This is a genomic window from Acerihabitans sp., assembly GCF_036398755.1.
Classification (GTDB): Bacteria; Pseudomonadota; Gammaproteobacteria; order Enterobacterales; family Enterobacteriaceae; genus Acerihabitans.
Map to the genome: position 1 here is coordinate 1 of NZ_DASWOM010000093.1, position 57,671 is coordinate 57,671.

Here is a 57,671-nt window from a genome sequence, read left to right on the forward strand (position 1 = left end):
CGCGCACGTCGACCATGGTAAAACTACCCTGGTCGATAAGCTGTTGCAACAATCCGGAACATTGGGTGACCGCAACGACGCCACCGAGCGCGTTATGGACTCCAACGATTTGGAGAAAGAGCGTGGGATTACCATCCTCGCAAAAAATACCGCTATTAACTGGCACGACTACCGTATCAACATCGTTGATACCCCTGGACACGCCGATTTCGGCGGCGAGGTTGAACGCGTAATGTCCATGGTCGACTCGGTGCTGCTGCTGGTCGACGCCATGGACGGACCCATGCCGCAAACCCGGTTCGTGACCCAGAAAGCCTTCGCTTATGGTCTCAAACCCATTGTGGTCATCAATAAAGTCGACCGTCCCGGCGCCCGCCCTGATTGGGTAGTGGACCAGGTGTTTGATTTGTTTGTAAACCTCGGCGCAACCGATGAGCAACTGGATTTTCCGATCATATATGCCTCCGCGTTAAACGGTGTTGCGGGCTATGAGCACGAGAACATGGCCAGCGACATGACCCCGCTGTTTGAGTCCATCATCAAGAACGTCGACGCGCCGAACGTCGACAGCGACGGCGCGTTCCAGATGCAGATTTCGCAGCTTGACTACAACAGCTATGTTGGCGTCATCGGCATCGGCCGCATCAAGCGCGGCTCGGTAAAACCGAACCAGGCTGTGACCATCATCGACCATGAAGGCAAGCGTCGCAACGGCAAAGTGGGCCAGGTACTGGGCCATATGGGCCTGTTGCGCATTGAGTCCAAGCTGGCGGAAGCGGGCGATATCATCGCCGTTACCGGTCTTGGCGAACTCAATATTTCCGACACCATTTGCGATCAGGCCCTGGTCGAAGCGCTGCCGCCGTTGACGGTGGACGAACCTACCGTCTCCATGTCGTTCGGCGTCAACACCTCGCCGTTCTGCGGCAAGGAAGGCAAATACGTGACTTCCCGCCAAATCCTTGAGCGCCTGAATAAAGAGCTGGTGCACAACGTGGCCCTGCGCGTGGAAGAAACCGTCGATCCGGATACCTTCCTGGTCTCCGGCCGTGGCGAACTTCATCTGTCGGTACTGATCGAGAATATGCGTCGCGAAGGCTTTGAAATCGCCGTATCGCGTCCGAAAGTTATCTATCGTACCGTTGACGGCAAGAAACAAGAGCCGTTCGAACAGGTTACATTGGATATCGAAGAGCAGAACCAAGGCCCGGTTATGGAAGCCATGGGCATCCGTAAGGGTGAAATGCGCGATATGCTGCCGGACGGCAAAGGACGTATCCGTCTTGATTACATCATTCCCAGCCGCGGCTTGATTGGTTTTCGTACCGACTTTTTAACCATGACCTCCGGCACCGGCCTGTTGTATTCGTCGTTCAGCCATTATGACGACGTCCGTCCGGGTGAAATCGGCCAACGCCAGAACGGCGTAATGATTTCCAACGGCCAGGGCAAGGCGGTGGCTTATGCCCTGTACAGCCTGCAGGATCGCGGACGTTTGTTCCTGGGTCATGGCGCGGAAGTGTATGAAGGCCAGGTTATCGGCATTCACACCCGCTCAAACGACCTGACGGTAAACTGCCTGACCGGTAAAAAACTGACCAACATGCGCGCGTCCGGCACCGATGAGGCCACCACGCTGGTGACGCCTATCAAGATGTCGCTGGAACAGGCGCTGGAGTTTATCGATGATGATGAACTGGTGGAAGTTACGCCACTGTCCGTGCGTTTGCGTAAGCGTCATTTGACCGAAAATGACCGTAAACGCGCTAACCGTTCGGGTAAAGAAGCTTAAACCCAACGGCCTCGCGGCGATAACGTTGACAATGCCGGTTTGCGTAAGCAGGCCGGCATTTTTTTATGGCCGGATGGCGCTATTCCCGGTGATAAAGCAGCGATATTTCACGCTGTTGGCAATAATCGTGGAATTTTTCGGCCGGCGACCGATCGGTTATCAGGGTATGAAACAACGATAAGGCGCCGATAAAGGCGGGTTTGGTGTTATCGAATTTACTGTGATCGGCCACCAGAATCGCCTGCTGCGACATGGATAATGCACGATGCTTCATGGTGAGCTCATCAAAGTTGAAACAGGTGGCGCCAACGCGTATATCGACGCCCGCCGCGGAGATAAAGGCTTTATCGGGACGGATGTTGTCCAGGATGGAGTACTGGGTCAAGGGTGTAAAGATACAGTTGGCGGGATGGAATTCGCCGCCGCACAGGATGACTTTGCATTTGGGCCGGTCTTGTAACGCCAGAAAGGTATTCAGGGAATAACAAACGGCGGTAAAAGCCAGTTCATCGTCAATGGCATCGATGATAAACGGGGTGGTGGTGCCGCAGTCAAAAAAAACCGTCTCGTCCGGCTCGATCAACGCCGCCGCCAGCCGGCCGATGACGTTTTTTTCTTCCACGTGCTTGGCTTTTTGATCTGATACGAAGTAGTGGGTAACGTTATTGTTGCGCGGATCGTTCACCACGTAACCGCCGAGCAGCACGACCTGCGCGGGTTCAGCGCTCAAATCGCGGCGGATGGTCATCTCCGAGACTCCCAGCAGGATGGCGGCATCTTTCAAATGAAGCTTATCTTCCCGCTTCAGGGCGAGTATGAGTTTATTAATCCTTTCTTCGCGCCGCGTTTCCATATGAAATCCTGCATCATCAACCCGATTTCCGCCGGGTTCAAATTAATAATCGCTGGCCGACGCTTTGCCCGAAACGATTGCGACACCGGAACTGGTGCCGATACGCGTGGCGCCGGCCATGATCATGGCGGTGGCGGTCTGGCGATCGCGTACCGCGCCGGAAGCCTTTACGCCAATTCCGTCACCGACGGTGTCGCGCATCAGCCGGACATGCTCTTCTTTGGCGCCGCCGGTACTGAATCCGGTGGATGTTTTCACAAACGCCACCTTCAGTTCGCGACAAATCCGGCAAACCTCGACAATTTGGTGTGAACTCAACAAACAGGTTTCCAATATTACCTTCAACGGAATAGCCGCGCAAACCTCGCGCACCGCGCGGATGTCGGCGGTTACCGCCTCGATATTGCCGCTTTTCAGCCAACCGACGTTAATCACCATATCTATTTCCTGCGCGCCCGCCGCCATCGCCGCCTGCGCCTCGGACACCTTGGCGGACGTCAGGCCAGCGCCCAACGGAAAGCCGATAACCGAGCAAACCTTTACCGGACAGCCGCGCAGTAACCGGGCGGCCAGCGGCACATACCCGGAGTTGACGCACACCGCATAAAAACCGAATTGTTTAGCCTCTTCACACAGGGTGGTGATATTCGCTTCGGTGGCATCCTGCGCCAGCAGGGTATGGTCGATATAACGGGCAAAGTCGATTTCAGGCGTTGTCATTTCAATGTCCTTGTTCTGGATTATCACGATGATTATGTGAGAATAATAACATTGCAAAAGTCGCACATAATAGCGATAAAGCAAATTATTTTTCATTAATTGATGTGGTATTTGTCATATAAATAACATTTAATCATCATTAATGTTAATTAAGTAACGTTGAGTGATGTTAAAAATATAAGGGTTAATAATTACGGATATAGCAGTTATTGACGCCAATAGGGTGGATTTAATTACCTCTATCAAAGGCATGCCCAAGACCGGCGAAACGCTGGCAGCCCCGATTTCAACTTCGGCTGCAGCGGCGGGTGTATCCAGCGGCGTAGCGCCATTTTTTATCAACCGGGAATCACATCATGCGCCACATTAGGGTACAAATGCCTGACGGCTACTTAAACAAAACACCGTTGTGCCCATTTATCCCCCTGTCCCGCCTGAATGCGTGTTGATGGCTGTTCAGTTGGTTCATTTACCGCTACAGTGGGAATATGATGAAAGATTGGGAGGGAGCCATGCTTTATATCTTTGATTTGGGTAATGTCGTGATAGATATCGATTTCAGCCGCGTCCTGGGGGTATGGAGTAATCTCAGCGGCGTGCCGCTGGCCCGGCTGAAGAAGCAGTTCGTCATGGGCGAGGCTTTCGAGCAGCACGAAAGGGGTGATATTACCGATGAGGCTTTTGCCGCCCTTATCTGCAATGAGCTGGGCATCGCCCTGAGTTTCGAGCAGTTTACCACCGGCTGGCAGGCGGTATTTGTCGGCGTGCGCCCCGAGGTCATCGAGATTATCCATCGCCTGCGCGAACAGGGTCATCGGGTGGTCATTTTGTCCAATACCAATCGTTTGCACTGTGACTATTGGCCGAGCCAGTATCCCGAGATCCAGCAAAGTGTGGATAAGCTTTATCTGTCGCAGGATCTGGGCATGCGCAAACCCGACCCCGCTACTTATCGCGCCGTGCTTGAGCAGGAAGGGGTAGACGCGCGGGACGCGGTTTTCTTTGATGACAACGCGGATAATATCAAGGGCGCGCAAAGCGTGGGTTTACCGTCTGTTCATGTAACGGATCCAGGCGTGGTACCCGCTTATTTCGCCTAAGTGGTGTATTCATCGGGGGGCTGTGCGATGAGAACTGCTTATCGGAAAAAATTCATCCGTTTTTTTTCGTTCTGTTCCCTGCTCTATAAACGCATCGACCATGATGGGATGACGGTATTGGCCGGGCATCTGGCCTATGTTTCCCTGCTTTCACTGGTGCCGCTCATTACCGTGGTTTTTGCGCTTATTGCCGCATTTCCAGTTTTTTCCGGCGCCAGCGTCCAGTTGAAGACCTTTATCTTCCATAATTTTATGCCGGCCACCGGCGACGTTATCCAGCGCTATCTCGAGCAGTTTATCCTCAATACCAACAAAATGACGGCGGTGGGCACCTGTGGGCTTATCGTGACCGCGCTGCTGCTGATTTATTCAGTCGATACGGTGCTCAACACCATTTGGCGCAGTAAAAACAAGCGCCCCATCATTTTCTCTTTTGCGGTTTACTGGATGGTGTTAACGCTGGGGCCGATACTGACCGGCGCCAGCATGGTGATAAGTTCCTATTTGATTTCCCTTACCTGGCTCAACAATAGCGGTACCACGACGGTCGTGACCCTGGTGCTGAGGATATTCCCGTTATTGCTCTCCGGCGCCTCGTTCTGGTTATTATATTGCGTCGTGCCGACGGTGCGCGTTCCCGGCCGGGATGCCCTGGTGGGGGCGGTGGTGGCGGGCGCGCTGTTCGAACTGGGAAAAAAGGCATTCGGCCTCTATGTCACCATGTTCCCGTCCTATCAGCTGATTTATGGCGTGCTGGCGGTGATACCCATCTTATTTCTTTGGGTCTATTGGAGCTGGTGTATTGTACTACTGGGCGCGGAAATTACCGCTTCGCTGACGGAGCACCGGCGGTTGAGGGCAGAGGAGAGGTTATTGCGATGATTGCCTTGATACAGCGCGTATTGCGCGCGGAGGTCGCCATCGGGGGCGATTGCGTGGGCGCCATCGGCGCCGGCCTGCTGATCCTGTTGGGCGTCGAGCGGGATGACGACAGGCAAAAGGCGGCCGCGTTATGCGAGCGCGTGCTGGCCTACCGCATATTCAACGACGGGCAGGGTAAAATGAACCTTAACGTCCGCCAGGCCGGCGGCAGCGTGCTGGTGGTTTCGCAGTTTACCCTGGCGGCGCAAACCGACAAGGGGCTGCGTCCCGGCTTTTCTCGCGGCGCGGCGCCCGCCCTGGCGGAGCAACTGTATGAGTATTTTAACGACTGCTGCCGCGAAAAGGATATCAGGACCGAAACCGGCCGCTTCGGGGCGGATATGCAGGTCTCGCTGGTGAATGACGGCCCGGTGACCTTCTGGCTTCAGGTATGAAACGTTAAAGACCTTTATAGAGAGAACATGGCATGTATCATCTGCGCGTTCCACACACCGAACAAGAATTCAGCGATTACTACCGGTTCCGCTGGGAAATGCTGCGTAAGCCGTTGCATCAGCCGCAGGGCTCCGAAAGGGATGCCTATGACGCGACGGCGCATCACCAAATGGTGGTGGATGAAGAAGGGAACCCGGTGGCCATAGGCCGGCTGTATATCAACGCCGACAATGAAGCCTCCATCCGCTTTATGGCGGTGGACCCCCAGGTGCAGGACAAAGGACTGGGCACCCTGGTGGCCATGACGCTGGAATCCGTGGCCCGCCAGGAAGGGGTCAAACGGGTGGTGTGCAGCGCGCGCGAGGACGCGGTGGATTTCTTCGCCAAGCTGGGATTTATCAACCAGGGTGAAATCACGGCGCCGTCAACCACACCGATCCGTCATTTTTTAATGATAAAACCCATCGTGACATTGGATGACATTTTGCACCGGCCGGACTGGTGCGGCCAATTGCAGCAGGCTTGGTATCAGCATATTCCGCTTAGCGAAAAGATGGGCGTGCGCATCAGCCAGTACACCGGCCAGAAGTTTATGACCACCATGCCCGAGGCCGGTAACCAGAATCCCCATCATACCCTGTTTGCCGGCAGCCTGTTTTCACTGGCGACCCTGACCGGCTGGGGGCTGATATGGCTATTGCTGCGTGAGCGCCAATTGGGCGGCACCATTATCCTGGCCGACGCCCACATCCGCTATCTCACCCCGGTGACCGGCAGACCCTGCGCGGTGGCCGATTTGGGCTCACTGAGCGGCGATCTCGACCGTCTGGCGCGCGGACGCAAGGCGCGGGTGCAGCTTGAGGTCGAGTTGTTCGGCAATGACGACAAAGGGGCGATATTCAAAGCCGTTTACCTGGTATTGCCGTCAACACCGGATAAGCCGCTGGAGCGCGGCGGCTCCCAGGCCGGCTGATAGGCGCTTGTAGCGGAAAATCCAGTCGTTTATGGCGCTGCCGGCGCCAGCTCGCCGTTGACCATGATCTGATCCGCCGTCTGGCCCTGCGCGTTCAGCGCATGCAGCCTGCCGTTAAGGAAGGGTTTAAACGGCGCGTTGGCGGGCATTTTCCCGGCCAGGGTAAGCTGTGTGTTGCCGTTGCCCGGCAAAGGCGCCACGGGCCATCCCCAGCGCTGCAATACGTTTAACGGCACCGCCCGTCCGTTAAGGTTCAGGGTAAATCCCCGTTCGCCCTGCTGGTTTATCACCGCCGTGGCCTCAAACAAGCCTTCGCCGGCAAAGGCGCTCAGTTCGGTGACGGCGACCCTGCCGCCCTCCGCGGTTAACGCCAGCGACGGGCGGCGGACATCGATTTTATTAAAGGTGGCGTCGCTGCCGTTAAGGTTGAGGCTCCCGGACCAGATGCCCCATTGATGATCGCGCGCCAATACCAGGTTTTTACCGTAGCCGTCCAGCGCGGTGATCTGAAACGGAAACGCGGGATTGATATCAATCAGCAGATTGCGGTTGGCGGTAAACTTGTTCACCTGAATGTCGGACAGCCAGGAGGGCAGGGGTTGCAGCCAGCTGTCCAGCCATTGCCCGGGCAAGGTATATTCCAATCCGGCCACCATGAAGTCATCCAGCTCCAGACGCTGTCCGTCCCGCAGCCAGCGGCCCGAGGTGCGCATCAGCCCCCCCTGCCAGCGCCCGCTGAACTGGCGTATTTCAATACCCTGCGGCGACAGGGTCATATTGGCTATCGGATCGTTTAAGTGCACGGCGCCGTTAATCAGGTCGCTGGCATTAAACGACAGGCTGCCGTCGTCCGACGACCAGTCGCCATCCTGAAAGGTGATATTGCGCAGGGTTAAATCCAAATCGCTAAAGGCCCAGTTTTTGCCTTCCATACGCGCGTCGATCAAATCAAAGCGATGGATGGTGATTTTCGGCACTTCCGACAGCTGGCGCAAAAACTCATCCAGGCTTTGCGCGGTTTGCATGCGCACATTGCTCAGGCGCAGGTTGTCCACCTGCCAGGCGCCGTCTTCGTCGCGCCGCGCATTGCCGGTCAACTCACCCTGGGACAAATCGGCGCCCAGGTTATCCAGCCGCAGTTGGGTGTTATTGATTTCGCCCTGCACCAGGACGTTTTCCGCCGGAATGCCGTTGAGGGTCAGGGAACGGGCGCTGATCTGGAAGCGGGCGTTACGTCCCAACGGAAAACCGGTTTGCGGTTTCCAGGGAGTAACGCCGGCGTTGACGTTTTGACCGTTCAGCTCCCAGCCGCCATAAGGGGACTGGATAGCCATGCCGTTGAGCTGCAGCACATCCGCCTCCAGCGGAAACGCCAGCGAGGCGGGATCCAGGTTCAGGGTGCCGTCCTGCAGCTGGATACGGGAAAAATGATAGGGATTGGTGAATTGCCCGATGCTGAACCCGGCCACCAGCCGTTTGGCCACCAGGGTGGCCCTGCGCTCTTTTTGTCCGAACGAGATGTTGTCGAAATAAATGTCGCTTGGGTCGGACCAGCTATGGGTGATTTTATTGAAAGACAACTGGTAATCGCTGTGCTGGGTGACCATTCGGCCAACCCAACCGGCGCCCCAGGAGGTTTGCAGCAACACGTAGATCAGGACAATTATCAATAGCAATAGTAATAGTATTGATAACAAGAGTTTCCCAATAAATTTCATTGCTCAAATCCATCGCTGTCATAAAGGTTACCCAGTTTATGCCGTAATTAACGGGGCTTCTCAAGAGCCAATGCGCTTCAGGCAAAAAAAAGCCGCCATATTGATACGGCGGCCGCATAAATTACGCGTTGGTTAATCAGTTATGTTCCGGCGGGAACAGTAAATTCAAGATGATGGCGGTAATGCCGCCGGCGGCGATGCCCGATGACATCAGGGTTTTCAGCCACTGCGGCGCGAATTGCAAGATCAGCGGCTGTTGGGACACGCCCAGCCCCACCGCCAGGGACAGGGCGATAATCATAATGGCGCGGCGATTGAGCCGTTCACGGGAGACGATGCGCACGCCGGATGCGGCAATGGTGCCGAACATGACGATGGTCGCGCCTCCCAGCACCGGCTCGGGGATATGCTGCACAAAGCCGCTGACCACCGGGAACAGCCCTAGCGCAATCAGCATCAGCGACACCACAAAACCGACATAGCGGCTGGCCACGCCGGTGAGCTGAATGACGCCGTTATTTTGACCAAAACAGGAGTTGGGGAAGGTGTTGAATACCGCCGACAGCATGGAGTTCAGGCCGTTGGCCAGCACGCCGCCTTTCAGGCGCCGCATATAGATGGGGCCGCGTACCGGCTGCTCCGAGACGTCGGAGGTGGCGGTAATATCGCCGATGGTTTCAAGCGACGTGACCATAAACACCAGCATCAGCGGGATAAGCAGGTCCCAGTCGAAACCCAGGCCATAATACAGCGGCGTCGGCACCATGATGATGGACTGCGCCGGCGCGGGAGCGATTTGCGGCAACATGCCCATCATCCAGGCCGCCAGATAGCCCACCGCCATGGCTATCACCAGCGAGGCGACGCGCAGATAGGGATTGCGCTGGCGATTGAGCAGGATGATGACCAAGAGCACCACGCCCGCCAGCATCAGGTTTTTCGGCGCGCCGAAGGTATGATCGCCCATGGCGGCGAAACCGCCGCCGATGGAGGTCAGGCCGACCTGGATCAGTGAAATGCCGATAATCATCACCACGATACCCGATACCAGCGGCGTAATGATGCGCCGGGCCAGATGCAGTACCCGGGATAACAAAATTTCGGTGCAGGACGCCACCATCAGCGTGCCGAACAGGGCCGCCATCATGGTGGGCACATCGGCGCCGCCGTTTTTCAGCGCCAGGCCGCCCATGATAAGCGGCGTGACAAAGTTGAAGCTGGTGCCCTGAATGGACAACAGGCCCGATCCCACCGGTCCCCAGGTCTTGATTTGCAGTAGGGAAGCCAGGCCCGAGGCAAACAGCGACATGCTGATGATATGCTGCGTATCCTGCGCCGGAAGTCCCAGCGCCTGGCAGATTAACAGGCCGGGCGTGATAACGGCGACAAACATGGCCAGCAGGTGCTGGCAGGCGGCAAACAGGGTTTCCGCCAGCGGCGGGCGATCGTCGAGATGATAAATCAGTTCGCTTTTGGCAACGGGAATCGGCGCGTCATCGACGTCAGTGGCTGGCATGGTCATGGGGGGAAACTTTCCTGGACGGCAAAGGAGGCATTTTAATCAACCTGCTTTCAAAAGCAATCGATTGCTTTCAGCTTCCGCCCCAACCGTTTGATATAAATCAATTCAGGCGCGGATTGCCGCGCACCGGGCCGTTCATGCTCAATACGGCTGGCCGAAACCAAACGCACCCTCTTCCAGACAAATTTCCGCGGCAAACGCCGCCGCCCGTTCCAGGCTGACCGCCATGCGCATATCCGCCGATGCGCCGATATCGCCCGCCGGATTCGCCGTGCCGTCCGGCCTTGAGAAACTGGGGATCAATTGCAAATAATCCAGCAAAAACGCCGTGATAAACGCATCCCCCGCCCCCAGCGTATCTAACGGAGTCACCTTGAGCGGCGCCTGCCGATACCACCGCTCGCCATCGAACAACACCGCTTCTTCACTGCCCCGGGTCGCCACCGCACAGCCGCAGCCGGCGGCCACCGCCCGGCGCAAAATTGCCTCGCTCTGCGCCAGCGTACCGCCGGCGCAGGAGAAAAAGCCGTAATCTATCCAAGGACACAGCGCCAGTGCCGCGGGCAGATCGAAATCGTCCGAAAAATCATAAGACACCGGTATGCCCAGCCGGCCCAGGGCCGGCAGCTGCGCGTCGAGATAGCCGTAGCTGCCGGTATGGATCAATGCCGAGTCCCGGACATAATCGCTTTCCGCCAGCACAAAATCCATTGACGCCAACCGGCTGACCCCGCCCCGGTTCGAACCGAGGAAAACCCGTTCGCCATCAGTGATGGTCAGGCTGGCCCAGCCGTTTTCTCCGGGCACCTGCCGGCAGCGCGACGCGTCCACCCCAAGTTGCCCAAGGGCCGCCTTGACCTGCGCCGCCGCCGCATCGTCGCCAAACACGCCCATATAGGCGGAAGGACAGCCCAACCGTGCGGCATATACGCTGAAATTCAGCGCGTTGCCGCCGGGGTAGCGCGTACGGATATGGGTATACTGATCGACCACATTATCGCCGATACCGAGAACTTTCATCTTGCCTCCGTCGGCCAGATAATCAAATTTCCAGGTCTGTTGGCCCGGCGCCGGGCGTTACTCAGCGTCATCAATACTCCACCTGGCCCATGTAACGGCGTTTCTCCAGCGGATGTTGGCGCAGGTCCGCCAGCGCCGCGCGATATTCGCACATCACGCTGTAAAACAAGATGGGGTTGAAATACTCCACCACTGATGGCGGCAGGATGCCGATATCCAGCTCCCTGGCATCGATAATTTCTACTTTATCGGCATACTTGCGCAGGAAACTCCGCGCCCGCTCATCAAGCGCACGGGTGCGTCCCTCGTTCACCATCAGGATAAACGGGGTTTCCCGATCGGTCACCTCAAACGGTCCGTGAAAATATTCGCCCGAGTGAATGGGCGCCGCGTTCAGCCATTGCATCTCCATCAGCGAGCAGATGGCGAAACCATAGGCATGGCCGTAGGACGCGCCGCTGGAGAGGATATAAAATAGCGACTCGTGCCGGTAACGTTCGGCAAATGCCGTACAGCGCGCGGCCACCTTGACGCGGGCGCGAGACACCACGCCGTCGATCTGCCCAAGCCCCTGGCCAAACGCGGCATAATGTTCGTAGCCTTCGGTTTGAGCCAGGATCTCGACGCACAGCCCGAGGATGATTGCCATTGGATTATCCGCCACGCTGCTGTCGTTGCCCCAGGCATAAACGATGTTGTGATCGGCATACTGCCGCAAATCGGCCTCAATGTTATGGGTCAGCGTCACGGTCGTTGCCCCGCGCCGTTTGGCCAGCGCGGCGGCGGCCACGGATTCCGGCGTATTGCCGCCGTGGGAACAGACGATCACCAGCGAGTTGCCGCCCAGGCGTCTCGGCGCGGCGTGGACAAATTCGTTGGCGGTGATCATGGCGCAGTGCAACGCCGTCGATTCGGCCTCAAGAAAATATTTAGCCGGATACATATCGACCAGCGACCCGCCGCAGGCCACCAGGTAAACCTGGTGGATACCGCCGGTGTCCGCCAGCCCCGCCGCCGCGGCGGTAATAATGGAATGCACATTCATAGCGAATACCTTGTTTTATTCATGAAGTACTGCGTCAACAGTGATGAGTGATGGCGGCCGACGACCCGGCGGTAGGCCGGGCCGGCCGCGCACATGGTCAGTCGCCGTAAATATCGAATTTGAAATATTTGGCCGCCAGTTGGTCATAGGTGCCGTCGCTTCTGATTTTGGCGATGGCCTGGTTGAGCGAGGCCTGTAACTCGCTATCCTCCTTGCGTAGCCCGATGCCGGTGCCCGGTCCGAAAATCTCGCGGTCGTTCACCCGCGGCTGTATCAGCGCGAAGTTCTGCCCCTGGGGTTTATTGAGCAGCGATTCGGCGACTACCGTGGCATCATCGAGAGTGCCGTCCAGCCGCCCCACGACCAAGTCAGCGTAGACCGCATCGGCGCTCGGGTAAGGGATGATATCCACCCCGGCGGGCGCCCAGAATTTTTTTGCATAGGCTTCGAACACCGACCCCTGCTGTACGCCGATGTGTTTGCCCTTGAGCGAGTCGGCTGTCGGTTTCAGCCCGCTGTTTTTAGCGGCCACCAGGAAAGCCGGGGTATTAAACAGCTTATCGCTGAAGTTGATCGCTTTGCCGCGCTCGGCGGTAATGCTCAGCGACGAGAGTATGGCGTCGAATTTCTTGGCTTTCAGCGCCGGGATAAGCCCGTCGAAGCTGTTTTCCACCCAATGGCATTTGGCCTGGAGCGCGTTGCAGATGGCATTGCCCAGATCGATGTCAAAACCGACCAGCCGTCCCTCGGCGGTTTTGTACTCAAAAGGCGGGAATGTGGGATCCACGCCAAAACGCAGGTCCTGCTGCTGGGCCTGCGCGGAACAGGCCAGAAGGGAAAGGGTAAGGGATAACCAATGCCTGGTTTTCATCAAAACGGCTCCGAAGGTTAAGTTGACTGCCGGCCCCGGCCGTCCGGATAAAGAACGGCGCGATAAAGTATACCATAAATTAGACCACTACATTATGGTATAACTTATATCGGCGAACGAAGCAACAGCCAACCGGCGGTAATGCGACAATTGCCGAGCGCCGGGGCGGCCGGCATTGACCTTTGGCGACGGCGGCCCGACCGTGGTATGATTGGCTTTCGGCACAATATATTACCAATCGGTATCCAGTGCCGGCGTTATCATCGTTCAGCCGTATAACCCGGCAACAGGCGCCCGGATGAAAATAGACCATGGATAATCAGACCACACATCACTCCGGCCAACCGCCGCGCAAAGCCTATCTGGCAAAGCGCCAGGCATTGCAAAGCCTGCTGGAAACGCCGGAATTCAATCCCGGCGATCGGATTCCCGCCGAGCGCGATCTGGCGGATATGCTTGGCATCAGCCGCATGACACTGCGCAAAATCCTCAATGAGCTGATCGAGGGCGGCATACTTGAACGTCACGGCAATCGCGGTACCTTCCTCACCAGCACGGCCATTGAACGGCCGCTGGCCCAGCCGGTTCAGTTAGGCATCAGCAAGATAGTCGAAATGAACGGCGCCGTGCCGAGCAGCAAGCTGATTTTTTTCCACCGCGCCGCGGCCAGTTCCCGCATCGCCAGGCTGCTGATGATCAAGACCGGTATGCCGATCCTGATCATCAAACGCCTGCGACTGGCGGACACCAAACCGTTTTGCCTGGAAACCAGCTACCTGCCGCAGGAGAGGGTGCCGGGCCTGTGCGCGGAGGATATGCTCCAGGACACCTCCCTTAATCAGCTGTTGGCTGAGCGCTATGGCATCGTCGGCGCTTTCGACGAAGGCACCATCCGGGTGGGCATCATGACTCCCGAAGAGCGGGAATTGCTGCAGGCCGAGCCTGGTTCGCCGGCGCTGACCTACCGGGGGGTGATTTTCGATCGCCAGCGCCGGCCGAACGAATATCTGGTCTCGGTTAACCATCCGCATCGGGTAGCCTTTCGGATCGCCACTACCCTGTAGCCAAGGCGGGCGCTTGCCAGATGCGGGCAATGTTAAAGGTAGGGGGTTGGGTTTGCCGCTAGGCGTTGGTATAGCGCACGCGTTCCGGCATCCAGCGTTCAATCAGCGCCTGGGCGGCGGCGGGATGGTTTTGATGGATATGGCGCGCCAGCCGTTGCACCTCCGGAATCATCGCCTGGTCGCGCAGCAGATCGGCTACTTTGAATTCCGCGTTGCCGGTCTGGCGGGTGCCCAGCAGTTCCCCGGGACCACGGATCTCCAGATCTTGTTGCGCGATGACAAAACCGTCGTTGGTATCCCGCAGCACCTGCAATCGCCGTTGCGCGGTTTTGCTCAGCGGCGACTTATACAACATGACGCAGTGGGAGGCCACGGCGCCGCGTCCCACGCGTCCGCGCAGCTGATGCAGCTGCGCCAGCCCCAGGCGCTCCGGGTTTTCAATAATCATCAGGCTGGCATTAGGCACATCGACGCCCACCTCGATGACCGTGGTCGCCACCAGCAGATGCACTTCACCCGCCTTGAAGGCGCTCATCATCTGCTGTTTTTCCTGCGACTTCATGCGGCCGTGCACCAAACCGATGTTCAGCTCCGGCAGCGCGGCCGCCAAACCTTCCCAGGTGGCCTGCGCCGCCTGGGCTTCCAACAGATCGGATTCCTCGATTAAGGTGCAGACCCAATAGGCCTGGCGCCGCTCCTGCAAACAGGCTTGCCGTACCCGCTGGATGATATCCTCGCGTCGGGTATCGGGAATGGCCACCGTGGTCACGGGCGTCCGGCCGGGCGGCAGTTCATCGATAACCGAGGTATCCAGATCGGCGTAGGCGGTCATGGCGAGCGTGCGGGGAATGGGGGTGGCGGTCATGATCAGCTGATGGGGATGGAAGCCCTGCGCCAGGCCCTTCTCCCACAAGGCCAGGCGCTGGTGTACGCCGAAGCGGTGCTGTTCGTCGATGATAACCAGCGCCAGCCCGGCGAATCGCACCTGTTCCTGGAAAATGGCATGGGTGCCCACCACCATTCCCACCGCGCCGGCGGCGATGGCGTCCTGCTGGGCAATACGCGCCTTGCCTTTTTGTTTACCGGCCAGCCAGCCCACCTCGATGCCCAGCGGCTCGAACCAGTGGCGAAACGTCTGCGCGTGCTGCTCGGCCAGCAGCTCGGTCGGCGCCATTAACGCCACCTGTTTGCCCTGGGCGATGGCCCGCAGCGCCGCCAGGGCCGACACCAATGTTTTTCCCGAGCCGACGTCGCCCTGTACCAAACGCATCATCGGTACCGGCTCGGCCAGATCGCGCTCGATTTCAGCCACCACCCGTTGCTGCGCGCCGGTGGGCGTGAAGGGCAGCAGCGCCAGGAAACGCTCTTTAAGGCGATGATCGGCGGTGAGCGCCAGCGCCAGGTCCTTGCGGATCCCGGCCCGCACCGCCAGCATGCTGAGATTATGGGCCAGCAGTTCTTCCAGGATCAGCCGTCGCTGTGCCGGGTGTTTGCCCAGTTCCAGATCGGCCAGTGAGATATCGGGCGCGGGACGGTGCAGGGTGCGCAAAGCATCCGGCAGGCTCAGCAGGCCACGGCACAGCTCCGGGGGCAGCAGTTCGGCGATCGGGCAGGTATCGAGCAGAGTCAGCGCCTGATCCGTCAGGTTGCGCAGGGTTGCCTGGCGCACGCCTTCGGTGGTGGGATAGACCGGCGTCAACGAGGAAGCCAGCGCCACGTCGTCCCGATCGCCGAGCACATGGTATTCCGGATGGATGATTTCAGCGCCCTGCTGACCGCGGCGGATTTCACCATAGGCGGTGACGCGCCGACCGGGGGCCAGGCTGTTTTTCATCGCGGCGTTGAAGTTAAAAAAGCGCAGGGTGATGATGCCGCTGTCGTCACGCATGCGGCAGGTCAGCATGCGCCGCCGGCCGAAGCTGATATCGCAGGCCAGCACTTCGCCCTGCACGGTAACGAACATACCGGGCAGCGCATCGCCAATCGGGTAGAGACGGGTGCGATCCTCGTAACGAGAGGGCAGATGCAGCAGCAGGTCCTGCAGGTTCTCCAGGCCAAGCCGCGCGAGTTTGGCCGACTGGGCGGGGCCGACCCCTGAAAGCGAACTCAGCGGAATGGCATTCAGCAGACGGCCTTCCATCATTTCAACACTCCGTGGCGGGTAAACGGGCCCGCAATGGCTAAACGGCCGTGATGTCGCGCCGGCGGGCGGCCAGGACGTTAATTGCGGTTGCGGGTGACCCTTATCACATCCGGCATAACGCGTATTTTACGCATAATATTCGCCAGATGGACACGGTCGCGCACGGTCAGGCGAATAAACGCGCTATAGACCCGCCCGTCTTTCTCTTCGGTGTTCAGACTCTGGATATTGGAATCGGCGTCGTTGATAGCCGCGGTCAGGTTGGCCAGCGCACCCTGGTGATTAAACATATCCGCTTTGATTTCGGCGATAAACTCCTGCTCGGTATCCAGATCCCATTCCACCGCCATGAATTTTTCCGCTTCTTTCTGGTAGCCGCGAATATTACGACAGGATTCGTGATGCACCACCAGGCCTTTACCCGGGCTGACATGGGCGATGATCGGATCGCCGGGAATAGGGCGGCAGCATTTGGCAAAGGTGATAAGCACCCCTTCCGCGCCTTTGATCGGCAGGGTCTTGGGGCTGGAAACGGCGGTGCCGGACGGCGCCATATTGGACTGGTCGCCCTGGAGATTACGGGCAATCACCACGCTCATGGCATTGCCAAGGCCGATTTCCGCCAGCAGATCGTCCAGTGAGGCCAGTTTCATCCGGTCCAGTTCATGCTGAATATTTTCCGGCGGCACTTCGGCCAGTTTTCGACTGCCGCCGAGGGCGTTGTTCAATAAACGCCGGCCTAAACTGACGGAATCATCGCGTTTAAGGTTTTTCAGCATCTGGCGGATTTTGGCCCGCGCCTTGGAGCTGACGACAAAGTTCAGCCAGGCGGCATTGGGCCTGGCGCCAGGGGCGGTAATAATTTCAACCGCCTGTCCGCTGGTCAAGGCTTGGGACAAAGGATAAGGCTGCCGGTCCACCCTGGCGCCGACGCAGGCATGGCCGATATCGGTATGCACCGCGTAGGCAAAGTCCACCGGCGTGGCGCCGGCCGGCAGTTCGACAATACGTCCTTCCGGGGTAAAGACGTAAATTTCATCCGGAAACAGATCGGACTTCACGCTTTCAATAAACTCAAACGAACTGCCGGCGCTTTGCTGCAGCTCCAGCAGGCTTTGCATCCAGCGCTTGGCGCGAATCTGCGCCGTGGTGCCGGTTTCACCCTGTTCTTTATAAGCCCAGTGCGCCGCCACGCCCATTTCCGCCATCTGGTCCATGTCCTCGGTGCGGATTTGCACTTCCACGGGCACGCCGTGTGGGCCAATCATCGAGGTATGCAGGGATTGATAGCCGTTGGCCTTGGGAATGGCGATATAGTCCTTTACCCGCCCAGGGCGCGGTTTATACAGGCTGTGCATCTGCCCCAGCACCCGGTAGCAGGTATCCACTTCGCCGACGATGACCCGAAAAGCGTAGATATCCATAATGGAATGAAACCGCTGCTCTTTGAGATGCATCTTGCAATAAATGGAGTACAGATGTTTTTCCCGGCCGCTGACGCGACAGGGAATGCCCGCTTCGGTCAACCGTCCTTCGATTTCCGCCAGGATTTTCTGGATCATCTCTTTACGATTGCCGCGCGCCGACTTGACCACTTCCTTGATCACCCGGTAGCGGTTGGGATAGAGCGCCTCGAAGCCCAGCTCCTCAAGTTCGGTCTTGAGGTGATGGATACCCAGCCGATGGGCCAGCGGGCTATAGATTTCCAGGGTTTCGCGGGCTATGCGGCGGCGTTTGTCAGGTCGCAGCGAGCCGAGGGTGCGCATATTGTGGGTCCGGTCGGCCAGCTTTATCAGCACCACCCGGATATCCTGCACCATGGCCATGATCATTTTGCGGAAATTTTCCGCCTGGGCTTCTTTTTTGTCGCGGAACTTAAGCTTATCAAGTTTTGAAACGCCTTCGACCAGCTCGGCCACGCTTTTACCGAACAACTGCTCCATGTCCTGGTAGGTGGCCGGAGTATCCTCAATCACATCATGCAGCAGCGCCGCCATCAGCGTCTCATGGTCAAGACGCATTTCGGCCAGAATGCAGGCCACGGCGACCGGATGGGTGATATAAGGCTCGCCGCTGGAGCGTGACTGTCCCTCGTGGGCATCACGGGCGACAAGGTATGCCTGCCGGAGGAGCTTAATCTGATCTTCGGGCAGGTATCGTTGAATCAATAGATTCAGGCTTTCAAACAGATACAATTGTGAACCGTTGTCCGAGTTTAGCGACGACCTTCAGCAATCGCGGTAACCGCCTGGATTTCTGCGGCTTCCTGCTCCTGCTGTTCCTGGCGATCCCGCAAGTCGAGGATCTGATTGGTAATCAGGCCTTCTTCTATTTCACGCAGGGCGATAACGGTGACTTTGTCGTTTTCTTCCGCCACCAGGGGATCTTTACCACCGACCTGAAGTTGGCGAGCGCGACGGGCAGCGACCAGCACCAGGTCAAAACGGTTACCAATTTTTTCAACGGCGTCTTGTACAGTTACGCGTGCCATATGTGAGCTACTCCGCAAATAGGGAAATGACTGGGCATCATACTGAAAGTTGTTTCAGTCCGCCAACAGTTTGGTGATTAAAGCGTCATGCCGTAACTTTTGCCGGCCCAGACGCAGGCGTTCGGCACGAATAATGGTTTTCAAATCCATTAAGGCCGTATTGAATTCGTCATTCACAATCAGGTAATCATACTCGGCGTAATGCGACATTTCCGCCACCGCCTGCGCCATGCGCCGGGCAATGACTTCTTCGCTATCCTGCCCGCGGCCGCGCAGTCGCCGATCCAGCTCTTCCCTGGACGGCGGCAGCACAAAAATGCTGCGCGCCTGGGGCATCCGCTCGCGGATTTGCTGCGCGCCCTGCCAGTCGATATCCAGGAACACATCCACGCCGGTGGACAGCACCTGTTCGATGGCCTCGCGCGAGGTGCCGTAATAATTACCAAAGACATTGGCGTATTCGAGAAAGCTCTCTTCCCCGATCATGCGCGTAAACTCAGCCTCGGAAACAAAAAAATAGTGTTCGCCGTGTTTTTCTCCCGGACGTATGGGCCGCGTGGTGTGGGAGATCGATACCTGGGTGTCGTAAAGCGGTTGTGTTTTAAGCAACGCCTGGATCAGGCTGGATTTTCCCGCGCCGCTGGGTGCGGAAACAATGTAAAGCGTACCATGAACCATAGTGGAAATTTTTCGGCTGTAGTGGATGTCTGTAATGGATAACCGTCGTTGATAAATCGACGGGTGAAGACGATATCGTTTTACATTATACACAGCATTGGCACAGGTTGCAGCTTCCCTTGTTATCAAGGGTGGGGCGGCGGCGGCGTGAACGCGGAAAGACCACGACGGCAGCAAACAAACGGGCGTGAAAAAGCGCAATGGCCGTTTAAGTCTCGCAGTAAATACATAAAAAAAACTTAAGATATACAATGCTAACTATTTCACATCATCGGGTGACCAATGCGATATCATAAGCAGTGTCGGCTCATATACCGCATATATACGGGGATCCGCTGCATAATAGCCGGGAAGCTATCCATGCCGAAGGCAATGCCTGCTAAACTATTGGCAGGCATATATCAAGATTTGGTTATATTTTCGGTGTGGAAGAGGTATTTCCTCATCAACACAAAACCTATTGTTGATGAGGAAATCTTGATGATGCTGATGTACTACCGATAGGCCGTTTTTTCCTACCGTACTGACTAGGCTACGTAAGGGTTACCGCCGCAATTAGCGCTGGCCGGCTTCGAGGGTAATGCAAATTTCACTGAATTTTTCCATTTGCGATTCCGAGAGCGGCGCCAGAATACGCTCCAGGATAGTCCGATGGGTATGCTGGGCAATTTCCAGTTTATCGCGACCCTTTTCCGTTATATAAACATGTTTAACACGGCGGTCGGTCGGGCTTTGCTGGCGTTGCAGCATTTCGTCTTTCTCCAGGGCGTCCAGCACCGTTACCACCGTACGGGAAGAGAACCCCATATAGTTTTTGATATCGGTGGCGCTGGTCTTGCCATGGGTAATCAACTGCAGGATCTTCATTTTTGACAGGGAAAGCCCTTCATTGACCAATTGGCCGTTCACTTCTTTTCTCAGGCGATGATAGATGCGCGATAAAGATTCCACGGTAACTGACATATCTATTCTTTTTTCCATCGTTGTTGCTCTCTGTGTAATTAAGACGATTCATTCGCCACAATGGCAGGATAAAAATCTGTAATGTTGATACAGGGATTAATTTGTCCCTTCGGCAATGGATTAGTGAAAAAATGCTTTGTGCAACATAGACGTTCCACTCCCAATCCATCGATGGCAAAGACACCGCCAATATTGCTATTGCTCGCGTTAAGCGCTACAAGAATCATTAATTGGGCCCTCAATAAGAAGAACCATATACAATACGGATTATTCAATGCCAGCGCAGTTTATATGAATATTTTCTATTTTGAAACATGACTAATAGAAAAAGACGCATGTAATATCGAAATATCACGGTGGTGATATTTTATTTTATTTTATTACTTTTATATTAACCATGTAGTCTGCTATCTTTATATGTTTATCACATAAATATAACGTAACACCATGATATATATTGATTATTATAAATATTAACATTTAAATAAAATCGAATAACATATGTTTTTTCTTGGAAAAAAATAATAATTATAAAAATAAATTTAAATAAATTTCTAACATAAACATCACGACAAGGGCATAGCCGCAAGATGTTCCCTTTAACGCGTTGCTTTGCCCTGCCCATACCCGTGGGATAAATGCGCGCCGAGGCATACGGCGTTCTTATATGTCGTTCTTTTGCAAAAAAATGTCGTAATTACGACGTATATCCGGGGTAAACACTGGCAAGCTTGCTGACGTTTACTGCTCCAACCAGTAGAGATCGGTACTTTAATCCGGGCGGATGGCCATTTCCCGACGCTTATTCCCGGTCGTGAACCTATTGACGGCCTGTCGACGGGTGTCGATGCGGCAACGGGTGATAAGCGGGTACTTCATTGCGACAATTTTAAACAGGCTGGGCTTATGTTTTTTTACCTGCTTCGGCGGCTTTTGCTGGCGGCGTCCGTGATGTTGCTCGCCGTCTCGTTACTTTTTTGCCTGGTGTTCCTGGTGCCCGGCGACCCGGCTTCCGTGGCGCTGGGGCCGCGCGCCAGCGAAGCGCAAAAACAGGCGCTGCGCGAGCATATGGGACTGGACCGGCCGGCCATAGTGCAGATCGGCCGCTTTATCGGTAACGTCGCCTCCGGCGACCTGGGCGAAGATGTCCTGACCCATCGGCCGGTGAATCAACTGATCGCCCGCGCCCTGCCCAATACCCTGATACTGGCCCTGTCGGCCATCGCCTGGGCCATTATACTGGGTATCCCGTTGGGCTGTTGGGCGGCGTTGCGCCAGAACAGCCTGGCCGATCGCCTCATCGGCTTATTGTCCACCAGCGTCATCGCCCTGCCGGCATTTGTGGTGGCTATCTATGCTTTGCTTATCTTCGCGGTCACCCTGAAATGGTTCCCCGCCATCGGCGCGGGGCAACGGGACGACCCCGTTTCCCAACTCAACGCCCTGGTGTTGCCTTCCCTGACGGTGGGCTTGAGCTGGATCGGCTATCTATCCCGGCTGGTGCGCGCATCCATGCTGGAAGTCCTTAAGGAAAATCATATCCGGACCTATCGCGCCTTCGGCGTCGGCGAGCGGTTAATCGCCATGCGCTATGCGCTGCCGATTGCGGTGGTGCCGGTGGTCTCGGTGCTGGGGGTCGGTATTGGCTCGCTGCTGTCCGGCGCGGTGCTGACCGAAATCGTCTTTGCCCGTCCGGGCCTCGGCAAACTGGCCTTCGATTCGGTGATTTCGCGTAATTTCCCGGTGGTGATGGGCACGGTGGTGGTGACCTCCGGTTTTTACGTGCTGGCCAACCTGATTGCCGATTTGATTAACACCTTTCTCGATCCGCGCGTGCGGCAGGAGCTTTGACCATGGCTCTGATATCCACTACCGCTCCCGGGCTGGAAACATTGACTCCAGCCGCGCCGCGTCCCGGCGCGCTCCGGGTTTTGCGCCAGGTCTGGTCGGGCGGCATGGGACGTTTCGCGTTGATCTGCGTCGTCGCGCTGCTGGCCTGCGCCGTTTTCGCCCCGTGGCTGGCACCGCACGATCCCATCGCCATTAAAGCGGCGCTCAGGCTGAAGGGACCCAGTATGGCATATTGGCTGGGCAACGATCAGCTCGGGCGCGATATTCTCTCGCGCCTGATTTATGGCAGCCGGATCGCCATGACGGTGGCGTTTGTCGGCACCGGCGGCGCGCTGCTGATCGGCTCCATGCTGGGCCTGCTGGCGGGGTATGGCCCACGGCAAATCGACACCTTGCTGATGCTGTTTTGCGACGCGCTGATGTCGATTCCGATGATTTTATTCGCGCTGGCGGTGGTGACGCTTATCGGTTCAAGCGTTGCCACCATCATCATGATTATCGTCACCTTTATGGTGCCGGGATATTTTAGGGTGGTACGCAGCCAGACGCGGGTACTGAAACGCATGGAATATATCGTTGCCGCCCGCGCCATGGGCGCCTCGCCCCTGAGCGTGGTGTTTCGCCACCTGATCCCCAATCTGGTCGGCACGCTGCTGGTGCTGGTGGCGATGGATATCCCGGCGGTGATCGCCATTGAATCCGGACTGAGCTTCCTCGGCCAGGGCGTGCAGCCTCCCGACGCCAGCTGGGGTACGGTGCTTAACGACGGTTATTCCTATATCCGCCAGGCGCCGCATATCGTTATCGCCGCCGGCATTCCCATCATCCTGGCCACCCTGGGGTTTACCTTCCTGGGCGAGGCGCTGCGCGACGCGCTTGACCCTCGCACCGCGCGACAATCCAGAGGAGAGAGCTGATGGCCCTGCTGGAAATCGAAGATCTGTCGGTCACCTATGACTCGGCCAAAGGCCCGCTGAAAGCGGTGCGTAATATCACTCTTTCCGTGGACAAGGGCGAGGTATTGGGATTGGTGGGTGAAAGCGGCTCGGGCAAATCCACGCTGGTCGGCGCCATGCTGACCCTGCTGCCGGCCAACGCCCATGCGAGCGGGCATCTGCGCTATCAGGGGCAAGACCTGCTCGACCTGCCTGAGCACGCCAAACGGCGGCTGCGCGGCAACGGTATCGCCACGGTGTCCCAGGATCCGTTTACCGCCCTGAATCCGGTTATCACCATCGGCAAACAATTGCTGGCGTTTCAGCATCAAAAATCCGGATCTAAAGCGGAAAAGCTGGCGCGCGCCCTGGCGATGCTTGAGCGCGTCGGTATTTCAGACCCCAAAGGGAGGTTAAAGCAATATCCCCATGAGCTGAGCGGCGGTATTCGCCAGCGCATCGCCATTGCCGCCGCCCTGCTGACCGAACCGGAGCTGCTGATAGCCGACGAACCCACCACCGCGCTTGACGCCACCACCGAAATGCAGGTGGTGGAAGTGCTTAAGGCAAGCCGGAAGCTGGTGGACGGGGCCATCATCTTCGTGACCCACGATTTACATCTGGTCAGCGCCCTGTGCGACAAAGTGGCGGTGATGTACGCCGGGGAAATTGTCGAAGCCGGGCCTATCAAGCAGATTTTTTCCGCGCCGGCCCATCCGTATACCCAGGCGTTGCTGGCGTGCGATCCTGAGCGGATTGAAGTGGCCACGCGTGAACTGCCCTTTATCGCCGGCTCGGTGCCCATGCCCAGCGTCGATCGCGTCGGCTGTCCTTTCCAGCCCCGCTGTGGCGTGGCCTTTGCCCCCTGTAGCGCGCAGAACCCGCCCGATACCCTGCTTGACGCCGGCGGTTGGGTGGTTCGTTGCCATAAGGTGAACGCCCATGCTTGAAATCCAGGATTTAGTGGTCCGCTACAAGACGGGCACCCTGCTGAGCCGCCTGCGGCCCGGCGCGGTGCGCCATGTCGATGTGCTGGCGGGCGTCAGCCTGCATGTGCCGCCCGGCAAGACCCTGGGACTTATCGGTGAAAGCGGCAGCGGCAAAACCACCCTCGGCCGCGCGGTTATCGGCCTGGCGCCCACCGCGCGCGGCAGCATCCAGGTCAACGGACGGGCGCCGAATGACGCCAGCGATTTGTCATGGCGCGCCATTCGCCGGGAGACCGGACTGATTTTCCAGGACCCGATGGCCGCGCTTGACCCGCGCATGACGGTCGAACATCTGGTCACCGAGCCGTTTACCGTCAACGGCCGGGAGATCAAACGCCGGCTGGAGGCGTCCCGGCTGCTTGATCTGGTGGGGCTGCCGTCGCTGTTCCTGGACCGTTATCCCCACCAGCTGTCCGGCGGCCAGGCACGGCGGGTGGCGGTGGCCAGGGCGCTGGCGCTGCGCCCCAAACTGATTATCGCCGATGAGCCCACCGCGGGGCTGGATCTGTCGGTGCAGGGTGAGTTGCTGAATCTGCTGACCGCGCTACAGCGCGAATTGGGCATGAGTTACCTGATTATTACCCATAATCTGGCCATCACCCGCCATGTGACCGACCGCATCGCCATTATGTATCTTGGGCGCATCGTGGAAACCGGTCCGACCGACCTGGTATTTCGCCAGCCGGCTCATCCCTACACCCGGGCGCTGCTAAGCGCGAAAAGCAAACATAACCCGCCCGGGGTGGGCGCGTTGTCCGGCGAGGTACCCACCTTGTCCCGACGGCCCTCCGGCTGTGAATTCCATACCCGTTGTCCGTTGGCAACCCTGATGTGCCGTACGGACGCGCCCGCATTACGTCCACTCAGCGGGGAGCACCAGGTTTCCTGTCATACCCCTTTGATTAACGCTCAACCCCCACAGGCTCAGCCCAGCCGCATCATAGTAAAGGAGATGCATCCATGAAAGGCCCCTCGATGAACAGACGTTCCCTTATCAAGACGATGGCGATTCTCGCCGCCGGGGCTTCCAGCTCGTTAACGATCGGCGGCCAGACGCTGGCGTTTGCCGCGGATAATAAAAACAAGATCCTGCGGGTGCAAAACGACCTGGATATTACCAATCTCGATCCGGCCAACCGCAGCGGCTGGTATGACGAAATGGTGATGTTTGCGGTGTACTCCGGCCTGTGCCAGTACAAGGCGGGTACTGAATGGGGCTGGCAGTTGGATGCGGCGGAATCGCTGGAACAGGTGGACCCGCTGACGGTACATTTCAAGCTTAAGCCGGGGATAAAATGGAGCGGCGATTTCGGCGAAATGACGGCGGAGGACGTTAAATACTCCTATGAGCGTTTCCTGGATCCGAAACTGTCCGCTATCTACGCCTCCGACTGGGAAGCGCTGGATCACGTCGAGGTCAAAGGCGCCTATGAGGGCATTATCCACCTTAAACACCCTTTTGCGCCGCTGTTCACCAGCACCCTGCCGCACGCCTCGGGCCTGATCGTATGTAAAAAAGCGGTGGAAGCCGCCAAGGATAAAAAAATCGCCACCGATCCGCTGGCCTCCTCCGGTCCGTATAAAATTGGCGAATGGCTGCCGCGCGAACGGCTGACCCTGGTGCGCAACGACAAATGGAACGGTCCGCACAGTTTTTACGATCAGATTCAGCTGGTGCCGATTGGCGATCTGAACACGGCGGAAATTGCCTTTGAAGCCGGCGATCTGGATATGACTAAAATCAATATCAGCGCCATTCCCAAATACCAGCAGGGCGTGGCGGGCACCACGCTTACCGTGCGCCCGGCGCTGGCCTATACCTGGCTTGGCATGAACGTCGATCACCCGCTGCTGAAAGACCTCCGCGTGCGGCGGGCCATCCAGCAGGCTGTCGACGTGCCCTCCATCCTGGACGCCGCCTTCGGCGGCGCGGTGAAACCGGCGTTTGGCCTGGTGCCGCCGCCGCTGCCGGGGGCGCGCGTGAAAAATCTATATCCCTACTCCCCGGACGCCGCCAAACAACTGCTCAAGGAGGCCGGCGTATCCAATTTGCAACTGCGGCTGGATTTAACCACGTCCACCGACGGCGGCACCGTGGCGCAGGTGATCCAGGCGCAGCTGGCCGAAGTGGGCATCCAGCTTAAAGTCAATCAGATGGATGGCGCCGCCTTTGTCGCGGCGGGCCAGGAGTCCGAAGGCACCGCCTGGAAGGACGCCCAGCTGCGTATGACCACCTTCACCACCGCGCCGGACGCCAGCTGGGTTACCGCATGGTTTACCTGTAGCCAGGTGGGCATCTGGAATACCCAGCGTACCTGTGATAAGGCCTGGGACCAGCTGAATACCGAGGCGGCCAACGAGCTGGATCAGGCGAAACGGGCCGCCATGTACGTCAAGCTGCAGGATCAGCTGGAAGAGACCGGCGCCTATGTCTTTTTATATCACGGCAGCAATGCCTGGGTGACGCCCACCGCTATTAAAGGCGCATGGACCCCCGACGGCCAATGGCCGTTGTTCCGCGAGATCAAAAGCGTCTGATTATCCGGCATTACCGCCCGGGCGGGTATTGCCGGGCTTTATCACTGAAAAAAAGAATATCGGCCCAGGGCTTACGATGGCGCCCGGGGCCGGATGTGGGAGCTTCCTTGACTACTGCCCGTATTCCCCTCGCCCCGAAAAAAAGCGTCCGCACCGCCGCCAGCGCCCTGAGGCATCCGAATTACCGCCGGTTTTTCGGCGGCCAGCTGCTCTCGGTAATCGGCAGCTGGATCCATACCATCGCCTTAGGCTGGCTTATCTGGCGGCTGGGCGTATCTTCGCCGGTGATGCTCGGACTGCTGGCGTTTTGCAGCCAGGGGCCGATTCTGCTGTTTGGCTTGTTTACCGGCGTTATCGTCGATCGCTGCGATCGGCGCCGGTTGGTGCTGGCCACGCAAATCGGCCTGACGCTGCTGGTAACGCTGCTGTCGATACTCACGTTAAACCATTGGATCACAGGTGAAATCGCTATTTTCATCGCCCTCGGTCTAGGCCTTATCAGCGCGTTTGACCTGCCGGGGCGTCAGTCGCTGGTGGTCGATTTGGTGGAATACAACGACCTGGGCAACGCGCTGGCGCTGAACTCGGTGATTTTCAACGGCGCCCGCCTGATCGGACCGGCGCTGGGCGGCGTACTGGTGGATACCGTTGGGGAAGGATGGTGTTTTGCGTTTATCGCCGCCTCTTATGTGCCGCTTATCCTGTTTTTATCCAGCATGCGCATCCCGCAGCGTCCGCCGGTGGCCCGTGCCGGCGGCCTGCTGACCGAGATGGGCGAAGGGCTGGCGTTCCTGCGCCAGGACCCCGACGCCCTGCGTATCCTGCTGCTGGTCGGTTTATGCAGCCTGACCAGCGTGCCCTATTTTTCCTTTTTGCCCATGCTGGCGGATACGGTGTTGAAAGGCGGTCCCGCCGGGTCGGGCATATTGATGAGCATTACCGGCGTTGGCGCGCTCATGGCCGCCCTGCGCCTGGCGTGGAGCAGCGATATCGGCAAGATGCGTCCCTGGCCGATGTGGGCGGCGCTGATGCTGGGCGTGTCGCAGGTGTGCCTGGGCCTGTCGCATCTGTTCTGGCTTAGCGCCCTGATAGCCGCGCCGATAGGCTACGCCATACTGACCCAGAACCTGAGTTCGAATTCGCTGCTGCAGCACCGGGTGCCCGATGCCCTGCGCGGCCGGCTGATGTCGTTTTATTCCATGATGCTGATAGGAACCGTGCCTATCGGCGCCATCATCTGCGGCGGCGCGGCCGAACTGCTCGGGCTGCCGCTCACCATGATCATCGGCGGCGCGGCATGCCTGGCGGGCGTCGCCGCCATCGCCGGCTGGGACCATTTTGGCGCCCGGCGCAACGCATGATTTCACCACTTTCAGCCATTATCGCCGGGAGGCACCCGCATGTCAGACATGATAGACCCATCACTTGTGGTACCGCCGTATCGCCAGATCGTTATCCCATTGTCGGACGGCATCACGCTCGCCGCCCGGCTGTGGCTGCCGGAAACCCCGGCGAAAGTCCCGCTGGTGCTGGAGTGGATCCCCTATCGCCAGTCCGACAATACGGCGGTGGGGGATGCCATGATCCACGGTTTTTTCGCCGCTCACGGCATGGCCGCCATGCGCATCGACCTGCGCGGCAGCGGTAATTCCTCGGGGTTGCTGCATGACGAGTACCTGGCGCGCGAGCAGGATGACGCGGTGGAAGTGATAGCCTGGATTGCCGCTCAGCCATGGAGCAACGGCAGCGTCGGCATGATCGGCATCTCCTGGGGCGGTTTTGCCGCGCTGCAAATCGCCGCCCGTCGTCCGCCGGCGCTGAAGGCTATTATTACCTGCTGTTCCACCGACGATCGTTACGCCGACGACGTGCATTTTATGGGTGGCGCGCTGCTGACCGACGGGCTGCAATGGGGCAGCGGTTTATTTACCCAACTGGGACGGCCGCTGGACCCGGCCCATGTGGGCGAAAGCTGGCGCGATCTGTGGCTGGAGCGCCTCAACGGCATGGAACCGCCGCTCGGCCGCTGGCTGGCGCATATGGAGCGCGACGCGTTCTGGCGCCATGGATCGGTCTGTGAAAACTATGATGATATCCAATGCGCGGTTTATGCGGTGGGCGGCTGGACCGATGGTTATTCCGACGCCATCCTGCGCCTGATGGCCAACCTGAAGGTGCCGCGCAAAGGGCTTATTGGTCCCTGGACCCATATCTATCCCAACTGGGGCACGCCGGGGCCGGCCATCGATTTCCTTGGCGTTTGCCTGCGCTTCTGGCGGCACTGGCTGCTGGGGGAGGAGACCGGCATAATGGACGAGCCGATGCTGGATCTCTGGCAAGGGGAAAACCTGCGTTCCGAACCGTCCTCGCTGACCCTGGACGGCCATTGGCTTACCGCGCCGGGCTGGCCCCCGGCCGCGGCAAGCCGGGATTTTTACCTGGCCGATGGCCGGTTGTCGGACCTGCCGTCCGCGGTCTCGCCGACAACCACCCCGACGCACGGGGCAGTGCCTTGTTTAGCGATCGATACGCCAATGCATTGCGGCCTGATGGGCGGCGAATGGTGTCCGCTGGACGGCGGCGGCAACGCCCCGGAATTCCAGGCGGATCAGCGCCAGGACGACGGCCTGTCGGTCTGTTTTGATACCCCGGTGCTCGACGAGCCGCTCGACCTGTGCGGCAAGGCCGGGCTGGAAGTGGATATCGCCTTTGACAGTCCCTCGGCCATGCTGATTTTGCGCCTGAACGAGGTGGCCGCCGATGGCCGCTCCGCCCGCATTACCTTTGGCATTCACCGGCTGGTGCGCCCCGATGTGCCGGCGGGTCAGGCTTTCCGGGTGGTGCTGCCGCTAAAAGGCGTGGCCTATCGGTTTTCCGCCGGTTGCCGGATACGTCTGGCTCTCTCCACCACCTATTGGCCGATGGCCTGGGCGGAGCCGGGACAGGGGCCGGTCAGACTGCTGCCGCATAGCGCGGTGTTCCGCCTGCCGTCCCGCCCGGACAGCGTCGCGGACCGCGCGCGGCCGTTTGGCCCCGCCCGCTCGGCTCCCGCGCTAGCGCATGAGGTGCTGGCCGCGGAAGTGACCTCGCGCCAGGTACTGTGGGACGCGGCCAGCGGCACGCATCGACTGACCATGGATGCCAAACGGCAGCGGACCCGTATCGGCGAGCTGAGTTTTGACGGCGAGGGCCACGAGTCATACGTTATTGGCGCCACGCCCGAAAGCGCCCGCTGGGAGGCGGTGCGGATGCAGCGTTACCTCCGGCCCGGCTGGCATATCGCGCTGCGCAGCGAAACCGCCCTGGCCTGGAACGATAACGGCCTGCTCCTGACATCCCGTTATGAGGCGCGGGAAAATGGGCAGGTGGTGTTCGAACGGCGGTGGGAACAGCAATTCGCCGCCAGAATCAGCGGCAAACGCCGCTGATTACGTTACTATGATGAACATGACGGGCTTAGTGGTGCGTAACCGGATTGAGTAATATGCAGTCAAACGAACCCATCGTGTTCACTTTTTTGCTGGGCCATGATTTCTCCATGATGAGCCTGGCGTCGGCTATTGAGCCGCTGCGTTCCTACAACCGGCTCTACGAAACAAAAACCTTCGCCTGGCACCTCGCCAGCCTGGCCGGGGATCCGGTTGAGGCGGCCAACGGCATTCCTTTTCCCACCGTGCCGGTTAACGATGTGCTGCCGGCATCCCATTATCTGTTTATCTGCGGCGGCGAACGGGTGGTGGCGCCCAAGTTCGAGCGCGGCTACCTTAAGGCGGTGCGGCAGGCGGCCCGGGCCGGCCTGTTTATCGGCTCGCTGTCCACCGGCACGTTCCTGTTGGCCAAATGCGGCCTGCTCAACGGCTATCGCTGTACTATTCATTGGGAAAGCCGCGCGGCGTTCGGCGAAAGTTATCCGGACATTAACTGCACCCGCAAGATTTTCGAGATCGATCGCAACCGGCTCACCTGCTCCGGCGGGACGGCGGCGATGGATATGATGCTGACCCTGATAGCCGAGCGTTATGGCGACGATCGCGCCACCGCCGTCGCCAATCAGTTCCATCATGAGCGGATCCGCAGCGCCGCCGACGATCAGCGGGGCGGACGTCCCACCCCGGCGCCGATCCCGGCGCCGCTCGGGTCGGCTATCGCCATTATGCAAACCCATATTGAAGACCCCCTGCCGCTGCCCGAGATTTCGGCGCGGGTCGGCATCGGCAGTCGCCAATTGGAGCGCCTGTTCGCCCGCTATTTCGCCAGGACGCCGCAGCGTTATTATCTGGAGCTGCGCCTGGAGCAGGCGCGGGAAATGCTGATTTATTCAGACCTGTCGATTATTGAAATCGCGGTATCCGCCGGTTTTAGTTCCACATCGCATTTCGCCGGCGGTTTCCGGCGCGCGTTCGGCGTGTTGCCGTCGGATATGCGGCGCGCCCGGCATGCCAGAAACCGCTGATGGCGCACAATACCCAGGGCGTATTAATAAAGATCGGTCCGTCGGTCGGCCAGGTATGGATGGTTTCGCCGCCATGCCTTGACTCTTTCCGGGCTGATTTCCGCGGTGATAAACGCCGCTCCTCCGCAGGGCGCCGTCGCGATAATGGTCCCGTCCGGACCGGCCACGCGGCTTTGTCCGACGCAGGGGAACGCGCCGCCCTCGTCGCCGCGATTGGCGAACGCGACGTAACAGCCGTTTTCATAGGCGCGGGCGGGTACCGTATGGCGCGGCACCACGTCGTACCCCACGCTGGTGGCGCTGATGCACAGCAGGCAATCCATACCGTTTGCCGCCAGGAAACGCGCCGCTTCGGGAAAATCCAGGTCGTAGCAGATAAGCAGGCCAAAATTAATCCCCTCGAGCACCACATTGACCAGGCGTTCACCGGGACGGAACAAGGCTGTTTCATAACCGGACCACAGATGGGCCTTACGGTAGTTCGCCAGCACCCGGCCATGGCGGTCGATCACGCGTAGCGCATTGTACAGCCCATCGTCGGCCTGTTCAGCATAACCGAAGGCCAATGCCTGCCGCCTTTCCCGCGCCAGTTCCGCCAGCGCCCGCAGGATGGCGTCGTCCTGCGCCAACGCCATAGCGCGGATGCGCGGCGGATCGTCATATCCGCACAGGGCCAGTTCCGGCAGCATCACCAGGTCGGCGTCCGCCAGGCCATCCAGCGCCGCGCGTACCCATGCCACGATCTCTTCTCTGCCGCCGGGCGCGCCGGTGACCTGGGCGATGCCGATCTTCATGAAGATTCTCCGCCGGCAAGGGCATCGGGGAAAAAGGGGAAATAATCATCCCACCGGCGCGAGAAGACAGACTGCTCATGATCAAACGCGTCCAGACTGGATTCAAGCCGCCAGCCGTCTTTATCCGCGCTCAGGCGATGGGTCACCTCAAGCCTGGCGCACCAGTCGCCGCGCTGGAAACCGGCGCTGCGCACCGCCTCCGACGTGGCGGACAACGGGTCGAGGGCATTCACTCTATAGGTTTCCCGGCCCAGGGCATCCAGGCGCAGGCCGGTTTCCTCCAGCACCAGCGCCCCCAGGTTGCGCACCACCTCCAGGGTGGTGTCGCCGTCATCCATATCCCGGGTCAAGCGCAGACGTCCACGCTGTGGCGCCACGAGGACCTGGGAGGGAACCGCCGGCGGCGACCAGGGCGCGCCGAGATCCGGCGCCGCGCACGGGTCCGTGGCCTGATTGCGCAGCGGCAGTTCAATGTTGCCGCCGCGCAGGGTAATCACGGCGCGCGCCGGCAGCGGCGCGGCCAACGGCCAGTAAGCGGTGGACACGGCCACGCGCAGGCGAAAGCCCGCGGGCAGTTCAAACGCCACGGCCTTCAGCGCCAGCCGCACGGTATAAAACTCACCCGGCGCCAACGGCTCGCAGCGATCGCGCCCGTTGCGCTGGGTCAGGTTAAGCAGGCCATAGGACATGCGGATAGCGCAGCCGTCCGGACCCACCGCGTTCAGGCGTACCGCAATCATGGCCTGCGGGCGGTCGGCGCCAAGCTCAATATTGATGACCGGGCGACCCACAATCTGCAGCGGCGCAGCGGCCGCCGGGCCGTCGAAACAGGCGGAGCCGGCATCGTCCTCGCGCTGGTCGCCGGGCATATCCGGACCCCAGCCATAGGGGCACCACTCTCCCGAGGCGAGGCCGGTGGTGGCCGGAGAACATATGCTGATAGCGAACGGACCCGCCGCATCCCCGCGCAGACCCTCGGGCGCGAGATATAGGCGCCGCGCGCTTATCGAGCCGGAGGGCCATTGACGTTCGGCAACCCACCGGCCGCGCCGCGCGGGATAACGGGCGCGAGGAGGTTCCGCTTCCTGCATCCAATAGGTCAGCATAGGTTCGTCCATGATGCCGGTGGGTTTATTTTTAAGCCAATGATCGAACCAGCGTGTTACATAGCCGATAAAATCCATGCGTGGACCCGGCGTGGCGATATGGGGAAACGCGTGGCCCCATGGGCCGATCAGGCCTTTACGGGGGCCGGCAAGGTTTTCCAGCAGACGCAGCACGGTGTTGGTATAGCCGTCCGCCCAGCCGCCGACCGCCAGTACCGGTATTTGAATAGCGGAATAATCCTCGCACACCGATCCGCTGCGCCAATATTCATCGCGCACCGCGTGGCGCATCCAGCGCGCCGGTGGCGGCTGATCCATGGCCTGCAGCCTTTCCAGCCACATTTCCCGCCAGCGTTCGCCGACAATATCGGGATCGGGAGGCGTCGGCGTCCAGGTCGACAGGGTGGCCCCGTATTGCAGGTTATCGTTTAGCAGCACGCCGCCCATGTAATGCATATCATCGGCATAGCGATCGTCGGTAGAGCAGGCGGTGACTATCGCCTTCAGGGCGGGCGGGCGCAGGGCGGCGATTTGCAGCGCGTTAAAGCCGCTCCAGGAGATGCCAATCATGCCCACCGCGCCCGAGCACCAAGGCTTGGCGGCAATCCAGGCAATGACTTCGCAAGCGTCGGCCCATTCCTGCGGGGTATATTCGTCATTCATCAGGCCGTCGGAATCCCCGGCGCCGCGCATATCGACCCTGACCGCGGCGTAACCCGCCCCGGCCAGGGCCGGATGCAGGACGGCATCATCGCCCCGGTGGCGATCCCGCCGCCGGTAGGGCAGGTACTCCAGGATCGCCGGCACCGGCCGCGGGTTATCCGGTAGCCAGATGCGCGCCGCCAGTCGGCAGCCGTCCGCCAGGGTAATCCATACCGTTTCATCTATCCGCATGGGCATTTTTCCGCACTCGTTCCGATGGTCTTATCTTTGCACAGCGCCCAGCGCGGGCCATGATGAATACGTCATATTTTGCCGTAAATCCGACATGTCACCCCCACGGTCGGGCAGGCCGCCCCGCCGGACCCCGGCGGCGGGCACCGGGCCAGGAGACGGCGCCGCGCTTGCCCTATTGTCCTGACGGGAATTAACGTAAGATATCAGGCGGCATCCGCAACGCCCCAGACTGACACAATATAGCGGATAATCCGACGCGCGCGCCTGGCTACGGGCCATCCATGAAAGCGTCAGGCATAAATTTCACCCTGCCGGGGTTAATTCAAGCCCGGCTGTTTTTGTAGGAATTCCGATGAACCTGGACTGGTATGACTGGCATCAACGCGAGCTGACGCCAAAGCGGCTATATGAGATCCTGGCCCTGCGCAATGCGGTGTTTATTATCGAGCAGCACTGCATTTACCAGGATGTGGATGGCCGGGACCTGGTGGGCGACCATCGCCATGTGGCGGGTTATCTGGACGGCGAGCTTTGCGCTTATGCCCGTATCCTGGTCGAAGGGGAACAATTGTCCATCGGCCGCGTCATTGTGGCGACCAAAACCCGCGGCATGAACCTGGGGCTTCAACTGATGGAGCGCGCGCTATCGTCATGCGCGACGCATTGGCCGGAACGGACCATCCATCTGTCCGCCCAGGCCCACTTGCAGTCGTTTTATGGCCGGTTAGGTTTCCGCGCGATAACGCAGGTGTATGACGAAGACGGCATCCCTCATATCGGCATGGATAACGCCGCCCGGGCATAAACCTATCGCCCTTATTTCCACTGGGATAAACTCATTTCGGCGACAATGCCCGGCCCGAAACCGGCGATGATGGCTTTGCCGCCGGCGCTGAATACGCTGGACTCGTGCATCCGCCGGTAGGCTTCGAAGACCACCGAGCTGGCTATATTGCCGCAATTGACCAGCGTGTCGCGGCTAAATGAAAATTGCTCCCTTTGCACGCCCAGATATTTACATAAATCATCCAGGATTCTCGGTCCGCCCGCATGGATAATATAATTATCAAGTTTGTCTATCTCCCAGCCATGTTTGCGGGCGAACTCCGTCATGACGGGCGCCAGGGGTTTCATGGTGCCCGGCACGCGTTTATCCAGCCGGAAGTGAAAACCGGTATCTTTTACAGCGTAGCGGATCCATTCATCGGTCTCTGGAATGAGATAACTACAATTGCGCTGCAACATCAGCCCATTACCGGAATGGGAAGTGACCGCCGCCGCGGTTATCGCATCACCAAACAGTCCATCGGAAAGCAGGCTGCCGATATCATCGTCGGTAGGCTGGTAACTGAGCGAGCAGAATTCACAGCTGACAATTAATACGTTGCTGCCTGGATGCGCGGTGATGAAATCAAGCGCACGGTTAATCGCCGCACCGCCCGCGGCGCAACCCATTTGCGAAATAGGGATTTGCACGGTATCAAGCGGTAACCCCATTTTATTGATAAGCCATGCGGTTAAGGACGGCATCAAGAAACCGGAGCAGGAAACGTAAATTATTGCCGAAACATCCTTGGCGGTAATATCCGCATGGCTTAGCGCTTCTTCAATTACCGGCGGGACAAGCCGCTTTGATTGATATTCAAAAACCGCATTTCTATAACCAAAGCCAGGATGCAGAGAGGCTAGCTCAATGGGTTGAATTATATGCCGTTTTTTAACGCCGGTATGGGTGATAAGTTCGATGGCCTTATCCAGATTGGGGCTGCCCTTGAATTCCCTTTTGGCTAATTCAATCGTATCATCCAAGGTAATAATATATTCCGGCAGGAAAATTGCTGGTTTGTGTAGTGTAGGCATTTTTAGTATGGCTCCATAATATCTTTATAATAAGTTAATGCGCTGATCGACATCTTTAATTAATAAAAACTAACCGTCATAAGATTGGTTGTAAGAATCCATTTTGTCAATCCTGATAATCGATGGCATAAGGAAAAAAACTTATTCTAGACATATCCTGAAATTTATCATTTTCAGGATAGGAACGGATTTTATTCAGTAATACGTTGATTTATGGCGGGAAATAAACAAGCTTATATCTTGAAAGAAATGATTATTTGCAAATAACTTTTTCTTATGAAATATGGCTAATTTTTATATACCTCCATTGTGGTTAGCATGCTGTAATTATCAATAATAACGACGGTTATTATGGATATAATCCAGTTTAATATACTATCCCGCCCTGAAAAGGCAGCGTAATATACATTATTTTATGGTGACAAGAGGCTGCATAGGCATTTTTCCCATAGGCTATTTATATTGATAAATGAATAATGAGTATGATAATTAATGGTGGGCAGCCAAAAATAGGGTTGTGCCTTGGCGGCGATAAATATCATCAACACCCGCCAAAACGGGTGAAGATAGCTTATGCGGCGTCCAGTTGACGCAATGCGAACAGGCCCATCAGGACGATGCCAAAAGTAATGGCCAGGCTTTGTCCGGCATCCCGGGTCAGCCAAAAGATAGCCTGGGTGCCGCCTTCGCCCAGCGCGCCGGAAAAAGACAATAACCCGAGGTAAAATGTCTTGCGCTGGGTGAAACGGGTCTGCATAGCCAGACCGTATAATTGGCCGAACGCGAGATATCCGCCGAACGCCAGTACCGACAGCGATACCAGCAGGATATAAAAATCATGCATGCCCAGCATGATAAAAAGCAGCGCCGCCAGGATAGCAATCATGCCGATACTGGCATTGCCCATAGTATTGTGTTGAAAGAGAGAGACTCGCCTGAACAGGAAAAAAAGCGCTACCACGATTACGGCGTCAAATGATAGCCAGACATTTACTCCATCCTGTCCCATAAAATGAGAATCCAGTGAGGGTAAAATGGCATAAACAATAGAACATGCCGCCCATACCGAAAGCGCGGCGGTCCAGATCAGAAAAAAGTGTTTATCAAATCCCGGCAGGAGTTTGCCTCCCGTAAGGTGACGCTCATGGTCGGCTACTTTGCCAAGACGGAAGAAGTTATACAAGGTTATCATTAGAATCAGGAAAATAATCGTTACAATGCCTTGATAGATCCTGGCCGGAAGAAAAGCGAAAAACGGGCTGATAAATGCCGACGCGTTTATCAGCATCAAATGTATATTGAAAATATCATGATTGACGCTGTTCCCCGCCAGCAACTTGGCATCCCGGTCGGCTGATTCAATCAAGCTTATCATCATTGTGGCTGCGGCCCCACCGCCGACGCCCGCCAGCAGCGCACAGCCATAGGCTACATGCGGAACCTGCATATGGGCCATTAACAGCAAGGATGACGATTCAACCATGATCCCGGTGGTAAAAATCAACTCCCGCCGGATAAACCGGCTCAGGTAACTGAAGAGCAAAGGGGTACAGCGATACATGAATAAAAGGAATGAGTAAAATAATCCGGTTTGGGCAATGCTCATATCCTTAGCGCCCACCATTTTCAACGGTAAAACAATCGCGACGCCGAGAAAGAGCAGGCGTTCAAAGAAATGCGCGGACAGCAAGTTAACCAAACGATACTCAGCACGCTTGATGGTTATTTCATTATGACCGACAACATTCCCTTTATTTAATGGATTTAACATCAGTAATTATACACTCGTCTCAAATCGTTTTTTTGACTATAGAAATTTACTATTTGCTTATCTTCCTCAAACAGCATTTCAATGAGGCTGCAAATATGTATTAATATAACATTCTGTTCCTCTACAGAGATGACAGGGATCTCCTTCAAAAGATTAAGTGTTATCAGGCCATGCTCTCCCTCTTCATTGATATCAGAGTGTTTTATAATTGGGTGATAAAAGTTTTCCGGCAGACCATTGGTATGACAGGCGTTGATAAAAGCTTTATTAAAGGTATGACTCGGGGTTTCGAACAGCAAAAGCGCGCAAAAGAAACTCAGTAAGTGCTGCCTGGCATAGACTCCCAGGCTGGCGTTAGCCATAAAAGTGGCCGGCAAAGGCTGGCGGGATGATAAGGTGGATTCATCAATGTCTACCGCGGCAAGACAGGCCAGCAACATTTTATCATGATCATATTCCTCGACAAACAGGGTAAGCAGCAGGGTGCGAATCTTGTCGTTAACATTATGGCTTAAAGCGGGAGAAATAATTGCCGAAGACATTTTTACCAGATGATAGTATTCCATGGCAAAGCCGATAATTTCATTTTTTGTAATCTCCCCGGAAGTCATGCGACTGTATAACGGGGAATCGCCGCAATTGTATTGCCATTTTCTTATTACGGGTAACAGGCGGGTATAATAAAAATCTTCCCCGCTCAGCGCTCCGGCCGGCTGTGTTTTCACCCCGTCATCTATCAACCCCAGTTTGTCGAGGTGCTGAATAATCTCAGTGCAGCAAAAGCCTCTTTTATCCGGAAATATCTCCATTAATTTTTGAATGCTATAATTTCCTTGGGCTAATTTATTAAGAAATGAAATAAGGCTTTTCTTGGCATGAGGCGCCACGGCAATGTCACAGCCCTGTTCATGATAATGCAATGAAATACCGGTATCAACAACCGTTATGGCGACGCCTTTCCTGAGCCGTGGTAGACAGAAAAAATTATTCATAAAAGTATTTCTCCCCTTGTCTATTCAAATGGATCGCACAAGGCTATTGCCGCAAGAATAATAATCCCATATGGCTTGATAATATGCGTTGTATAATTCAATGAAAAGATGGGTTTGTCTTTTCATTCTGTTTAAACTTTCTCTGGATATCACCGGGATAGTCGCGAGCAGTTGACGGCCGAAACTGGTATGGTTATGCTTGATGTTTATGAGTGAATGGGATTTTATTTTTTCGACGAATTGCGCATTCATCTTGCCCGACTGCTCCATGGCAATGACATAACTGTCAACCGAGGAGTCCTTCCCTTCAAGTATTTCCATGGTGCTAAAGAAAAACAGCGGATCGCTGGCGGACCAATAGGCGAGGGAATTAGCCAATCCCAGCGTTTCAGGCAGGGGAACCGACGAGGTAATGTCGTTTTCATCCATACCGAGTATCCTTAATGCGGACAGGATAATCTCGGCGTGGCCATGCTCGCTGCAAAAGACGGCGTTCAGTGCCTGCCGGGTCTTGCGACAGCCATGAAAGTGAAGGGCCGGGGCATCGAATGAACTGCCGCGCGCCAGCAGATGGTAGTTCTCAATCGCCATGCCGATAAATACATTTTCCGGTATGAGGTCAGGACTGATGCATTTCTTCCAAAATATATTGTTATATAACGATTTATCCATCAGACGATTTTGAACATCTTCAATTTCAAGTATCGCCTGTTTACCCGTGAGGAATTCTGTCGGCAGGTTTCGGATTAACAGGCCTGATTCCGATAGGCATTCTATAAGGAGCGCCGCATCTTCATGGGATATTTGGGTTTTATTTTTCTTAAGGATTTCAGGGACGGAGGTTTTTCCATCCAATAAGAGAAGGAAATTATACGCTTCTTTAGGCGCCACGGGTAAAACGTTGATGGTAAATTCATCCTCATCTGTGATGGCCACCAGATGATTGTCGGATAAAGTAAGTGTGCAGTTCAGATGGGGGCAATAGTTTAGGTCGCTCATGACAATGACTCCATTAAGAAAGGCACCTCAGGGAGATGCCTTATTGGTTTGCGTTATCATAGGTGCGATGGCATCAGGACAGGACGCGTCTTTTTAGCCACGATGGTGAGTTTGCATTTTGTCACATTCATGATCACTTCTCCTTTTTGTAAAATGCGTGCTGAGGTCAGACACGCATATGGTACTTAATTAGTTCTGCAATTTAAAATTAACTAATAAATTGATAAAATGTATTTATATTCTGTAACCCAGGTGGAATTTATTGTTATTTTTTCATAATTAATTATAAACTAGTGATAATATAAGATATTAATTTTATAAGGGTAAGACCCGTGTGTTCATTGACTTTACACTAAAACATCAGAGTGAAAATTGCAATATGAAAATTTGATAAAATACGCTGAGAGAGGGAACGTTAATATTGATCTTTTATCTGAGAATTTTTTTAAAAGGCCAGTATAAAAACTTAGTAATAATTATTTATGAGTTTATAATATTATTAATTTGAATTGATAGTGCCACATTGTTTATTCAATGGTCAGGCTATAGTAAAAATAGCGTTATTTAATATGTCATGGCGTGCATTAATGGGTATGGGCCGATGAAAAATAAGGCTATCGGCTGATGATAATGATCTGTATTGACGCCGGCCGCTCCAGCGGGCCGGCGGGGTGCGAAGGCCTATCCTTTTTGGAACCGTTCAAACCTGTCCAGCGCTTCGTCAATGGCCGTCTGTAGCTCGGGCCGCGGGGCGGTGAACCAGGTCCATTTCTGTACCGCCAGCATGCCCGCCGAGCGGTCCATCTTGAGATCGAGGGCGGCCACGATTTCATCACCCGCCAGCACCGGCAGCGCAAAATAACCCAGCACCCGTTTATCGGCGGGCACATAGGCTTCAAAGCGATGCTCATAACCAAAGAACAGCTGTAGCCGCTTACGCTGAATGATCAGCGGATCGAAAGGCGACAGGATGGCGGTGCGCGCGGGGGATAAGGGCGCCAGCTCTTGTTCCAGCGCGGCCGGGGCGACCCAGTGCTGGATGTTGGCATGATTGTCGATATGAACCGGCACCAGCTGTTTTTTCGCTACCGCCGCGTCAATCAGCGTGCGGATCGCCGCCTTGGCGCCCGTGTTGCCGAAGCAAACGGAATCAAGGCTTACCATGCCCTGGGAACGCAAGGCCCGCGCCAGAAGATACTGGGCGACCTGCTGAACGGTCGCCGGGCGGGGACGGCGGGGCCAGCCGAAATGGCGCGCGGACAAATCGTAGCTTTTCAGCATGCCGGTGCGTTTGCTAACCGTCAGGTCGCCGCTGAAAAAGCCATAACGCAGCGCGCGCCGCGACGGCTTGCGGCTGCCCCACGGATGCGTCTTTTCCACCAGCACCTCATCGTTGATATCCCGAATCGACAGCGCGCCTTCGTCACGGATGCGTTTTAGCAGCGCGGCGTAATGGCCTGCGTCCAGATCGGCATAGGACGGATGGGGATCGGCGCGAAACTGGTTCATGGCCGGCAGGAACATGCGGTAATCCGCCGTCGGCACATAGGCCAGGGCGTGGGTCCAGTATTCGAATATCGATTTGGCGCCGGACTGCGCCTGTTCCAAATCGGCGCGCCGATAGGCGGGAATACGGGTCTGGAGGATATGGTGGTGGCTGCGTTCGATGACGTTAATGGTATCGATTTGCACATACCCGAGATGCCCGGTGGCTAACCGCACCGCGTCCGGCCCTTCGCCGAAAGGCGCGGCAATATCGAGCCGCTGCGCCCGCAGCCAGATCGCGCGGGCATGCCTGGCGGTCAGCGGGATAGAGGAATTGGCCATGAAATTATCTTTTCTCCCAAAATTATCATCTACGGATAGTAATGCCGGCCGCTGATTTTTTACATGATTAATACGGCGGCGGCGATGCCGCATAATGAGGCGGGTCGCCCTGTTTCGGTGCGAAATGACAAAAACCCAGACCCTGCGCGCGTTAATCGCCCCATTCCCATAGGGTGAGACCTGATTCTCACTTTTGGCATGAATCCTGCTTATTTCTTATTATGACTTTCTCATGAAACCAGGCCGCCCATGTCCGATATGTCCGCGCCAGGCCACCCTGACGGTGTGGCAAACGGGTCTTCCCAGGAACGCGTTTTGCTGATCTTAACCGTGCTGGCGCAATTTAACCGTCCGGCCAACGCGGCGGAATTGATGAAGGCGACCGGGCTGGCGAAAAGCACCCTTTATCGCCAGCTGGCGCTGTTAAAGCGGTGGGACTTTGTTTTTGAGTCGGACAATTTATACGCGCCCGGGCCGGTAAGTTTGCAGCTTTGCCTGGGTTTTAACGCCGTGTCGATGCTCACGCACCACGCCAGGCCGGAGATGGAATGGCTGTCCGCAGGTTCCCGCGAAACGGTGGCGATTACGGTTGCGGTAAATACCCGGGCGGTGTGCGTCGATATGCTGGAGGCGCCCCAGTCGCTGCGCTGCTCTTTTGAAAAAGGGCGCAGCCTGCCCTTAAGGGATGGGGCCACCGCCAAATGCCTGCTGGCCTATCTGCCCGACCCGCAACGCCGGCTTCTGCTTGAGGATGAATTTCCCGATGCGGGCGAGAGAAACCACCGGCAGTCGCAGCTGGAGGACATTCGCGCCCAAGGGTATGCCTGCAGTCATGGCGAGGTGGACGAGGGGGTCTGGGGCGTCAGCGTGCCCCTGTTTGCCTCCGGCGCGGTTTTGCTGGGCGTGTTATCGCTGATGGCGCCTTTACAGCGGGCGGCCGATCGCCAGCCGCAGTTGATAAACCTGACCCGCGAGGCCGCGCAACGTATAAACGCGCGCCTGATGGCGGGTTGATATTCACTCTTTTAATGAAGCAAAAGGAAAAATCATGGCCGTTTTTCGTCCTGTATTAACCCGTCTGTTCGCCGTTGGCATGTTATGCCTGTCCGTAACCTCCTTTGCGCAGGATGCCACGCCGATTAAGGCGGTCACCGACGCGACGTTCCCACCCATGGAGTACATGGATAACGGTAAATTCGCCGGGTTTGATATCGAGCTGGTCGAGGCTATCGGCAAGGCCCTCAACCGCCCCGTCGCCTGGACCAACGTGGACTTCAAAGGGCTGGTGCCAAGCGTAACCGCCAACCGCGCCGATATTGCCGTCTCCGCAATCTATATCACCCCCGCGCGGGCGGAGGTGATCGACTTCACCCACCCTTATCTGAGCGGCGGGCTGGTGGCGATGGTGAAGGAAGGCAATACCGCGATCAACACCCTTGATGACCTGAAAGGCAAAAAAATCAGCGTGCAGGTAGGGACTAAATCGGTGCAGTGGGTGCACGACAATATTCCGTCCGCCCAGGTGGTGGAAGTCGAAAAGAACCAGCAGATGTTCAGCCTGGTGGATATCGGACGCGTTGACGCGGCGGTTACCGGCAAGCCGGCGGCGTTCCAGTATGCGCGCACCAAGGGCGGGGTGCGGATTCTGGCCGATCAGCTGACCAGTGAGGAATACGGTATCGCCGTTCAGAAAAATCAGCCGAAACTGACGGCCGACATCAACGGGGCGATCGATCGGCTCAAGGCTGATGGTACCTATGCCGCCCTGGTGCAGAAATGGTTTCCCGCTTCGACTAAATAAGGCGTCCGCATCGATGCCTTCAGCGATCGGGCCGGGGTGTCGAGTACCTGTAACCGCGGTGTAATGCACGGAAATACCGATGAATCTAGACCTGAACTTTTCACCCGTCTTCGCGGGAACCGGATTGTTGCTGCAAGGCACGCTGGTCACTGTTGAAATCACGCTCTGCGCATTGCTCTTGAGCTGTACGCTGGGCTTATTATTGGGCATAGGCCGGCTTAATCCCGAACGTCGCCTTACCTATGCCTTTTGCAGTGCCTACGTCGCGCTGTTTCGCGGCACGCCGCTGTTGGTTCAACTGTTTATCTGGTATTACGGCCTTCCCCGCCTTGGCCTGGTGCTGCCGTCCTTTATCTGCGGCGTAATCGGCCTGGGGTTGTATTCCAGTTCCTATGTGGCGGAAGTGGTGCGCGGCTCGATTCAATCCATCGAGAAAGGGCAGAATGAGGCGGCGCGTTCGCTTGGCATGTCCGGCGGCCAGGCGATGTATAAGATTATCCTGCCGCAGGCCGTTATCCGCATGATACCGCCGCTGGGCAATGAATTTATCGCGCTGATTAAAAACTCGGCGCTGGTGTCGCTTATCACCATACAGGACGTGATGCAGGCCGGCTCGACCATTATCAGCAACTCTTACCGGGACCTGGAAACCTATCTGGTGATCGCGGCGGTATATTTCTGCCTGACGGGCATGTCGGTCCTGGCGCTGCGTTATGCCGAAAACCGGCTTAAATCGAAAGGGGCGCTGCAATGAAGGCATTACGCGCCAACGGCAATCCCATTATCAAGATCCGCAATCTCGGCAAGCGTTTCGGCGCCAATCGGGTGCTGAACGGTATCGACTTCGAGGTATTCCCCGGCCAGGTGGTGGTGATTATCGGCCCCAGCGGGTCGGGTAAAAGTACCTTCCTGCGTTGCTGCAACGGACTGGAGCAAGCGGAAGAAGGCGATATCGAAATTTGCGGCAGCGCCCTGGTCAGCCAGGGTAAAATGCTGCCCGACGTTGAGCTTAATGAGCTGCGCAAAAACGTCGGCATGGTATTCCAGTCGTTTAATTTATTCCCGCATCTCAGCGTCGTGGACAATATTTGCGTCGCTCCGCAGATGCTGCGGAATGTGAAAAAATCCGAAGCCCGCGCGCAGGCGATTAAATTATTGGCGAAAGTCGGGTTGGCCGCCAAAGCGGACGCGATGCCCAACAGCCTGTCCGGAGGCCAGAAGCAGCGGGTCGCCATTGCCCGCGCGCTGGCCATGGAACCGCTGGTGATGCTGTTCGACGAGCCGACGTCCGCGTTGGATCCCGAACTGGTGGGCGAAGTATTGCGGGTGATGAAAATGCTGGCCCAGGATGGCATGACCATGATTGTGGTCACGCATGAAATGGCCTTTGCCCAGGACGTGGCCGATGTGGTGGTGGTCATGGATGGCGGCGTGATTATCGAGTCGGGACCGCCCGCCACCGTCTTCGGCGCGCCGCGCGAAGAACGGACCAGGACGTTTCTGCAAAGCGTGCAGTCCCGCGCATGAGTACCATGGCGAGGATGGCGCACCGGGTCGGGATTTTGCGGAGTAATAATGATATATAAGCATATTTTTGCCCAACAGGCTTTGTTGGCCACCGGCTGGCGGCAAAATGTCCTGATCGAATGGGATGAGAACGGCGTTATCCGCCGGGTGACGGCCGATGTTTCCAGCCCCGCCGTCGGCGAGACCGCCGGCTGTTTACTCCCCGGGATGCCCAACCTGCATTCCCATGCGTTCCAGCGCGGCTTCGCGGGGCTGACGGAGTATCGCCACGGCCGCCAGGACAGCTTCTGGAGCTGGCGTAACCTGATGTATGCCTTTGCCGCGCGTATTGCCCCCGAACAAATGGAGGCCATCGCCACCTGGCTGTACGCGGAGATGCTGGCGGCGGGTTATACCTCGGTGTGCGAGTTCCATTATGTCCATCATCAGCCCGACGGCGCGCCCTATGCGGATCCCGCGCTGATGTGCCGCAGCCTGCTCAATGCCGCCCGCAATACCGGCATCGGGCTGACGCTGTTGCCGGTCTGCTATCAGAACGGCGGCTTTGGCGGCCAGCCGGCGGCGGCGCTGCAACAACGGTTTATCCAGACGACGGCGCAGATGCTGGCCCTGTGGGAAATGCTGTTGCCGCTGTGCCAAAGGCAAGACGCCAGGCTTGGGATTGCGCCGCATTCGCTGCGGGCGGTCGACCCGGGCAATCTCGCCGCGCTGGTGGCGGGTGTCCGGAGCATGGACGCCGCCGCCCCGATCCATATCCATATCGCCGAGCAGGTAAAGGAAGTGGAGGACTGTGTGGCCTGGTCGGGACAACGCCCCGTGGCATGGCTGCTGGAACATGCTCCGGTTGACGCCCGTTGGTGCCTGATTCATGCCACGCATATGAACGAGCATGAATATCGGATGGCGGCCGCCACGGGCGCGGTAGTGGGTTTGTGCCCCACTACCGAGGGCAATCTGGGCGACGGGATTTTTGATTATCCGTTATGGCGCGGACACCAGGGGAGATGGGGCATTGGTTCCGACAGCAATTCCGTCGTCAGCGCCGCCGAGGAGTTGCAGACGCTGGAATACAGCCAGCGTTTTCATTTGCGGCAGCGAAATATCGGCGCCAGCGATGCTTTCCCGGAAGTGGCGACCGCGCTTTACCTGGACGCCGTCAGCGGCGGCGCGCAGGCCAGCGGCCGTGATGTGGCGGGTATTGCCGTCGGACAACGCGCCGACATGGTCGAGCTTGACTGTCGCCATCACGCCGTTGCGGGACTGCCGGTCGAAAAAGCCCTGTCGGGACATATCTTCGGCAGTTCGCGCACGTCGGCCATCCGGCGCGTATGGACCGGGGGAACGCTGCGGGTGGACGGCGCCCGCCATCTGCTGCGCGACCAGGCGCTGGCGGGATTTATCGACATGCGTAAACAGCTATTCAAGGCCGGGGCTTAACGGGTCAGCACAATTTTGCCGAACGGGCCGCGATCCAGATGATCCAAGGCTTCCGGTAGCTGATCGAACCTGTATTGCCGGTCGATCACCGGCTTGAGACCGATCGTATCCACGGCGCGCACCAGATCCTCCAACGCCCGGCGGTGGCCGACGCCAATACCCTGGATCACCGGTGATTTCAGCAGCAGCGGACCGCCGGGGCCGGAGATATCAACCCCGTCAAGCACGCCTATCACCGAAATAATGCCGTGTACCGCCACCGCCCTGATGGAGTTTGCCAGGTTGGAACCGCCCACGGTGTCGATAATATGGTCGATGCCGCGATCCCGGGTCAGCTTATACACCGATTCCACCCAATCGCCGTTCAGGCGGTTGATGCCGTAATCGGCGCCCAAGGCCTTGGCGCGGTCCAGCTTCTCGTCGCTGCCGGAGGTGACGTACACCGATGCGCCGTGCGCCTTGGCAATTTGCAAGGCCAATAGCGCCACGCCGCCGGTCCCCTGCACCAGTACCGAATCCCCGGCCCGCAAATGGCCGCGTTCCACCAAGGCGAACCAGGCGGTAAGACCCGCGCAGGGCAGGGTACTGGCCTGCGCGTCGTCCAGCGAGACCGGGGCGGCGGATACCCAGTCTTCATGCAGAATCACGTATTCCGCCAGCACGCCTTGCAGGGCGCCGCCCAGGGTGGTATAGGGCGGCGTACGGGCGTTACCTCCCGGCTTACCGTCGATCCAACCGGGCGTAAAGGTCGATATTACCCGATCGCCGGCCCTGAACCGGCGGGTTCCGGCGCCGGTGGCATCAATCACCCCGGCCATATCCGACGCCGGGGTAAAGGGCAGCGGCAGGTTGAGTCCCATGCCGGTCTCGATAACCAGCTTATCGCGGTAATTGAGGGCGACGGCGTTCACTTTTACCCGGACTTCACCCGGTCCCGGCTGCGGAATAACGCTCTCGGTCAGCTTTAGATTTTCGCGCCCGATGGCGCTCATGGTCCAGCGTTGCATGGTATCGGCCATTTTATGCTCCTGATGATTCACTGCGTATGTTCAGGATAGCGTTGATTTCAGGTCGTCAGTGGCGATAAGATTTCCCCTTATTGTTTCCAAAAAGGCGCCAAAGCATGACGGTTCGACTCAACGGCATTTCGGTGTTTGTCACCGCGGTCGAGGCGGGCAGTTTTGCCCTGGCCGCCACCCGCCTGCATCTCTCCCGTTCGGCGGTGGGCAAGACCATTGCCCGGCTTGAGCAGCGCCTTGGGGTACGCCTGTTCCTGCGTACCACCCGCAGCCAAAGCCTGACCGATGACGGCGCGTTATTTTATGAACGCTGCCAGCGGGCGCTGGAGGAAATCCATACCGCCGAAACCTTGCTGGAAACCGGGAAACAACAGGTCAGCGGCCGCTTACGGATATCGATGCCCGTGCTGTTCGGACGGTTATGCGTCGCGTCGCTGCTGACCGGGCTGACCCGGCAACATCCCGGCCTGGAGCTGGAACTGTCGTTTAGCGATCGCATCGTGGATTTAATCGAGGACGGGTACGATCTGGCCATCCGCAACGGCCCGTTACCCGACAGCGCCCGGCTGGTGGCGCGCCGTATCGGCGATCACCGCATGACCTACTGCGCCTCGCCAGAGTATCTGGCCCGCCGCGGCACGCCGCAAAGCCTAGCCGACCTGGCGGGTCATGACGCGGTGGCTTACCTGCGCGCCGGAACGTTGCAACATTGGCAGGTCACGCGGCCCGACGGGACGCTGGATGAATTCGTGCCGAAAACCCGTGTGCTGATGGATGATTTACAGGCGATCAGCGATGCGGCCGCGGCCGGCTTCGGTATTGCCTGGCTGCCCTGCTGGCTGGTGCGCGAACGGGTGCAGCGCGGCGAACTGCTTCAGGTGCTGACGGATTACACGGGTATTTTTTTCGGCGCTTATGCGGTATGGCCAAAGACGACCCACCTGCCGCTGAAGGTTCGGCTGGCGGTGGACCTGCTGGCGGATAAACTGGCGACCGGTATGAGTTTGGCGTGAGACGCGGGACGGAAGGCTTCGCTCAGCCTATTTTCCCGTAAGCGGAAAAAGCCCGGCCGATCGCCTCGATCACCACTCTTACCCGCCCCGAGGTCCAGACATCGGGGTTGACCACCAGCCAGATATCGGCGGCGTCGCCGCGCGACGGCATCACGTTAATCAGTTCCGGGCAGCATCTTTCCACGATCTCCCGCGCCATCATGCTGATGCCCATCCCTTGCCTGACCGCTTCCATCAACAGCAGCTGCGAGGCGGTTTCCATCACGATATTGCCGTTGGTCAGCGGCTCGCCACACAGCTCCCGCCAATATTGCGGCAGCACATCCCGGGGAAACATCACCAGATCATGCCCGGCAAAGGCGCTGCCGGCCACCGGCAGACCATGCCGGGCCACATAATCCGCCGAGGCGTACAACCCCATCCGCACGGTGGCCAGACGGCGTATGATTAAACTGCCGTCCGTCGGGCGCGCGCTGCGCACCGCCAGATCGGCTTCGCCGCGTTTGATATCCAGCAGCGCGGGCGCGGTGGAAAGCGTCACGCTGATATCGGGATGGGACCGGCGCAGCCCGCTCAGCGCAGGCAATAAAAAGCAACGCGCCAGCGATTCCGTTGAGGCGATATGCACCGTACCGGCGAGAGAGCTATCCAAACCTATGGTTTTGCGCCGCATCGCCGCCGCGGCGGCTTCCATCATTTCCGCTTCTGGCACCAATAATTCTCCCGCCGCCGTCAGGCTGTAGCCCTCGGGATGGCGGGTAAACAGGCTGGTCTTTAATTCCTGTTCCAATGCGCGCAGGCGACGGGCCACGGTGGCCTGGTCGACGCCGAGGCTGACCGCCGCCGCGCGTAAACTGCCGGTGCGGGCGATTGCCAATAAATAACGGGTATTATCCCAGTTCATCTTATCCCCGCGGCATTTGTGCCGCGCCTGGCCTTATTTCCGCTGCATTTTAACCCTGTGGCTTTCTTTTTACACTTGTCGCCTGCGGATAATCAAAAGGAAGGCGGAATGAGTGAAATCAGGCCGACAATGTGCGACGGCCCTGTTCCCGGCCAAAAAAGGCGATTTGGCGTATTGCTGGTGCTTTGCGCCGGCATGTTTATGGCGATACTGGATGTGAATGTAATGAATATCGCCATCGTCAGCATCCAGTCTGAATTCCGGACAACGGTCGCGGGCATGACCTGGGCGGTGGATGCCTATAACCTGACGCTCACCGGCCTGATGTTGACCGCCGGGGCGCTGGCCGATCGCCACGGCGCCCGCCGGATATGGATGCTGGGTTTGCTTTTGTTTACCGGCGCGTCATTGGGATGCGGCCTGAGCCGTTCAATAGCGCCGTTGATTGTGCTGCGTCTGGTCCAGGGCATGGGGGCGGCGTTATTCATACCCGCGTCGTTTGCGCTGATGCCGCTTATCTGGCCCGATAACGCCGCCAGGCAACGGGCTATCGGTATGTTCGGCGGTATCGTGTCCCTTGCCGCCGCGGCGGGACCGGTATTGGGCGGCTTCCTGGTCGGTTTTTTCAGCTGGCGCAGCGTTTTTTTGATCAATATCCCCATTGGCCTGTGCGGCCTGCTGGCGGCGTTTCGTTTGCTGCCCGCCGTGCCCGGCGGCCGCGGTCGCGGCTTTGACCCGGCGGGGCAATGTTTCGGTATCGCGACGCTTGCCGGCCTAAGTTACCTGCTGATAGAGCTGCCTGCCCTGGGCTGGACCAGCGGGGTATGCCAGCTTGCCGCAGCCGTTGCGCTGGCGGGCGCGGCGGGTTTTATGGCGGCGGAACGGCGCGCCGCCTCGCCGCTGATCCCGCGGGGGCTGTTTGCGCATAGCGCGTTTAACCTCGCCAATCTTACCGGCATGATGATTAATGTCTGCTATTTTGGCGGGATCTATGCGCTAAGCCTGTTTCTGCAGCAACAATTGCGCTTTTCCCCGTTGCGCACGGGGATGGCGCTGCTGCCGCTGGCGGTCTGCCTGATGGCCGGCAATCTGATCTCCGGCAGGCTGATGGCGCGTTGGGGGGTGAAAAAACAGATGATCATCGGGCTGGCGCTAAGCGCCTGCGGATATCTGGGCATGCTGTTTTTACGGGATCAAATCACCCTCTTGTTAATCGCCGCCATGGCGGTATGGGCCGGCGGCGCCGCTTTTGTGGTGCCGCCGATGACCGCCACCGTGCTGAACAGCGCGCCGCTATCCTTGGCGGCCACTGCCTCGGCGGTGCATACCGCGCTACGGCAGCTCGGGTCCCTGCTGGGCGTCGCGTTGGCCGGCCTGGCCTTTACGCTTATCGCCTCGCCGCTGCCGGCGCTGATGCTGGCTTCGGCGCTTATTCACCTCTTGCTGGCGCTGATAGTCTGGCAGGGGCTGTCGATAATTTGACGTTTACCCCTCGCGTCAATCAATCCTTTCCGCCATCGCCTCCACCCGGCTGATGGCCGCATACAGATCCGCCGCCGTGACCTTACCCGGCATATTCTCCATATCCGGCGCATGTATTGATGCCTGCACGATAGCGTCCAGTTCTTCAGCGGTTAATTGCGCTATCTCGCTTAATCGCAGCGGCACCGCGCAGTCTTGCGCCAGCGTCATGGCCTCGCGCAGTTCATCATCGGAGCGGTTTTCCAGCGCCAGCAGGCATAAATTACCGAACCCCACCAGCAGGCCATGGCCGAAATCATGGGTTTTAGGGCAGACGGTAAAGCCCTCGTAGATGGCGTGGGCGGCGGCGGCATGGGCGCCGTTGCTCATCAGCGACGTCAGGCCGGCGAACATAAAGATGGCGTCCAGCACCTGATCCAGCCCCGCATTGGCCCGGCCGTCGCGTACCGCCTGGCAGGCCGCCGGTCCATAGGTGGCGATCAGATCGTAACAAATCAGGCTGTTGGCCTGGGATGAGCGCTGAATGCCCACCAGTCGGCTCTGCTGAACGCTAATGGCGCGAAATTCATACCATTTTGCCAGCGTGTCGCCAAGTCCGGCAGCCAGCCAGCGCATCGGCGCGCGCGCCAGTAAATCGCTGTCGATAATCACCGCCGCCGGCGCCTGCGGTAGCGGATAAAGGTCCTGGAATTGGCCGTTATCAAAATAACGAATCGACAGCGGCGTGACCGCGGCGCAGGTAGCGGCGATAGTCGGGATGGCCACCACCGGCACATTGGCCGCCGCGCCCACCGCTTTACAGGTATCCAGCGCCTTGCCGCCGCCGGCGCCGATAATCAGATCGATATCCAGATCGGCCACCACTAACGCCAACCTGTCGATCTGCGTTTCACTGCATTCGCCGCCAAACCATTCACAGCCAACCAGCGTCACCGGGCCGGCGGCTAACTGCGCCTTAACGATATCGCTCACCGCCATCAGCGCCTGGCGGCCGCCAATCAGCAGCGCGCGCCGGCCAATCTTGGCGCAAACCTGTGCCAGGCGCGACAGGGTGGCGGGTCCGCGCAGGATCTGTGCCGGGAAAATAATGGTTTGTGCTTGCATGTGCCCTATCTCCGATGACGTATTGTTCTCTATAAAGGTCAATAGTTAACCCGGCACTATCCGCGCCCGGGATAAACAGTCTGGTTCAGATATCAACATGCTCCGGCCGGGGTTCTTGCCGGCGCTCAGATAAAATCATGACTTGGAATCAGCAGACTGGCCAGGGCGCCGGCATCCGGTTCATGCTCCAGGTTCATTCCCCTGGCCCATAGCGTCTGCGCTTGGGTAGCCGGCAACGCCTTTGCCGCCAGGGATAAAAATTTATCCCGCAGCTGCCGATCGCTGAGCGGATTGGCCGGGTTGCCGAGCGCGATTTCCACCCGCAGCGTCAAGCGATCGCCGTCGCGGGTTTGCAGGGTGATTTCCGGCTCGCCGTCCGCGCTCAGCGCGGGGTCCACCCGTAATTCAATGCGCGCCATCATGGCCAGCAGCCGGGGGTCCCGGCGCTGCGGCTCACCATAGGCGTCCAGGCCCGCATGGCCGAATACCAGGCGCGCCGCCACCGCATAGGGCAGGCTCATCTGCGCGGCCGCCAGCGTATGCAGATTGGCGTTGCCGCACATATCATTAAGAAACGGGCACAGCCGGACCTCGATTTTATCTATCTCCTGATGGCCGACGTTCAGCCGGTCGAGCAACAGGCCGGCGGCGTCAATGGCCGCATGGGTGCCGCGACAGGAGGCATAGGGTTTTATCGAGCAGCGCTCCAGTTTCCACACCCGCGCCAGTCCCTGGGTAAGCGCTGCGGGCGTTGCGCCGTCAGCCGCGAAGGTGGCCAGGAAACCGCCCCAGCGATCGTCGAATAGCGCCCCCGGCCCGGTGATACCCTGGCGCGCGCTGAGCGCCGCCAGTATCCCGCCTTCGGCGGCGCGGCCGGCGTGCAGTTTTTTACTTTGCGAGCCGTCGTGAATAAATCCCCACAATCCGCCGCTGAAGCTGCCGGCGATACCCAGCGCGGAGCTGGTCTGCGCGGCATTCAGCTCCAGCAGGCTGGCCGCCGCCGCCGCCGCGCCGAACACGCCGCAGGTGGCGGTCGAGTGCCAGCCGGCGCCGTTATGAGCGGAATAGCCGCCGCAGGCTTCCAATACCCGACGGGCAATGTCATACCCTATTACGGTGGCAAGGATGACCGCCTTGCCGCTAACCGGTTGCGGACAAAGCGGCAAAATCGCCAGCAGGGCGGGGATCACCACCGCGCCGGAATGGTCGCAGCCGCCGGTATCGTCAAGCTCCAGCGCATGGGCGGCCACCCCGTTGAGCATTGCCGCGTTGCGGGCCGAGGTCAACAGCGCCGCGCCCCACACCGCGGCTTGCGGCGCGGCGTTTTCGGCCGCCAGGAGGCGGGTCATCTCCTGCGCCACCTGGCTACCCGCGCCGGCAAGACCGGCCCCCAGGGTATCAAGAATATGCCGTTTGCAGCGTTCCACCAGCGCCGGCGGCAATTGGTCGTAGGGGGTACCGGTAATAAAATCCACCAGCGCCTGCTGGGGATTGAACCCGGCGGATGCGCCGGTGTGTTGGGACAATAGGGTGTCAGGCATGAGGCATTCCGTCCGGGTTATTTCCTGTGATGGCGCTGTTGCCGGGTTGCGGCGCCCCGCAGTGGCGCCGCCACACTTCGGCGGGATGCGCGTAATCGTTATCGGGCTGGGTGCTCCGCCACCAGTCGGCAATCTCGCCGGCGGTGGCGACCCACACGTCGGGATGAGCGCAAATATAATCAAGCAGTTCGGCCAGCACGCCGATGCGTCCGGCGGTGCCTATCACCTCAGGGTGCAAACGCAGCACATAACACAGGCCGAACCGATAAAACCCGTCGAAATCCATTTTCATATTGCCCAGGGTCTGGCTATAGGACGCGATGCGCGACTGCGCCGGCGGCACCGCCGGGCTGAGGTTAAAGGCAAAATAGGGTTCGTCCTCCAGCTCGTAATGCAGCGGCAATTCCACCAGTCGGGACGCTGAGGCCGTTTTCGCCGGTACTTGCGACGCAATGAAAAAAGGCAGATCGTCGCCGCGCCAGGAGGAGGTCCAGCCTATGCCTTCGCTTACCAGGGCATCGGGCAGGCCGGCGGCCCAATTGCCCGCCGGCAGGCGAAACCCCCGCGGCGCGCTGCCGGTAATATTGGCGATGACGGCGTTGCCGCGCCGTACGCTTTCAACCTGCTGCGCAAGCGTCAGGGCATCAAACGACTCAAAACGATAGCCGCGCCCGGCGAGTTCGTGTCCGCCGTGGCGGATCTGCCTTATCCGCTCGGGATGTTCCTGCGCCACCACCCCCGGCACGCACCAACTCGCGGGAACATTTTTTGCCGCCAGCAACGCCAGTAATCGATCGATGCCGCGCAGGGTGCCGTAGCGCCATACCGAAAGCGTTTTTTCCCGGCCGGCCACCGCCGGCACCTGGCTCAGAATGCCGTGGATATCATTGAAATCCACCGTCACAGCCACCGCGCAGCGCTTGCCGCGCGGCCAGCGGCCCGGGAATAAGCCCGTATCAATTTTCATCGCCATGTTCCTCAAGCCACCAGCGCGCCACATCGCGGCAGCGGGCGAACCATACGTCGTCGCGCCGGCGCAGATGATCAAAAAATTGGTCGAGCAGCATAATACGGCCCGGCTTACCGGAAATCTTTGGATGGAACAGCGTGGTCAGGCTCAGTCCCTCATTCATCGCGCCGTCGAATTCGCGACACCAGTTATCCAGCGTCAGCGCATATCCCGCGGTGCGATCCAGGCCCGAAGGAAAATTGGGCTCCCGGGTATAGGCCAGGGAAGCATAATCGTCCATCTCCCAGCGGCCGGGAATCTCCACCAGAGGCCGCGGCTGTCCCGGCACCCTTATCAGGTAAGGCCGGTCATCGCCGCGCATACTGCTGGAGTAGGTCACGCCCGCGTCCAGCAGCATCGCCGGTGTTTCCTGATGCCAGTCGCCCGACGGCGTGCGAAACCCCTCGGCGCGAACGCCCAGGACCTGATGGAAAATATGCCGGGATTTATCCATCACCCAGCGCTGCTGTTGCGGACTCAGGGCATAAAACGATTCGTGCCGGTAGCCGTGATAGGCCACCTCGTGGCCCTGTTCCACGATGGCGCGGCACTGCATGGGCCAGTTTTCCACCACCCAGGCCGGCACAAAAAACGTGGCGGGCAACCGGTGGGCCTTAAGCAGATCGAGGATCCGCCCCAGCGCGCGGAAAGGGCCGTAGCCGCCAAAGGTGAAGTAATCCGCTTTTTGCCAGATGCTGCCGTTTAGCATGGCGTCGCCGGTAGGGCCGTCGACATCGAACGCCAGCGCCATACAGCCCGTTTTACCCTCGGGCCAGCGGGTTGAATTTAAAGACATGATTGCGCGTTTCCCCTGCCGGCGGGCCGCGTGGACGCAAGCCGCCCACAGGCTGATAAACCCGCGCGGTTATTTGCCGCTGTTAATGGTGACGTCGGTCACCGCGCCGTCCTGCATGCCCCATTTGGTCAGGATTTTCAGATAGGTACCGTCGGCTATCATCGCGGTCAGGGCCGACTTCACGCCGTCGATAAGCGCGGTATCGTCCTTGGCGATGCCCATGCCGGTTACCTGGTAGGCAAACGCCTTGCCCAGCGGTTTATAGGTGTCTTTTTCCAGGTTCATGATGTAAGGCAGGGTTTCGCTGCCCTGCACCACGCCGTCAATGCGTCCCTGGCGCAGCTGGGTACGGGCATCGGCGGTGCCTTCGGCGCCCACCACCACGATGGCCGGTTTACCGGCGGCCTCGCAGTTGGCCTGGCTCCAGGCGGCAATTTCCGCCGGGAAAGTGGTGCGGCGGCTGGTGCCGACCTTTTTGCCGCACAGATCCAGCATCTGGTTTATTTCGCTGTGGGCGACGGTGGTATAGAACTGCGGCCCGCTGTGGTAATAATCCACGAAGGTGGCGATGGGCTGGCGGGCTTTGGTATCGGTCATGCCGGAGAGGATCATGTCGATGCGTTTGGTGGCCACCGCGTTGACCATCTGTTCAAAGCCGATTTCCTGCCAGTTGATTTTACGGTTCAGGCGTTTGCCGATTTCCATGCCCAGATCGTAATCCATGCCGGTCAGTTCGCCGGTGGCCGGATCCTTGAATTCCAGCGGCGGATAGTTAGGCATCATCGCCACTTTGATTTCATCTTTTTGCGTCAGTTCCGCAGCCATGGCCGCCGTGAAGCCGGCCGCCATGGCCAGCAACGCGCCGGCGGTTAACAATGACAACAGCGTTTTTTTCATGGTCAGGCTCTCATTTTGTAATAATGTTTATATCAGGACGGCAGAGATAAAATTCTGGGTCCGCGGATTCTGGGGATGGAGCAAAACGTCTTCTGGATTACCACTCTCGATGATGCCGCCTTCATCCATAAAGACCACGCGGTTGGCGACTTCCCGGGCAAAACCCAGCTCATGGGTAACCACCATCATCGTCATTCCCTCGGCGGCGAGGCCGCGCATCACCGCCAGCACCTCGCCCACCATCTCCGGGTCCAGCGCGGAGGTGGGTTCGTCAAACAGCATCAGTTTGGGTTTCATGGCCAGCGCGCGGGCAATCGCCACCCGCTGCTGCTGCCCGCCGGACAATTCCAGCGGATAGGCGTCGCGCTTATGGGCCAGCCCCACCCTGTCCAGCAACGCCATGGCTTCCTCGCGGGCTTCTTTAACAGGGCGCAGCAGCACCTGGGTCGGCCCCTCGATGATATTTTCCAGGGCGGTTTTATCCGGAAACAGGTTAAAACGCTGAAATACCATGCCGGTCTTCAGCCGCTGGCGGGCGACCTGACGGTCGTTGAGCGGATAGAGCTTTTTACCCACGATGCGATAGCCCACCAGCTCGTCATCCACCCAGATACCGCCGCTGTCGATGCGTTCCAATTGGTTAATACAGCGCAAAAAGGTGCTTTTCCCCGAACCGGAAGGGCCGATAACGCACATCACTTCACCGTGGTCCACCGACAGGTTAATGTTCTTCAGCGCCTGGAAGTCATCGAAATACTTATTCACATTGACGGCGTTAATAATGTTTTTCATCTGCTCCCCCCTTAGCGGTCGCGGCGCCGGGTACCACGGCCAAAATGGCGCTCCAACTGAATCTGGCCAAGCGATAGCAGCGTTACCGCCACCAAATACCAAATGCCGGCGACAAACAGCAGCTCCATGACCCGGGCGTTGGCGAAATAAATGGTTTGCGCGTTATACAGCAGCTCGGAATACTGGATCATGCTGGCCAGGCTGGTGGTTTTTACCATGCTGATAAATTCATTGCCGATGGGGGGAATAATCACCCGCATCGCCTGGGGCAAAATAATGCGTCGCAGGGCGTGCAGACGGGTCATGCCGATGGTTTTGGCGGCCTCATACTGTCCCTGGTCCACCGACAGCAGGCCTGCGCGCACCACCTCCGAGGTATAGGCGCCCTGGTTGATGCTAAGACCGAGCAGCGCCGCCGTGAACGGCGTCATGATATCCACGGTGTTAAAGCTGAACAGGCCGGTAATGCCCATGACCGGAAAAATCAGCGCCAGGTTGAACCACAGCAATAACTGCAATATCAATGGAGTGCCGCGGAAAATCCAGGTATAGCCGATGGCCACGGCGCGCAGCACCGGGTTTTGCGACATGCGCATGACCGCGATGATGACGCCGAAGATCACCCCCAGCAGCATCGCCAGTACCGACATCACTATGGTATTGCCCAAACCAAACAGAATGGCTTTGGCGGTCAGGAACTGCGCGACGAAGCGCCACTCGATTTTGCCGTGGGCGAAAGCGTTGACCAGCAGCGCCAGCAGCGCCAGGATAATCACCGAAGAAAAAATCCGGCCATAATAGCGCTGCGGCACGTGCTGATATTCGCTGAAATCGATCTTGGCGGACGGTTCGCCGCCCGGATAGCGCTGTTCGGACATAAGCCACACCCGCCGGTTATTCAACAGAGGTTAACGTCAGGCCGGTATAACCGGTCGCCCAGGCGGCCTGGGCCGCCAGTTTTACCCGCAGCCGGGCGATTTGTTCGGCCACCCTGGCCGGCGCGGTCCCGCCCCAGGCGCAGCGCGCGTTGATCGCCGACTCCAGTGTCAGGCACTGGCGCACTTCGG

51 protein-coding genes (1 of these 51 running past the window's edge) are annotated in these 57,671 nt (G+C 58.1%); 22 read left to right on the forward strand and 29 right to left on the reverse strand.

Annotated elements, in window-relative coordinates; genetic code table 11:
- Nucleotides 1-1,792, forward strand: a 1,792-nt coding sequence (typA, locus tag VGC33_RS15885; RefSeq protein ID WP_331121742.1) for a translational GTPase TypA, incomplete at its 5' end; no start/stop codon positions are given.
- A gap of 79 nt (nucleotides 1,793-1,871) precedes the next feature.
- Here the strand turns inward: typA and deoR are convergent.
- Both deoR and deoC read right to left on the reverse strand, forming a co-directional pair.
- Nucleotides 1,872-2,645, reverse strand: coding sequence for a DNA-binding transcriptional repressor DeoR (deoR, locus tag VGC33_RS15890; protein WP_331121743.1), 774 nt, complete (start codon nucleotides 2,643-2,645; stop codon nucleotides 1,872-1,874).
- Nucleotides 2,646-2,687: 42 nt separating this feature from the next.
- The gene (gene deoC / locus VGC33_RS15895; protein ID WP_331121744.1) at nucleotides 2,688-3,365 is read right to left on the reverse strand and encodes a deoxyribose-phosphate aldolase; all 678 of its coding nucleotides are present in this window, start codon (nucleotides 3,363-3,365) and stop codon (nucleotides 2,688-2,690) included.
- Between the two features lie 512 nt (nucleotides 3,366-3,877).
- Here deoC and yihX point away from each other — a divergent pair.
- From yihX to fabY, 4 genes are read left to right on the forward strand one after another with little or no spacing between them, the layout of a single operon-like run.
- On the forward strand, nucleotides 3,878-4,465 hold the full coding sequence (yihX, locus tag VGC33_RS15905) for a glucose-1-phosphatase (protein ID WP_331121745.1): 588 nt from the start codon (nucleotides 3,878-3,880) through the stop codon (nucleotides 4,463-4,465).
- Between the two features lie 27 nt (nucleotides 4,466-4,492).
- Nucleotides 4,493-5,347, forward strand: a complete 855-nt coding sequence (locus VGC33_RS15910) for a virulence factor BrkB family protein (protein WP_331121746.1) — start codon at nucleotides 4,493-4,495, stop codon at nucleotides 5,345-5,347.
- Nucleotides 5,344-5,781, forward strand: a complete 438-nt coding sequence (dtd, locus tag VGC33_RS15915; RefSeq protein WP_331121747.1) for a D-aminoacyl-tRNA deacylase — start codon at nucleotides 5,344-5,346, stop codon at nucleotides 5,779-5,781. Before VGC33_RS15910 ends, dtd begins: the two co-directional genes overlap by 4 nt.
- 32 nt (nucleotides 5,782-5,813) lie before the next feature.
- Nucleotides 5,814-6,755: a fatty acid biosynthesis protein FabY gene (fabY, locus tag VGC33_RS15920; RefSeq protein WP_331121748.1), complete on the forward strand. Its 942-nt coding sequence runs from the start codon at nucleotides 5,814-5,816 to the stop codon at nucleotides 6,753-6,755.
- A 29-nt stretch (nucleotides 6,756-6,784) separates the two neighbouring features.
- On the opposite strand, the gene VGC33_RS15925 is transcribed toward fabY, so the two are convergent.
- The 5 genes from VGC33_RS15925 to VGC33_RS15945 all read right to left on the reverse strand — a co-directional run bounded on the left by VGC33_RS15925 (nucleotide 6,785) and on the right by VGC33_RS15945 (nucleotide 12,934).
- The gene (locus VGC33_RS15925; RefSeq protein WP_331121749.1) at nucleotides 6,785-8,473 is read right to left on the reverse strand and encodes an AsmA family protein; all 1,689 of its coding nucleotides are present in this window, start codon (nucleotides 8,471-8,473) and stop codon (nucleotides 6,785-6,787) included.
- 136 nt (nucleotides 8,474-8,609) lie between these two features.
- On the reverse strand, nucleotides 8,610-9,989 hold the full coding sequence (locus tag VGC33_RS15930) for a nucleobase:cation symporter-2 family protein (RefSeq protein WP_414636945.1): 1,380 nt from the start codon (nucleotides 9,987-9,989) through the stop codon (nucleotides 8,610-8,612).
- 147 nt (nucleotides 9,990-10,136) lie between these two features.
- Nucleotides 10,137-11,015: a PfkB family carbohydrate kinase gene (locus tag VGC33_RS15935; RefSeq protein WP_331121751.1), complete on the reverse strand. Its 879-nt coding sequence runs from the start codon at nucleotides 11,013-11,015 to the stop codon at nucleotides 10,137-10,139.
- 70 nt (nucleotides 11,016-11,085) lie between these two features.
- Entirely contained in the window at nucleotides 11,086-12,060 is a 975-nt protein-coding gene (locus VGC33_RS15940; RefSeq protein ID WP_331121752.1) for an SIS domain-containing protein, read from the reverse strand.
- A gap of 97 nt (nucleotides 12,061-12,157) precedes the next feature.
- Nucleotides 12,158-12,934 carry an ABC transporter substrate-binding protein gene (locus VGC33_RS15945; protein WP_414636944.1) on the reverse strand — a complete coding sequence of 259 codons (777 nt, stop codon included), beginning with the start codon at nucleotides 12,932-12,934 and terminating at the stop codon, nucleotides 12,158-12,160.
- Nucleotides 12,935-13,242: 308 nt separating this feature from the next.
- Between VGC33_RS15945 and VGC33_RS15950 the strand changes: the two genes are divergently transcribed.
- Nucleotides 13,243-13,995, forward strand: coding sequence for a GntR family transcriptional regulator (locus tag VGC33_RS15950; protein WP_331121754.1), 753 nt, complete (start codon nucleotides 13,243-13,245; stop codon nucleotides 13,993-13,995).
- A 58-nt stretch (nucleotides 13,996-14,053) separates the two neighbouring features.
- Here the strand turns inward: VGC33_RS15950 and recG are convergent, their stop codons facing one another.
- The 5 genes from recG to VGC33_RS15975 form a co-directional block, all read right to left on the reverse strand.
- Nucleotides 14,054-16,135: an ATP-dependent DNA helicase RecG gene (recG, locus tag VGC33_RS15955; protein WP_331121797.1), complete on the reverse strand. Its 2,082-nt coding sequence runs from the start codon at nucleotides 16,133-16,135 to the stop codon at nucleotides 14,054-14,056.
- Nucleotides 16,136-16,215: 80 nt separating this feature from the next.
- Nucleotides 16,216-18,333, reverse strand: a complete 2,118-nt coding sequence (gene spoT, locus VGC33_RS15960; RefSeq protein WP_331121755.1) for a bifunctional GTP diphosphokinase/guanosine-3',5'-bis pyrophosphate 3'-pyrophosphohydrolase — start codon at nucleotides 18,331-18,333, stop codon at nucleotides 16,216-16,218.
- 20 nt (nucleotides 18,334-18,353) lie between these two features.
- Complete coding sequence (gene rpoZ / locus VGC33_RS15965; protein WP_331121756.1) at nucleotides 18,354-18,629, reverse strand: DNA-directed RNA polymerase subunit omega; 276 nt, start codon at nucleotides 18,627-18,629, stop codon at nucleotides 18,354-18,356.
- A 54-nt stretch (nucleotides 18,630-18,683) separates the two neighbouring features.
- On the reverse strand, nucleotides 18,684-19,307 hold the full coding sequence (gene gmk / locus VGC33_RS15970; protein ID WP_331121757.1) for a guanylate kinase: 624 nt from the start codon (nucleotides 19,305-19,307) through the stop codon (nucleotides 18,684-18,686).
- A 555-nt stretch (nucleotides 19,308-19,862) separates the two neighbouring features.
- Nucleotides 19,863-20,288 (reverse strand): MarR family winged helix-turn-helix transcriptional regulator, encoded by a 426-nt coding sequence (locus VGC33_RS15975; protein WP_331121758.1) that lies wholly within the window; start codon nucleotides 20,286-20,288, stop codon nucleotides 19,863-19,865.
- Between the two features lie 888 nt (nucleotides 20,289-21,176).
- On the opposite strand from VGC33_RS15975, the gene VGC33_RS15980 reads away from it, so the two are divergent.
- The 8 genes from VGC33_RS15980 to VGC33_RS16015 all read left to right on the forward strand — a co-directional run bounded on the left by VGC33_RS15980 (nucleotide 21,177) and on the right by VGC33_RS16015 (nucleotide 31,036).
- Nucleotides 21,177-22,121, forward strand: coding sequence for an ABC transporter permease (locus tag VGC33_RS15980; RefSeq protein WP_331121759.1), 945 nt, complete (start codon nucleotides 21,177-21,179; stop codon nucleotides 22,119-22,121).
- Between the two features lie 2 nt (nucleotides 22,122-22,123).
- A complete protein-coding gene (locus VGC33_RS15985; RefSeq protein ID WP_331121760.1) occupies nucleotides 22,124-23,038 on the forward strand; it encodes an ABC transporter permease in 915 nt (304 codons plus the stop codon).
- Complete coding sequence (locus tag VGC33_RS15990) at nucleotides 23,038-24,006, forward strand: ABC transporter ATP-binding protein (protein WP_331121761.1); 969 nt, start codon at nucleotides 23,038-23,040, stop codon at nucleotides 24,004-24,006. The genes VGC33_RS15985 and VGC33_RS15990 overlap by 1 nt, the downstream gene beginning before the upstream one ends.
- Entirely contained in the window at nucleotides 23,999-25,009 is a 1,011-nt protein-coding gene (locus VGC33_RS15995) for an ABC transporter ATP-binding protein (protein WP_331121762.1), read from the forward strand. The genes VGC33_RS15990 and VGC33_RS15995 overlap by 8 nt, the downstream gene beginning before the upstream one ends.
- An 11-nt stretch (nucleotides 25,010-25,020) precedes the next feature.
- Nucleotides 25,021-26,583, forward strand: coding sequence for an ABC transporter substrate-binding protein (locus VGC33_RS16000; protein ID WP_331121763.1), 1,563 nt, complete (start codon nucleotides 25,021-25,023; stop codon nucleotides 26,581-26,583).
- A 107-nt stretch (nucleotides 26,584-26,690) separates the two neighbouring features.
- The gene (locus VGC33_RS16005) at nucleotides 26,691-27,944 is read left to right on the forward strand and encodes an MFS transporter (protein ID WP_331121764.1); all 1,254 of its coding nucleotides are present in this window, start codon (nucleotides 26,691-26,693) and stop codon (nucleotides 27,942-27,944) included.
- Nucleotides 27,945-27,983: 39 nt separating this feature from the next.
- Nucleotides 27,984-30,011 carry a CocE/NonD family hydrolase gene (locus VGC33_RS16010; RefSeq protein WP_331121765.1) on the forward strand — a complete coding sequence of 676 codons (2,028 nt, stop codon included), beginning with the start codon at nucleotides 27,984-27,986 and terminating at the stop codon, nucleotides 30,009-30,011.
- Between the two features lie 56 nt (nucleotides 30,012-30,067).
- On the forward strand, nucleotides 30,068-31,036 hold the full coding sequence (locus VGC33_RS16015; protein ID WP_331121766.1) for a GlxA family transcriptional regulator: 969 nt from the start codon (nucleotides 30,068-30,070) through the stop codon (nucleotides 31,034-31,036).
- A 23-nt stretch (nucleotides 31,037-31,059) separates the two neighbouring features.
- On the opposite strand, the gene VGC33_RS16020 is transcribed toward VGC33_RS16015, so the two are convergent.
- A complete protein-coding gene (locus VGC33_RS16020; protein ID WP_331121767.1) occupies nucleotides 31,060-31,830 on the reverse strand; it encodes a nitrilase-related carbon-nitrogen hydrolase in 771 nt (256 codons plus the stop codon).
- The gene (locus VGC33_RS16025; RefSeq protein ID WP_331121768.1) at nucleotides 31,827-33,830 is read right to left on the reverse strand and encodes a CocE/NonD family hydrolase; all 2,004 of its coding nucleotides are present in this window, start codon (nucleotides 33,828-33,830) and stop codon (nucleotides 31,827-31,829) included. The genes VGC33_RS16020 and VGC33_RS16025 overlap by 4 nt, the downstream gene beginning before the upstream one ends.
- A gap of 355 nt (nucleotides 33,831-34,185) precedes the next feature.
- Between VGC33_RS16025 and VGC33_RS16030 the strand changes: the two genes are divergently transcribed.
- On the forward strand, nucleotides 34,186-34,638 hold the full coding sequence (locus VGC33_RS16030; RefSeq protein ID WP_331121769.1) for a GNAT family N-acetyltransferase: 453 nt from the start codon (nucleotides 34,186-34,188) through the stop codon (nucleotides 34,636-34,638).
- An 11-nt stretch (nucleotides 34,639-34,649) separates the two neighbouring features.
- Here VGC33_RS16030 and VGC33_RS16035 read toward each other — a convergent pair whose 3' ends face one another.
- The 5 genes from VGC33_RS16035 to VGC33_RS16055 form a co-directional block, all read right to left on the reverse strand.
- Nucleotides 34,650-35,693, reverse strand: coding sequence for a type III polyketide synthase (locus VGC33_RS16035; protein WP_331121770.1), 1,044 nt, complete (start codon nucleotides 35,691-35,693; stop codon nucleotides 34,650-34,652).
- 571 nt (nucleotides 35,694-36,264) lie between these two features.
- Complete coding sequence (locus tag VGC33_RS16040; protein ID WP_331121771.1) at nucleotides 36,265-37,392, reverse strand: hypothetical protein; 1,128 nt, start codon at nucleotides 37,390-37,392, stop codon at nucleotides 36,265-36,267.
- A 71-nt stretch (nucleotides 37,393-37,463) separates the two neighbouring features.
- Nucleotides 37,464-38,456, reverse strand: coding sequence for an iron-containing redox enzyme family protein (locus VGC33_RS16045; protein WP_331121772.1), 993 nt, complete (start codon nucleotides 38,454-38,456; stop codon nucleotides 37,464-37,466).
- A gap of 24 nt (nucleotides 38,457-38,480) precedes the next feature.
- Nucleotides 38,481-39,455 (reverse strand): hypothetical protein, encoded by a 975-nt coding sequence (locus tag VGC33_RS16050; protein WP_331121773.1) that lies wholly within the window; start codon nucleotides 39,453-39,455, stop codon nucleotides 38,481-38,483.
- Nucleotides 39,456-40,136: 681 nt separating this feature from the next.
- Nucleotides 40,137-41,282: a winged helix-turn-helix domain-containing protein gene (locus tag VGC33_RS16055; RefSeq protein WP_331121774.1), complete on the reverse strand. Its 1,146-nt coding sequence runs from the start codon at nucleotides 41,280-41,282 to the stop codon at nucleotides 40,137-40,139.
- A 315-nt stretch (nucleotides 41,283-41,597) separates the two neighbouring features.
- Here VGC33_RS16055 and VGC33_RS16060 point away from each other — a divergent pair, with 315 nt between their 5' ends.
- From VGC33_RS16060 to VGC33_RS16080, 5 genes are all read left to right on the forward strand, one after another.
- Nucleotides 41,598-42,296 carry an IclR family transcriptional regulator gene (locus tag VGC33_RS16060; RefSeq protein ID WP_331121775.1) on the forward strand — a complete coding sequence of 233 codons (699 nt, stop codon included), beginning with the start codon at nucleotides 41,598-41,600 and terminating at the stop codon, nucleotides 42,294-42,296.
- Between the two features lie 34 nt (nucleotides 42,297-42,330).
- The gene (locus VGC33_RS16065; RefSeq protein WP_331121776.1) at nucleotides 42,331-43,083 is read left to right on the forward strand and encodes a transporter substrate-binding domain-containing protein; all 753 of its coding nucleotides are present in this window, start codon (nucleotides 42,331-42,333) and stop codon (nucleotides 43,081-43,083) included.
- A 79-nt stretch (nucleotides 43,084-43,162) separates the two neighbouring features.
- Nucleotides 43,163-43,837, forward strand: coding sequence for an amino acid ABC transporter permease (locus VGC33_RS16070; RefSeq protein ID WP_331121777.1), 675 nt, complete (start codon nucleotides 43,163-43,165; stop codon nucleotides 43,835-43,837).
- Nucleotides 43,838-43,863: 26 nt separating this feature from the next.
- The gene (locus tag VGC33_RS16075; RefSeq protein WP_331121798.1) at nucleotides 43,864-44,610 is read left to right on the forward strand and encodes an amino acid ABC transporter ATP-binding protein; all 747 of its coding nucleotides are present in this window, start codon (nucleotides 43,864-43,866) and stop codon (nucleotides 44,608-44,610) included.
- Nucleotides 44,611-44,658: 48 nt separating this feature from the next.
- The gene (locus VGC33_RS16080; protein WP_331121778.1) at nucleotides 44,659-46,047 is read left to right on the forward strand and encodes a formimidoylglutamate deiminase; all 1,389 of its coding nucleotides are present in this window, start codon (nucleotides 44,659-44,661) and stop codon (nucleotides 46,045-46,047) included.
- Here VGC33_RS16080 and VGC33_RS16085 read toward each other — a convergent pair.
- Nucleotides 46,044-47,066 carry a zinc-dependent alcohol dehydrogenase family protein gene (locus VGC33_RS16085; RefSeq protein ID WP_331121779.1) on the reverse strand — a complete coding sequence of 341 codons (1,023 nt, stop codon included), beginning with the start codon at nucleotides 47,064-47,066 and terminating at the stop codon, nucleotides 46,044-46,046. The two genes, VGC33_RS16080 and VGC33_RS16085, sit on opposite strands and share 4 nt — an antisense overlap.
- Before the next feature lie 104 nt (nucleotides 47,067-47,170).
- Here VGC33_RS16085 and VGC33_RS16090 point away from each other — a divergent pair, with 104 nt between their 5' ends.
- On the forward strand, nucleotides 47,171-48,079 hold the full coding sequence (locus VGC33_RS16090; protein ID WP_331121780.1) for a LysR family transcriptional regulator: 909 nt from the start codon (nucleotides 47,171-47,173) through the stop codon (nucleotides 48,077-48,079).
- 22 nt (nucleotides 48,080-48,101) lie between these two features.
- Here VGC33_RS16090 and VGC33_RS16095 read toward each other — a convergent pair whose 3' ends face one another.
- Nucleotides 48,102-48,983: a LysR family transcriptional regulator gene (locus VGC33_RS16095; RefSeq protein ID WP_331121781.1), complete on the reverse strand. Its 882-nt coding sequence runs from the start codon at nucleotides 48,981-48,983 to the stop codon at nucleotides 48,102-48,104.
- A gap of 108 nt (nucleotides 48,984-49,091) precedes the next feature.
- Here VGC33_RS16095 and VGC33_RS16100 point away from each other — a divergent pair, with 108 nt between their 5' ends.
- Nucleotides 49,092-50,465 (forward strand): MFS transporter, encoded by a 1,374-nt coding sequence (locus tag VGC33_RS16100; protein WP_331121782.1) that lies wholly within the window; start codon nucleotides 49,092-49,094, stop codon nucleotides 50,463-50,465.
- A 15-nt stretch (nucleotides 50,466-50,480) separates the two neighbouring features.
- Here VGC33_RS16100 and VGC33_RS16105 read toward each other — a convergent pair whose 3' ends face one another.
- The 8 genes from VGC33_RS16105 to argH form a co-directional block, all read right to left on the reverse strand.
- Nucleotides 50,481-51,569 (reverse strand): iron-containing alcohol dehydrogenase family protein, encoded by a 1,089-nt coding sequence (locus VGC33_RS16105; RefSeq protein ID WP_331121783.1) that lies wholly within the window; start codon nucleotides 51,567-51,569, stop codon nucleotides 50,481-50,483.
- 125 nt (nucleotides 51,570-51,694) lie between these two features.
- Nucleotides 51,695-53,110, reverse strand: coding sequence for an MmgE/PrpD family protein (locus VGC33_RS16110; protein ID WP_331121784.1), 1,416 nt, complete (start codon nucleotides 53,108-53,110; stop codon nucleotides 51,695-51,697).
- Nucleotides 53,103-54,077: a polysaccharide deacetylase family protein gene (locus tag VGC33_RS16115; protein WP_331121785.1), complete on the reverse strand. Its 975-nt coding sequence runs from the start codon at nucleotides 54,075-54,077 to the stop codon at nucleotides 53,103-53,105. The genes VGC33_RS16110 and VGC33_RS16115 overlap by 8 nt, the downstream gene beginning before the upstream one ends.
- Entirely contained in the window at nucleotides 54,067-54,915 is an 849-nt protein-coding gene (locus tag VGC33_RS16120) for a polysaccharide deacetylase family protein (RefSeq protein WP_331121786.1), read from the reverse strand. Before VGC33_RS16120 ends, VGC33_RS16115 begins: the two co-directional genes overlap by 11 nt.
- Nucleotides 54,916-54,984: 69 nt before the next feature.
- On the reverse strand, nucleotides 54,985-55,812 hold the full coding sequence (locus VGC33_RS16125) for an ABC transporter substrate-binding protein (protein ID WP_331121787.1): 828 nt from the start codon (nucleotides 55,810-55,812) through the stop codon (nucleotides 54,985-54,987).
- Nucleotides 55,813-55,839: 27 nt separating this feature from the next.
- The gene (locus VGC33_RS16130; protein WP_331121788.1) at nucleotides 55,840-56,604 is read right to left on the reverse strand and encodes an amino acid ABC transporter ATP-binding protein; all 765 of its coding nucleotides are present in this window, start codon (nucleotides 56,602-56,604) and stop codon (nucleotides 55,840-55,842) included.
- Nucleotides 56,605-56,615: 11 nt separating this feature from the next.
- Nucleotides 56,616-57,482 (reverse strand): amino acid ABC transporter permease, encoded by an 867-nt coding sequence (locus VGC33_RS16135; protein ID WP_331121789.1) that lies wholly within the window; start codon nucleotides 57,480-57,482, stop codon nucleotides 56,616-56,618.
- Between the two features lie 16 nt (nucleotides 57,483-57,498).
- Nucleotides 57,499-57,671, reverse strand: partial view of an argininosuccinate lyase gene (gene argH, locus VGC33_RS16140; protein ID WP_331121790.1) — the 3' end only. The gene runs 1,267 nt beyond the window's last position; 173 of the gene's 1,440 nt are visible here — the last part of the coding sequence; its start codon lies beyond the right edge, outside the window — the gene reads right to left on this strand; its stop codon occupies nucleotides 57,499-57,501.

Excerpts from the sequence above, each read along its gene's own strand:
- VGC33_RS16020 (WP_331121767.1), bottom strand. The coding sequence starts at position 31,830 with ATGAAGATCGGCATCGCCCAGGTCACCGGCGCGCCCGGCGGCAGAGAA.
- VGC33_RS16095 (WP_331121781.1), bottom strand. The coding sequence starts at position 48,983 with ATGAACTGGGATAATACCCGTTATTTATTGGCAATCGCCCGCACCGGC.
- VGC33_RS16045 (WP_331121772.1), bottom strand. The coding sequence starts at position 38,456 with ATGAATAATTTTTTCTGTCTACCACGGCTCAGGAAAGGCGTCGCCATA.
- VGC33_RS16130 (WP_331121788.1), bottom strand. The coding sequence starts at position 56,604 with ATGAAAAACATTATTAACGCCGTCAATGTGAATAAGTATTTCGATGAC.
- VGC33_RS16065 (WP_331121776.1), top strand. The coding sequence starts at position 42,331 with ATGGCCGTTTTTCGTCCTGTATTAACCCGTCTGTTCGCCGTTGGCATG.
- VGC33_RS16110 (WP_331121784.1), bottom strand. The coding sequence starts at position 53,110 with ATGCCTGACACCCTATTGTCCCAACACACCGGCGCATCCGCCGGGTTC.
- VGC33_RS15975 (WP_331121758.1), bottom strand. The coding sequence starts at position 20,288 with ATGGAAAAAAGAATAGATATGTCAGTTACCGTGGAATCTTTATCGCGC.
- deoR (WP_331121743.1), bottom strand. The coding sequence starts at position 2,645 with ATGGAAACGCGGCGCGAAGAAAGGATTAATAAACTCATACTCGCCCTG.
- VGC33_RS15935 (WP_331121751.1), bottom strand. The coding sequence starts at position 11,015 with ATGAAAGTTCTCGGTATCGGCGATAATGTGGTCGATCAGTATACCCAT.
- VGC33_RS16025 (WP_331121768.1), bottom strand. The coding sequence starts at position 33,830 with ATGCGGATAGATGAAACGGTATGGATTACCCTGGCGGACGGCTGCCGA.
- yihX (WP_331121745.1), top strand. The coding sequence starts at position 3,878 with ATGCTTTATATCTTTGATTTGGGTAATGTCGTGATAGATATCGATTTC.
- VGC33_RS16100 (WP_331121782.1), top strand. The coding sequence starts at position 49,092 with ATGAGTGAAATCAGGCCGACAATGTGCGACGGCCCTGTTCCCGGCCAA.
- VGC33_RS16090 (WP_331121780.1), top strand. The coding sequence starts at position 47,171 with ATGACGGTTCGACTCAACGGCATTTCGGTGTTTGTCACCGCGGTCGAG.
- VGC33_RS16070 (WP_331121777.1), top strand. The coding sequence starts at position 43,163 with ATGAATCTAGACCTGAACTTTTCACCCGTCTTCGCGGGAACCGGATTG.
- VGC33_RS16085 (WP_331121779.1), bottom strand. The coding sequence starts at position 47,066 with ATGGCCGATACCATGCAACGCTGGACCATGAGCGCCATCGGGCGCGAA.
- rpoZ (WP_331121756.1), bottom strand. The coding sequence starts at position 18,629 with ATGGCACGCGTAACTGTACAAGACGCCGTTGAAAAAATTGGTAACCGT.
- VGC33_RS16105 (WP_331121783.1), bottom strand. The coding sequence starts at position 51,569 with ATGCAAGCACAAACCATTATTTTCCCGGCACAGATCCTGCGCGGACCC.
- VGC33_RS16055 (WP_331121774.1), bottom strand. The coding sequence starts at position 41,282 with ATGGCCAATTCCTCTATCCCGCTGACCGCCAGGCATGCCCGCGCGATC.
- fabY (WP_331121748.1), top strand. The coding sequence starts at position 5,814 with ATGTATCATCTGCGCGTTCCACACACCGAACAAGAATTCAGCGATTAC.
- VGC33_RS16080 (WP_331121778.1), top strand. The coding sequence starts at position 44,659 with ATGATATATAAGCATATTTTTGCCCAACAGGCTTTGTTGGCCACCGGC.
- VGC33_RS16135 (WP_331121789.1), bottom strand. The coding sequence starts at position 57,482 with ATGTCCGAACAGCGCTATCCGGGCGGCGAACCGTCCGCCAAGATCGAT.
- dtd (WP_331121747.1), top strand. The coding sequence starts at position 5,344 with ATGATTGCCTTGATACAGCGCGTATTGCGCGCGGAGGTCGCCATCGGG.
- recG (WP_331121797.1), bottom strand. The coding sequence starts at position 16,135 with ATGGAAGGCCGTCTGCTGAATGCCATTCCGCTGAGTTCGCTTTCAGGG.
- VGC33_RS16115 (WP_331121785.1), bottom strand. The coding sequence starts at position 54,077 with ATGAAAATTGATACGGGCTTATTCCCGGGCCGCTGGCCGCGCGGCAAG.
- VGC33_RS16010 (WP_331121765.1), top strand. The coding sequence starts at position 27,984 with ATGTCAGACATGATAGACCCATCACTTGTGGTACCGCCGTATCGCCAG.
- VGC33_RS15950 (WP_331121754.1), top strand. The coding sequence starts at position 13,243 with ATGGATAATCAGACCACACATCACTCCGGCCAACCGCCGCGCAAAGCC.
- gmk (WP_331121757.1), bottom strand. The coding sequence starts at position 19,307 with ATGGTTCATGGTACGCTTTACATTGTTTCCGCACCCAGCGGCGCGGGA.
- VGC33_RS16050 (WP_331121773.1), bottom strand. The coding sequence starts at position 39,455 with ATGAGCGACCTAAACTATTGCCCCCATCTGAACTGCACACTTACTTTA.
- VGC33_RS15995 (WP_331121762.1), top strand. The coding sequence starts at position 23,999 with ATGCTTGAAATCCAGGATTTAGTGGTCCGCTACAAGACGGGCACCCTG.
- VGC33_RS15930 (WP_414636945.1), bottom strand. The coding sequence starts at position 9,989 with ATGCCAGCCACTGACGTCGATGACGCGCCGATTCCCGTTGCCAAAAGC.
- deoC (WP_331121744.1), bottom strand. The coding sequence starts at position 3,365 with ATGACAACGCCTGAAATCGACTTTGCCCGTTATATCGACCATACCCTG.
- VGC33_RS16015 (WP_331121766.1), top strand. The coding sequence starts at position 30,068 with ATGCAGTCAAACGAACCCATCGTGTTCACTTTTTTGCTGGGCCATGAT.
- VGC33_RS15940 (WP_331121752.1), bottom strand. The coding sequence starts at position 12,060 with ATGAATGTGCATTCCATTATTACCGCCGCGGCGGCGGGGCTGGCGGAC.
- VGC33_RS15910 (WP_331121746.1), top strand. The coding sequence starts at position 4,493 with ATGAGAACTGCTTATCGGAAAAAATTCATCCGTTTTTTTTCGTTCTGT.
- VGC33_RS15985 (WP_331121760.1), top strand. The coding sequence starts at position 22,124 with ATGGCTCTGATATCCACTACCGCTCCCGGGCTGGAAACATTGACTCCA.
- VGC33_RS15980 (WP_331121759.1), top strand. The coding sequence starts at position 21,177 with ATGTTTTTTTACCTGCTTCGGCGGCTTTTGCTGGCGGCGTCCGTGATG.
- VGC33_RS16125 (WP_331121787.1), bottom strand. The coding sequence starts at position 55,812 with ATGAAAAAAACGCTGTTGTCATTGTTAACCGCCGGCGCGTTGCTGGCC.
- VGC33_RS16000 (WP_331121763.1), top strand. The coding sequence starts at position 25,021 with ATGAACAGACGTTCCCTTATCAAGACGATGGCGATTCTCGCCGCCGGG.
- VGC33_RS16120 (WP_331121786.1), bottom strand. The coding sequence starts at position 54,915 with ATGTCTTTAAATTCAACCCGCTGGCCCGAGGGTAAAACGGGCTGTATG.
- VGC33_RS15925 (WP_331121749.1), bottom strand. The coding sequence starts at position 8,473 with ATGAAATTTATTGGGAAACTCTTGTTATCAATACTATTACTATTGCTA.
- VGC33_RS15990 (WP_331121761.1), top strand. The coding sequence starts at position 23,038 with ATGGCCCTGCTGGAAATCGAAGATCTGTCGGTCACCTATGACTCGGCC.
- VGC33_RS16035 (WP_331121770.1), bottom strand. The coding sequence starts at position 35,693 with ATGCCTACACTACACAAACCAGCAATTTTCCTGCCGGAATATATTATT.
- VGC33_RS16030 (WP_331121769.1), top strand. The coding sequence starts at position 34,186 with ATGAACCTGGACTGGTATGACTGGCATCAACGCGAGCTGACGCCAAAG.